45 protein-coding genes and 2 tRNA genes (1 of these 47 only partly in view) are annotated in these 54,527 nt (G+C 72.3%); 34 read left to right on the top strand and 13 right to left on the bottom strand.

Features of this window, described 5'->3' with window-relative positions:
• Both ABT345_RS32240 and ABT345_RS32245 read right to left on the bottom strand, forming a co-directional pair.
• Positions 1 to 624 carry the 5' portion of a cation:proton antiporter gene (locus ABT345_RS32240; RefSeq protein ID WP_345084148.1) on the bottom strand. The gene continues 600 nt to the left of window position 1, outside the view, so 624 of the gene's 1,224 nt are visible here — the first part of the coding sequence; its start codon is at positions 622 to 624; its stop codon lies beyond the left edge, outside the window.
• A gap of 293 nt (positions 625 to 917) precedes the next feature.
• On the bottom strand, positions 918 to 2,153 hold the full coding sequence (locus tag ABT345_RS32245) for an acyltransferase family protein (protein WP_345084145.1): 1,236 nt from the start codon (positions 2,151 to 2,153) through the stop codon (positions 918 to 920).
• Positions 2,154 to 2,853: 700 nt separating this feature from the next.
• On the opposite strand from ABT345_RS32245, the gene ABT345_RS32250 reads away from it, so the two are divergent.
• The gene (locus ABT345_RS32250) at positions 2,854 to 3,048 is read left to right on the top strand and encodes a hypothetical protein (RefSeq protein WP_030283919.1); all 195 of its coding nucleotides are present in this window, start codon (positions 2,854 to 2,856) and stop codon (positions 3,046 to 3,048) included.
• 92 nt (positions 3,049 to 3,140) lie between these two features.
• On the opposite strand, the gene ABT345_RS32255 is transcribed toward ABT345_RS32250, so the two are convergent.
• Together ABT345_RS32255 and ABT345_RS32260 are read right to left on the bottom strand one after the other, a co-directional pair.
• Entirely contained in the window at positions 3,141 to 3,527 is a 387-nt protein-coding gene (locus ABT345_RS32255; RefSeq protein WP_345084142.1) for an arsenate reductase family protein, read from the bottom strand.
• An 83-nt stretch (positions 3,528 to 3,610) separates the two neighbouring features.
• A tRNA-Gly gene (locus ABT345_RS32260) sits at positions 3,611 to 3,681 on the bottom strand.
• Between the two features lie 137 nt (positions 3,682 to 3,818).
• Here ABT345_RS32260 and ABT345_RS32265 point away from each other — a divergent pair.
• The 5 genes from ABT345_RS32265 to clpX all read left to right on the top strand — a co-directional run bounded on the left by ABT345_RS32265 (position 3,819) and on the right by clpX (position 8,638).
• A tRNA-Pro gene (locus ABT345_RS32265) sits at positions 3,819 to 3,895 on the top strand.
• 287 nt (positions 3,896 to 4,182) lie between these two features.
• Positions 4,183 to 5,562 carry a trigger factor gene (gene tig / locus ABT345_RS32270; protein WP_345084139.1) on the top strand — a complete coding sequence of 460 codons (1,380 nt, stop codon included), beginning with the start codon at positions 4,183 to 4,185 and terminating at the stop codon, positions 5,560 to 5,562.
• Positions 5,563 to 5,850: 288 nt separating this feature from the next.
• Entirely contained in the window at positions 5,851 to 6,453 is a 603-nt protein-coding gene (locus ABT345_RS32275; protein WP_030283915.1) for an ATP-dependent Clp protease proteolytic subunit, read from the top strand.
• Positions 6,454 to 6,519: 66 nt separating this feature from the next.
• Positions 6,520 to 7,197 carry an ATP-dependent Clp protease proteolytic subunit gene (locus ABT345_RS32280; RefSeq protein ID WP_030283914.1) on the top strand — a complete coding sequence of 226 codons (678 nt, stop codon included), beginning with the start codon at positions 6,520 to 6,522 and terminating at the stop codon, positions 7,195 to 7,197.
• A 157-nt stretch (positions 7,198 to 7,354) separates the two neighbouring features.
• Positions 7,355 to 8,638: an ATP-dependent Clp protease ATP-binding subunit ClpX gene (gene clpX, locus ABT345_RS32285; RefSeq protein ID WP_345084134.1), complete on the top strand. Its 1,284-nt coding sequence runs from the start codon at positions 7,355 to 7,357 to the stop codon at positions 8,636 to 8,638.
• Between the two features lie 85 nt (positions 8,639 to 8,723).
• On the opposite strand, the gene ABT345_RS32290 is transcribed toward clpX, so the two are convergent.
• Positions 8,724 to 9,677, bottom strand: coding sequence for a hypothetical protein (locus tag ABT345_RS32290; RefSeq protein WP_345084131.1), 954 nt, complete (start codon positions 9,675 to 9,677; stop codon positions 8,724 to 8,726).
• 137 nt (positions 9,678 to 9,814) lie between these two features.
• On the opposite strand from ABT345_RS32290, the gene ABT345_RS32295 reads away from it, so the two are divergent.
• On the top strand, positions 9,815 to 12,433 hold the full coding sequence (locus ABT345_RS32295) for a valine--tRNA ligase (protein WP_345084128.1): 2,619 nt from the start codon (positions 9,815 to 9,817) through the stop codon (positions 12,431 to 12,433).
• Here ABT345_RS32295 and ABT345_RS32300 read toward each other — a convergent pair.
• On the bottom strand, positions 12,399 to 13,586 hold the full coding sequence (locus ABT345_RS32300; RefSeq protein ID WP_345085113.1) for a hypothetical protein: 1,188 nt from the start codon (positions 13,584 to 13,586) through the stop codon (positions 12,399 to 12,401). The genes ABT345_RS32295 and ABT345_RS32300 overlap by 35 nt on opposite strands.
• A 226-nt stretch (positions 13,587 to 13,812) precedes the next feature.
• On the opposite strand from ABT345_RS32300, the gene ABT345_RS32305 reads away from it, so the two are divergent.
• The 9 genes from ABT345_RS32305 to rodA all read left to right on the top strand — a co-directional run bounded on the left by ABT345_RS32305 (position 13,813) and on the right by rodA (position 24,591).
• Positions 13,813 to 15,261, top strand: coding sequence for a peptidoglycan D,D-transpeptidase FtsI family protein (locus tag ABT345_RS32305; protein ID WP_345084125.1), 1,449 nt, complete (start codon positions 13,813 to 13,815; stop codon positions 15,259 to 15,261).
• 159 nt (positions 15,262 to 15,420) lie between these two features.
• Positions 15,421 to 16,932 carry a bifunctional tetrahydrofolate synthase/dihydrofolate synthase gene (gene folC / locus ABT345_RS32310; RefSeq protein ID WP_345084122.1) on the top strand — a complete coding sequence of 504 codons (1,512 nt, stop codon included), beginning with the start codon at positions 15,421 to 15,423 and terminating at the stop codon, positions 16,930 to 16,932.
• Positions 16,933 to 16,934: 2 nt separating this feature from the next.
• The gene (locus ABT345_RS32315) at positions 16,935 to 17,288 is read left to right on the top strand and encodes a DUF4233 domain-containing protein (RefSeq protein ID WP_345084119.1); all 354 of its coding nucleotides are present in this window, start codon (positions 16,935 to 16,937) and stop codon (positions 17,286 to 17,288) included.
• 184 nt (positions 17,289 to 17,472) lie between these two features.
• Entirely contained in the window at positions 17,473 to 17,886 is a 414-nt protein-coding gene (ndk, locus tag ABT345_RS32320) for a nucleoside-diphosphate kinase (protein ID WP_345084116.1), read from the top strand.
• A 304-nt stretch (positions 17,887 to 18,190) separates the two neighbouring features.
• Positions 18,191 to 19,210: a rod shape-determining protein gene (locus tag ABT345_RS32325; RefSeq protein WP_003985182.1), complete on the top strand. Its 1,020-nt coding sequence runs from the start codon at positions 18,191 to 18,193 to the stop codon at positions 19,208 to 19,210.
• Positions 19,211 to 19,494: 284 nt separating this feature from the next.
• Positions 19,495 to 20,418 (top strand): rod shape-determining protein MreC, encoded by a 924-nt coding sequence (gene mreC / locus ABT345_RS32330; RefSeq protein WP_345084113.1) that lies wholly within the window; start codon positions 19,495 to 19,497, stop codon positions 20,416 to 20,418.
• Between the two features lie 10 nt (positions 20,419 to 20,428).
• Positions 20,429 to 21,148 carry a rod shape-determining protein MreD gene (mreD, locus tag ABT345_RS32335; RefSeq protein WP_345084110.1) on the top strand — a complete coding sequence of 240 codons (720 nt, stop codon included), beginning with the start codon at positions 20,429 to 20,431 and terminating at the stop codon, positions 21,146 to 21,148.
• A gap of 42 nt (positions 21,149 to 21,190) precedes the next feature.
• Positions 21,191 to 23,380: a penicillin-binding protein 2 gene (gene mrdA / locus ABT345_RS32340; protein WP_345084107.1), complete on the top strand. Its 2,190-nt coding sequence runs from the start codon at positions 21,191 to 21,193 to the stop codon at positions 23,378 to 23,380.
• Positions 23,377 to 24,591, top strand: a complete 1,215-nt coding sequence (rodA, locus tag ABT345_RS32345; protein WP_386461153.1) for a rod shape-determining protein RodA — start codon at positions 23,377 to 23,379, stop codon at positions 24,589 to 24,591. Before mrdA ends, rodA begins: the two co-directional genes overlap by 4 nt.
• Here rodA and ABT345_RS32350 read toward each other — a convergent pair.
• Positions 24,501 to 25,031, bottom strand: a complete 531-nt coding sequence (locus tag ABT345_RS32350; RefSeq protein WP_345084104.1) for an ATP-binding protein — start codon at positions 25,029 to 25,031, stop codon at positions 24,501 to 24,503. The genes rodA and ABT345_RS32350 overlap by 91 nt on opposite strands.
• 456 nt (positions 25,032 to 25,487) lie before the next feature.
• Between ABT345_RS32350 and ABT345_RS32355 the strand changes: the two genes are divergently transcribed.
• From ABT345_RS32355 to obgE, 9 genes are all read left to right on the top strand, one after another.
• Positions 25,488 to 27,125: a CYTH and CHAD domain-containing protein gene (locus ABT345_RS32355; protein WP_345084101.1), complete on the top strand. Its 1,638-nt coding sequence runs from the start codon at positions 25,488 to 25,490 to the stop codon at positions 27,123 to 27,125.
• 154 nt (positions 27,126 to 27,279) lie between these two features.
• The gene (locus ABT345_RS32360; RefSeq protein ID WP_345084098.1) at positions 27,280 to 29,208 is read left to right on the top strand and encodes a TIGR03960 family B12-binding radical SAM protein; all 1,929 of its coding nucleotides are present in this window, start codon (positions 27,280 to 27,282) and stop codon (positions 29,206 to 29,208) included.
• A gap of 160 nt (positions 29,209 to 29,368) precedes the next feature.
• The gene (locus ABT345_RS32365) at positions 29,369 to 29,920 is read left to right on the top strand and encodes a GNAT family N-acetyltransferase (protein ID WP_345084095.1); all 552 of its coding nucleotides are present in this window, start codon (positions 29,369 to 29,371) and stop codon (positions 29,918 to 29,920) included.
• 75 nt (positions 29,921 to 29,995) lie between these two features.
• A complete protein-coding gene (locus tag ABT345_RS32370) occupies positions 29,996 to 30,733 on the top strand; it encodes a hypothetical protein (RefSeq protein WP_345084092.1) in 738 nt (245 codons plus the stop codon).
• Positions 30,734 to 30,880: 147 nt separating this feature from the next.
• Positions 30,881 to 31,684 carry a TIGR03936 family radical SAM-associated protein gene (locus ABT345_RS32375; RefSeq protein WP_345084089.1) on the top strand — a complete coding sequence of 268 codons (804 nt, stop codon included), beginning with the start codon at positions 30,881 to 30,883 and terminating at the stop codon, positions 31,682 to 31,684.
• A 218-nt stretch (positions 31,685 to 31,902) separates the two neighbouring features.
• On the top strand, positions 31,903 to 35,664 hold the full coding sequence (locus tag ABT345_RS32380) for an Rne/Rng family ribonuclease (protein ID WP_345084086.1): 3,762 nt from the start codon (positions 31,903 to 31,905) through the stop codon (positions 35,662 to 35,664).
• Positions 35,665 to 35,894: 230 nt separating this feature from the next.
• Positions 35,895 to 36,215, top strand: coding sequence for a 50S ribosomal protein L21 (gene rplU / locus ABT345_RS32385; protein WP_345084083.1), 321 nt, complete (start codon positions 35,895 to 35,897; stop codon positions 36,213 to 36,215).
• Between the two features lie 14 nt (positions 36,216 to 36,229).
• On the top strand, positions 36,230 to 36,487 hold the full coding sequence (rpmA, locus tag ABT345_RS32390; protein ID WP_009717948.1) for a 50S ribosomal protein L27: 258 nt from the start codon (positions 36,230 to 36,232) through the stop codon (positions 36,485 to 36,487).
• Positions 36,488 to 36,622: 135 nt separating this feature from the next.
• Positions 36,623 to 38,059 carry a GTPase ObgE gene (gene obgE / locus ABT345_RS32395; protein WP_345084074.1) on the top strand — a complete coding sequence of 479 codons (1,437 nt, stop codon included), beginning with the start codon at positions 36,623 to 36,625 and terminating at the stop codon, positions 38,057 to 38,059.
• A gap of 64 nt (positions 38,060 to 38,123) precedes the next feature.
• On the opposite strand, the gene ABT345_RS32400 is transcribed toward obgE, so the two are convergent.
• The 5 genes from ABT345_RS32400 to ABT345_RS32420 form a co-directional block, all read right to left on the bottom strand.
• A complete protein-coding gene (locus ABT345_RS32400) occupies positions 38,124 to 38,759 on the bottom strand; it encodes a LutC/YkgG family protein (RefSeq protein WP_345084071.1) in 636 nt (211 codons plus the stop codon).
• The gene (locus ABT345_RS32405) at positions 38,756 to 40,321 is read right to left on the bottom strand and encodes a lactate utilization protein B (protein ID WP_345084068.1); all 1,566 of its coding nucleotides are present in this window, start codon (positions 40,319 to 40,321) and stop codon (positions 38,756 to 38,758) included. The genes ABT345_RS32400 and ABT345_RS32405 overlap by 4 nt, the downstream gene beginning before the upstream one ends.
• A complete protein-coding gene (locus ABT345_RS32410) occupies positions 40,318 to 41,085 on the bottom strand; it encodes a (Fe-S)-binding protein (RefSeq protein ID WP_345084065.1) in 768 nt (255 codons plus the stop codon). The genes ABT345_RS32405 and ABT345_RS32410 overlap by 4 nt, the downstream gene beginning before the upstream one ends.
• A gap of 258 nt (positions 41,086 to 41,343) precedes the next feature.
• Positions 41,344 to 42,186, bottom strand: a complete 843-nt coding sequence (locus tag ABT345_RS32415) for a FadR/GntR family transcriptional regulator (RefSeq protein WP_345084062.1) — start codon at positions 42,184 to 42,186, stop codon at positions 41,344 to 41,346.
• Positions 42,187 to 42,372: 186 nt separating this feature from the next.
• Entirely contained in the window at positions 42,373 to 44,451 is a 2,079-nt protein-coding gene (locus ABT345_RS32420) for a CDP-glycerol glycerophosphotransferase family protein (RefSeq protein WP_345084059.1), read from the bottom strand.
• Positions 44,452 to 44,966: 515 nt separating this feature from the next.
• Between ABT345_RS32420 and proB the strand changes: the two genes are divergently transcribed.
• The 5 genes from proB to ABT345_RS32445 all read left to right on the top strand — a co-directional run bounded on the left by proB (position 44,967) and on the right by ABT345_RS32445 (position 50,196).
• On the top strand, positions 44,967 to 46,043 hold the full coding sequence (proB, locus tag ABT345_RS32425) for a glutamate 5-kinase (protein ID WP_345085105.1): 1,077 nt from the start codon (positions 44,967 to 44,969) through the stop codon (positions 46,041 to 46,043).
• A 268-nt stretch (positions 46,044 to 46,311) separates the two neighbouring features.
• Positions 46,312 to 46,812, top strand: coding sequence for a DUF8830 family protein (locus ABT345_RS32430; protein ID WP_345084056.1), 501 nt, complete (start codon positions 46,312 to 46,314; stop codon positions 46,810 to 46,812).
• Between the two features lie 245 nt (positions 46,813 to 47,057).
• On the top strand, positions 47,058 to 48,326 hold the full coding sequence (locus tag ABT345_RS32435) for a glutamate-5-semialdehyde dehydrogenase (RefSeq protein ID WP_345084053.1): 1,269 nt from the start codon (positions 47,058 to 47,060) through the stop codon (positions 48,324 to 48,326).
• Positions 48,327 to 48,402: 76 nt separating this feature from the next.
• Positions 48,403 to 48,993, top strand: coding sequence for an SCO2584 family spore wall biosynthesis protein (locus ABT345_RS32440; RefSeq protein WP_345084050.1), 591 nt, complete (start codon positions 48,403 to 48,405; stop codon positions 48,991 to 48,993).
• A gap of 78 nt (positions 48,994 to 49,071) precedes the next feature.
• Positions 49,072 to 50,196 carry an SCO2583 family membrane protein gene (locus tag ABT345_RS32445; protein ID WP_345084047.1) on the top strand — a complete coding sequence of 375 codons (1,125 nt, stop codon included), beginning with the start codon at positions 49,072 to 49,074 and terminating at the stop codon, positions 50,194 to 50,196.
• Here ABT345_RS32445 and ABT345_RS32450 read toward each other — a convergent pair.
• Positions 50,159 to 51,253 carry a M48 family metallopeptidase gene (locus tag ABT345_RS32450; protein ID WP_345084044.1) on the bottom strand — a complete coding sequence of 365 codons (1,095 nt, stop codon included), beginning with the start codon at positions 51,251 to 51,253 and terminating at the stop codon, positions 50,159 to 50,161. The genes ABT345_RS32445 and ABT345_RS32450 overlap by 38 nt on opposite strands.
• A gap of 132 nt (positions 51,254 to 51,385) precedes the next feature.
• Here ABT345_RS32450 and ABT345_RS32455 point away from each other — a divergent pair, with 132 nt between their 5' ends.
• The 4 genes from ABT345_RS32455 to ABT345_RS32470 all read left to right on the top strand — a co-directional run bounded on the left by ABT345_RS32455 (position 51,386) and on the right by ABT345_RS32470 (position 54,477).
• A complete protein-coding gene (locus tag ABT345_RS32455; protein WP_345084041.1) occupies positions 51,386 to 51,571 on the top strand; it encodes a hypothetical protein in 186 nt (61 codons plus the stop codon).
• A gap of 153 nt (positions 51,572 to 51,724) precedes the next feature.
• A complete protein-coding gene (locus ABT345_RS32460) occupies positions 51,725 to 51,874 on the top strand; it encodes a hypothetical protein (protein ID WP_345084038.1) in 150 nt (49 codons plus the stop codon).
• Positions 51,875 to 51,924: 50 nt separating this feature from the next.
• On the top strand, positions 51,925 to 52,536 hold the full coding sequence (nadD, locus tag ABT345_RS32465) for a nicotinate-nucleotide adenylyltransferase (RefSeq protein ID WP_345084035.1): 612 nt from the start codon (positions 51,925 to 51,927) through the stop codon (positions 52,534 to 52,536).
• Between the two features lie 24 nt (positions 52,537 to 52,560).
• Positions 52,561 to 54,477, top strand: a complete 1,917-nt coding sequence (locus ABT345_RS32470; protein ID WP_345084032.1) for a LytR C-terminal domain-containing protein — start codon at positions 52,561 to 52,563, stop codon at positions 54,475 to 54,477.
• The last annotated feature ends 50 nt before the right edge of the window (positions 54,478 to 54,527 follow it).

The following is a 54,527-nucleotide window of genomic DNA, read 5'->3' on the forward strand; positions in this document are numbered from 1 at the left end:
TTCGTTGTCCCGGGTGGCGATCAGCCGGTCGACCACGCGGGTGCCCCACCGCGCCGCGGCGGCGAGCAGCAGCAGGAACCCGAAGGCCTTGCCCGCGTCGTACGCCGCCTCGCCGAACGAGTCCGCACCGGAGATCACCGGCTGGAGCGCGGCCAGGTACAGCGCCAGGAAGATGTCCTCGACGACGATGATCCCGAGGATCGGCTTCGCCTCCGGGCTGCCCAGCCGTCCCGTGTCGACCAGCACCTTGGTGACGATCGCGGACGAGGAGATGCCCAGCACCCCGGCGAGCACCAGCGCCTCGGACGTGCCCCAGCCGAGCGCGAAGCCGAAGGCGAGCCCGGCGCCGACGTTCAGTGCGAGATAGGCGCCCCCGGCCAGCGCCATCTTGCGGCCGCCGGTCTTGAGGTCGTCCACATGGAATTCGAGGCCGAGGTAGAAGAGCAGCAGCACCAGCCCGAGGAGCGAGAGCATCTCCAGGTCGTGCGGGTCGGCGACCAGCACCAGGCCGGGCGTGTGCGGGCCGAGGAGGATCCCGGCCAGGATGAAGAGGGGGATGGTGGGCAGGCCGATCCGGCGGCCGGTCCGGGCGAGCACGGCGGCGGCCAGAAAGGCCCCGCCCATGGCTATCAGGGTCTGCGCGTGACCGATGGCTCCTCCAAGGTCTGACGGATGGACAGGCGGGCGGAGTCAACGCACGGCGAGAATCGGAACAATCGCCAGGAATCGACACCGAAGGTCAAGAGAGAGTCAAGAAAAGGTCGATAGTTAGATTACCAAAGGAGATTCCGGGCGCGCCGAAGCGCGGGCCGGAGCCGGTACGGCGACCGCCCGCACGCCCGGACGCATCGCATCAACGGGCCGATGAGAGAAGGGGATTGAGGAGTTTCGGGCTTTCTCCGGACGAGCCCTCGGGGCTACCGCTGCGCCGCGGCGCGGCTCTCCCGGTCGGCCCGGTCCGCCTTCGCCGCAGGGGCGCCCGCCTCCGGCCCGTTCCGCCCGGCGGCCGTCCGGCGGGCGTCCTCGGGGTCCTTGCGGAACGCCCACGCCATCGTCGGCTCCATCGCGAACCGGAAGACCTTGCGCACCGGCGGGGTGCACAGCGCCGTGACCACCACACCGGCGATCGCCGTGACCGCGATCTCCCCGAGCGGCGTGTGCAGCCAGGCGTAGTCGTCGAACCAGCCCCAGAACCGGGAGCCCTTGGCGAGGAAGCCGTGCAGCAGATAGCCGTAGAGCGTCCCCGCGCCCAGCGCCGTGAACCACGTCCGCCGGGTCGGGACCCAGGAGTAGAAGCACGCCGTCAGCACCAGCGAGCACCCGAAGAGCGCCAGGCTCATCACCGCCCCGGCCCACCAGGTGGTGCCCAGCTCTTGCGCGCTGTCGCGGTGGTAGAACCACGCCGACGTCATCCGGGGCGCCGCCCAGTACGCCACGGCCACCGCCGCGGCGAAGGCCGGCACCGCCGCGATCCGCACCGCCCGCCGCCGCACCCACGCGAAGTGCTCCGGCTTCAGATTCAGCCCCAGCACGAAGAACGGCAGGAACTGCAGCACCCGCTGGAGGTCGAGGTCGTCACCGATCTCCGGTGAGACGGACGCGGCGACCGCGATGGCGAGCGCCAGCGGGACCGGCCAGCGGACGATCTTCCACAGCGGCGTCGTCAGCCGCCAGATGAAGAGCGCGACCAGGAACCACGTCAGGAACCACGGATCGAGCAGGCTGATCGGCATCTTCGGATCGTGGTTCGCCCACCGCGCGAAGAAGGTGTACGCGGTCTCGAAGAGGAGGTACGGGACGGCGACGCCGGTGATCAGCCGCTGCAGCCGGTCCTTGCGCATGTCGAAACTGCGCGAGAAGTAGCCGGAGATGATGATGAACGCCGGCATGTGGAAGGCGTAGACCGTCATGTACAGCGCCTCGGCGGCGCGGCTGCCGTCGGTCAGCGGCTCCCAGGCGTGCCCCATCGCCACCAGCACGATGGCGAGGTACTTCGCATTGTCGAAGAACGCGTCCCGGCCCCGCGCGGGCGCCGGCGCCCCGGCACCGGTACGTTCGGCCGCCGGCCCGCCAGAGGGTGGTGCCGGGTGCGCATCCGCCTCCTCCCGGACCGCGGGGAGGGCACGTCGCGAGGTCGGCACAGGCGGAAACATCTGAGGCACCCTAGTGGCGCTCCGCCGAATACGTAAAACCGCCGTCAGGTAATTCGGCATTTCCCCAGGTAATCGCCGTACACGGCCCCCGGCCCCGGCGTGATCGAATTCCGCGCGGCGCTCCGCGATATCCCGCCCGAATGCCGCACGGCTCCCTGAACTCCCCGACCGACACGCTGTTCTGTGGCATTTCACCCCCATAAAACGGTCGATAAGGTACACGCATCCCGTCGAAGGAAAGGTCATATCTTCCCGTCATGCGTCACCGCGGTGCGCGTGAGTGATGCCACATCGGGGAATGCGCCCCGGTGCTCGCGCGGCAAATGCACCGGCGCCGCCGGGTGAATAACGCAGTGGCGAACGTCACTTACCGGCCAGGCGTGACGAAATATTCCGGCCGAATTGCCGTTCCCGCGGTGCGTACCGTTTCCCTCCGCGCCGCCCGCACCGTACGGTGCCCCGCCCGGCCGCCCCCGCGCCCGCTTCCTGGCACCTTGCCGAAACGCCCCCGGCCCGCCGCACGAGCGCGACGTTCCTCCGCTTCACCCCTCAACGGAACGAAGCGGGCAAAGCCTTGGCCGATGATTCGTCACCCGTATGCGGTGGGAAGTGACTTGGTGGCACGATGGGGTGCCTGCGGGGGTGTGCGCAGCTGCACACTTCCCGGCCGGCGAGGCTTCCGACCGAGGGTGTGATCTGTGTGGCTCTGTCGCTGTCAGTGGTGCTGCTGTTGGGGATCGTGCTGATCGTGCTGATCCGCGGCAAAACGATCAAGCCGGGCCCGGCGATCGTCGCCATCCTCTTCGGGTTCTTCCTCGCGTCCACCGGCATGGCCCCGTCCATAAACCGGTTCTTCAACTCCCTCGCGGACACGATCAACCACATCACGTTCTGAGCGCGCCCCGCCGCCGCCCGGCGGCACACCGCGCGGCACCGCCCGCCGGCCCCGGGGCCGGACCGCACCCGCGGCCCGGCCCCGGATCCGTGTCAGCTCCCGGCCCGGTCGCCTCGCGCGTCCCGCGCCAGCGCGGAGCGCACCGCGTCCTCGGTGCGCCCGACGACCGCCGTACCGTCGTCGGCGGTGATGATCGGCCGCTGGATCAGCCGCGGATGCGCGGCCAGCGCCTCGATCCACCGCTCCCGCCCGGCGTCCGACCGCTCCCAGGACGCCACCCCCAGCTCCTTCGCCTCGGCCTCCTGCGTCCGTGTGATCTCCCACGGCTCCAGCCCCAGGCGCCCCAGCACGGCCCGGATCTCCTCCGCCGTCGGCGGCTCCTCCAGATAGCGGCGCACCGTGTACCGCGCCCCCTCCTCGTCGAGCAGGCCGACCGCGGAACGGCACTTGGAACACGCGGGATTGATCCAGATCTCCATGCCGGTCACCCTAGAGCGCCCCGCCGGGCCCGCATACGGCAAGAGGCCCCGGACCGGCAGGTCCAGGGCCTCTCGCTTCGCTGAGCGGGCGACGGGAATCGAACCCGCGTAGCCAGTTTGGAAGACTGGGGCTCTACCATTGAGCTACGCCCGCATGCGCCACAGGTCGTCGCGACCCCGGCACGCAGTGCACTGTAGCGGGTCGGACCCCTCCACCGCACACCCGTTGACCACGCCCGGATATCCGGCAGCCGCAGCGCCATCGGCCATGTACCCTACGTGTCGCACCGACGGGGTGTGGCGCAGCTTGGTAGCGCGTCCGCTTTGGGAGCGGAAGGTCGTCGGTTCGAATCCGGCCACCCCGACCAGCAGTATTCACGGCGTACGTCCCGGTGGACCGGTTCCCCGGGCGCGGCCCGCCGACCACCTCCGGATTTTCGGAGGTGCCCCTCCGACCTCGGTCGATACGCATCGCGGGCGCCCGCCGTACGGGCCCGCGAGGTCGCGTTGTCGGTGCCGTCGTCCTTGCGGTTACTATGCAAGCTGCGTGCCCGTGTGTCTCTGTACCGGGCGCGATCGGCCGGGGCCCGCACCGCGGGACCATCCCGGAAGATCCGAGCAGAACCCCAGAAGTCAGCCCCAAGGAGACCGAACCGTGAAGAGCGCCGTGGAGACCCTGAACCCGACCCGGGTTCGGCTCACTGTCGAGGTGCCCTTCGAGGAGCTCAAGGACAGCCTCGACGCGGCGTACAAGAAGATCAACCAGCAGGTCACGGTGAAGGGCTTCCGCAAGGGCAAGATCCCTGCCCGCGTCATCGACCAGCGGTTCGGTCGCGGCGCCGTGCTGGAGGAGGCCGTCAACGACGCGCTCCCGAAGTTCTACACCGAAGCGGTCAACGAGGGTGAGCTGAACGTCCTCGGTCAGCCCGAGGTCGACATCACCGAGCTGAAGGACGGCGAGCTGCTGGCCTTCACCGCCGAGGTCGACGTCCGCCCCGCCCTGGAGATCCCGGACTACTCCGGCATCGAGGTCGAGGTCGACGCCGTCACCGTGTCGGACGAGGACATCGAGAAGTCGGTCGAGCAGCTCCGTGAGCGCTTCGCCTCCACCTCCCCGGTCGAGCGCGCCGCGCAGGACGGCGACGTCCTGACGCTGGACCTCGAGGCCAAGGTGGACGGCGAGGTCCTGGAGGACGGCGTCGCCAAGGGCGTCAGCTACACCGTCGGCTCCGGCGAGCTGCTGGACGGCATCGACGACGCGGTCAAGGGCGTCGAGGCCGGCGGCACCGCCACCTTCACCTCCGAGCTCAAGGGCGGCTCCGCCCAGGGCAAGGAGGCCGAGGTCAAGGTCGACGTCACCGCCGTCGCCGCCCGCGAACTGCCCGAGCTGGACGACGACTTCGCGCAGCTGGCCAGCGAGTTCGACACGCTCGACGAGCTGAAGGCCGACAGCGCCAAGCGCCTTGAGCAGATGAAGAAGTACGACCAGGCCACCCAGGCCCAGGAGAAGGTGCTCGAGGAGCTGCTCAAGCTCGTGGAGGTCCCGATCCCCGAGAAGCTCCTCGAGGACGAGATCAACACCCGCAAGCACAACCTGGTCAACCACCAGCTCGGCCAGATGGGCCTCGACCTCGCGAAGTACCTGGAGATCCAGGGCAAGACCGAGGAAGAGTTCGACGCCGAGACCAAGGAGCAGGCGGAGAAGGGCATCAAGACCCAGTTCATCCTCGATGAGCTGGTCAACAAGGAGAAGCTGAACGTCAGCCAGGAGGAGCTCACCGAGCACCTCATGCGCCGCGCGCAGTCCTCCGGCATGTCCCCCGACCAGTTCGCCCAGGCCGTCGTCGAGGGCGGCCAGGTGCCGATGCTCGTCGGCGAGGTCGCCCGCGGCAAGGCGCTCGCCGTCGTCGTCGAGGCCGCCACCGTCAAGGACAGCAACGGCGAGGTCGTCGAGCTGGACGACGAGGACGAGACCGCCGAGACGGTCGTCGCCGAGGCCGAGGGCACCGAGGCCGCGGAGAAGACCGAGAGCTGAGCTCCGGCAGCCTCCCGCACCCCTTGATCACGGGCCCGAACGCGCCTTTGCGTGTGTTCGGGCCCGTGCTCGTCACCGCCCGGTGAGCCTGCGCTCACAGCGAACAGTTCTCCAAGCGGGATGGCGTTGTCCGACCTGCGCGTTAGGGTCCGTAGATACGAGGGCAGGGGAGTCTTTCGAAACGCGCCGGGGCCACACCGTACGGCGCAGACCCCCACGCCCCGGCAGACGACGCTGAGACGGTTCCGTACCGTCCGACAACGAGCAGGTGGACACGTGACGATCCCGATGCCTTCCGCCGCCGCTGAGCCGACCTTCGGTGGCCTCGGCGACCAGGTCTACAACCGGCTGCTCGGCGAGCGGATCATCTTCCTCGGCCAGCCGGTCGACGACGACATCGCCAACAAGATCACCGCGCAGCTGCTTCTCCTGGCCGCGGACCCGGACAAGGACATCTTCCTCTACATCAACTCCCCGGGCGGCTCGATCTCGGCCGGCCTGGCGATCTACGACACCATGCAGTACATCAAGAACGACGTGGTGACGATCGCCATGGGCCTGGCGGCCTCCATGGGGCAGTTCCTCCTGAGCGCCGGCACCCCGGGCAAGCGGTTCGCGCTGCCCAACGCGGAGATCCTCATCCACCAGCCCTCGGCCGGTCTCGCCGGCTCCGCGTCGGACATCAAGATCCACGCCGAGCGGCTGCTGCACACCAAGAAGCGCATGGCCGAGCTGACCGCCTTCCACACCGGTCAGACCGTCGAGCGGATCACCCAGGACTCCGACCGTGACCGCTGGTTCTCCGCCGACGAGGCCAAGGAGTACGGCCTCATCGACGATGTCATGACCTCCGCCGCCGGCGTTCCGGGCGGGGGCGGCACCGGGGCCTGAGCCCGCGGACCACTCGCCCCACAGCCACCCAGCCCCTTGATCGCCACCAGGACGGTGAACCTCCCGATGAACAACTTCCCCGGCAGCGGCCTGTACCAGGGCGCCGAGTCCGAGTTTTCCGGCCCGCGCGCCGAGTCCCGCTACATCGTTCCGCGTTTCGTGGAGCGCACCTCGCAGGGCGTGCGTGAGTACGACCCGTACGCGAAGCTCTTCGAGGAGCGGGTGATCTTCCTCGGCGTGCAGATCGACGACGCGTCGGCCAACGACGTCATGGCGCAGCTGCTGTGCCTGGAGTCGATGGACCCCGACCGTGACATCTCGATCTACATCAACTCCCCGGGCGGCTCCTTCACGGCGCTCACCGCGATCTACGACACGATGCAGTTCGTGAAGCCCGACATCCAGACGGTCTGCATGGGCCAGGCGGCCTCCGCCGCCGCCGTGCTGCTCGCCGCCGGCACCCCCGGCAAGCGGATGGCGCTGCCCAACGCCCGCGTGCTGATCCACCAGCCGTACAGCGAGACCGGCCGCGGCCAGGTCTCCGACCTGGAGATCGCCGCCAACGAGATCCTGCGGATGCGTTCGCAGCTGGAGGATCTGCTGGCCAAGCACTCCTCCACCCCGATCGAGAAGATCCGGGACGACATCGAGCGCGACAAGATCCTGACCGCCGAGGAGACCTTGGCGTACGGTCTGGTCGACCAGATCGTGTCGACGCGCAAGGCGTCGGTCTCGATGGGCTAGCGGTATCGCACAGGCGCCGGGCGCGCGCCCCCTTGGACCGGTTCGACGGAGTCGGTCCAAGGGGGGCCCGTACGAAGGGCCCGGCAAGGTACCGTCGATAGGCAAGCACCCGGGTCCGTAGGAGCAATGCGGATCCCAGGCGAAGGGGAAGCACCTCGTGGCACGCATCGGTGACGGCGGCGACCTGCTCAAGTGCTCGTTCTGCGGAAAGAGTCAGAAGCAGGTGAAGAAGCTCATCGCGGGACCTGGTGTGTACATCTGCGACGAGTGCATCGACCTCTGCAACGAAATCATCGAGGAGGAGCTGGCCGAGACCTCCGAGGTGCGCTGGGAGGAGCTTCCCAAGCCCCGCGAGATCTACGAGTTCCTGGGCGGCTACGTCGTCGGCCAGGAGCCCGCCAAGAAGGCCCTCTCGGTGGCCGTCTACAACCACTACAAGCGGGTGCAGGCGGGCGAGAACGGCGGTGGCCGCGGCGACGAGGGCATCGAGCTGGCGAAGTCCAACATCCTGCTGCTCGGCCCCACCGGCTCCGGCAAGACGCTGCTCGCGCAGACCCTCGCCCGGATGCTGAACGTCCCGTTCGCCTTCGCGGACGCCACCGCCCTCACCGAGGCCGGATACGTCGGCGAGGACGTCGAGAACATCCTGCTCAAGCTGATCCAGGCCGCGGACTTCGACATCAAGAAGGCCGAGACGGGGATCATCTACATCGACGAGATCGACAAGGTCGCCCGCAAGAGCGAGAACCCCTCGATCACCCGTGACGTCTCCGGCGAGGGCGTCCAGCAGGCGCTGCTGAAGATCCTGGAGGGCACCACCGCCTCGGTGCCGCCGCAGGGCGGGCGCAAGCACCCGCACCAGGAGTTCATCCAGATCGACACGACGAACGTGCTGTTCATCGTGGGCGGCGCGTTCGCCGGCCTGGACAAGATCATCGAGGCGCGGTCCGGCGCCAAGGGCATCGGCTTCGGCGCCACGATCCGCTCCAAGCGCGAGATCGAGTCGAAGGACCAGCTCAAGGACGTCATGCCGGAGGACCTGGTGAAGTTCGGGATGATCCCGGAGTTCATCGGCCGGCTGCCCGTCCTCACCTCGGTCCACAACCTCGACCGCGAGACGCTGCTGCAGATCCTCGTCGAGCCGCGCAACGCCCTCGTCAAGCAGTACAAGCGCCTCTTCGAACTCGACGGCGTGGAGCTGGACTTCGACCGCCCGGCCCTGGAGGCCATCGCCGACCAGGCGATCTTGCGCGGCACCGGCGCCCGTGGGCTGCGCGCCATCATGGAGGAGGTCCTCCAGTCGGTGATGTACGAGGTGCCCTCCCGCAAGGACGTGGCCCGCGTCGTCATCACCGAGGACGTCGTGCACTCCAACGTCAACCCGACCCTGGTGCCGCGCAGCCGCGGCGAGTCGGGCGAGCCGCACGAGAAGAGCGCCTGAGCACGGGCGGCTCGCGCCCGTCCCGTACACACGAAGCCGCCCGGCAGCACATCGCTGCCGGGCGGCTTTCCGTCGCGCTCGCGCGCTACTTCTCCTGGCGCACTTCTTCGCGGACCTTCGCGGTCTTCTCCGACAGCTGCTCCGCGGAGAGCGCCTGCGCACCGGAGGCGCCCGAGGGGTCGGGCTTGGCCTGGGAGTTGACGACGCCGACGGCGCTGCTGTCGGCCCAGATGCAGGTGGACGCCGTGATGGCGGCGGAGGCTCCACTCGCGGAAACCGTGATCTTCTGCGTCCGGCACTTCAGCACGGCGCCGTCGAAGCCGTCGGGGGAGTACGAGGTGGCCGGCACCGTCGTCTCGATCGTCGTCTTCGACCGCGCCTGCTGCTTCTTCTGCTCCGCGTCGATCTTGGCGAAGAGGGCGTCGGCGGCCGAATTCGGGTCCGCGACCTCGCCGTAGATGCCCGTCACGCCCAGGAGCTGATCGCCGGCGTTGGAGTAGGAACCCGTCACGGCCTTGCTGTGGGTGATCCCCATCGCCCGGAGCTCCTTGTCGTCGGAGAAGTCCTTGGAGGTCTCCGCCCCGGGCCGGTCGGGTGCCTTGGTGTACTCGCCGTCCACCAGCTTGTCCTTGAGGACGATGGTGTACGGGGGGACGCTGCCGCCCGAGCCGAACGCGAAGTAGGCGCCCACGCCGATCGCCGCGACGACGGCCACCGCGCCGACGATGATGCCGATCTTCTTGCCGTTGCCGCCGGAGGCGGGCGGCGTGCCCTGCGGGATCGAGCCGTACGGCGTCTGCTGCTGGCCGTACGGGGCCTGCTGCTGGCCGTAGGGGCCCGGCTGCTGCGGCTGGCCGTACGGAGCCTGCTGGGGTGCGCCCTGCTGGGGGTAGCCGTAGCCCTGCTGCGGGGGCACCGGGGCGCCCTGCTGCGGATAGCCGTAGCCGGGCTGCGGGGCCGGGGGCTGCGGCTGACCGTACGGTCCGGGCTGCTGCGGCTGCTGGCCGTACGGTCCGGGCGGCGGCTGGTTGAAGCTCATGGAGCGGTTCCCCTCGTGACTACTGGCGACAGGCCGTGTCCTGTCCCGACACATCCTGTACGACGCCGCTGACAGCCGGTGCCCCGGGGGCGAAACCGATTCGAAGCTGCGACATCCGCGCCCGTACACTGTCGGTCGTGACCGAGAACACTCAGCAGAGCAACCACAGCGCCCCCGAACTGCCGACTCAGTACACGCCGGCCGACGTAGAGGGGCCGCTGTACGAGCGCTGGGTAGAGCGGGGCTACTTCACCGCCGACGCGAAGAGCGAGAAGCCCCCGTACACGATCGTCATCCCCCCGCCGAACGTCACCGGCTCGCTCCACCTGGGCCACGCCTTCGAGCACACCCTGATCGACGCCCTCACCCGCCGCAAGCGCATGCAGGGCTACGAGACGCTGTGGCAGCCCGGTATGGACCACGCGGGCATCGCCACGCAGAACGTCGTCGAGCGGGAGCTGGCCAAGGAGGGCAAGTCCCGCCACGACCTGGGCCGCGAGGCGTTCGTCGAGCGGGTCTGGCAGTGGAAGGCCGAGTCCGGCGGTCAGATCGCCGGGCAGATGCGGCGCCTGGGCACCGGCGTCGCCTGGGACCGCGACCGCTTCACCATGGACGAGGGCCTCTCCCGCGCCGTCCAGACCGTCTTCAAGAAGATGTTCGACGAGGGCCTCATCTACCGCGCCGAGCGCATCATCAACTGGTGCCCGCGCTGTCTGACGGCCATCTCCGACATCGAGGTCGACTACCAGGACGACGACGGCGAGCTCGTCTCCATGAAGTACGGCGAGGGCGAGGACACCATCGTCGTCGCCACCACCCGCGCCGAGACGATGCTCGGCGACACCGCCGTCGCCGTCCACCCGGACGACGAGCGCTACGCCCACCTCATCGGCAAGCAGATCGCGCTCCCGCTGACCGGCCGCACCATCCCGGTCGTCGCGGACACCCACGTCGACCCGGAATTCGGCACCGGCGCCGTCAAGGTCACGCCCGCCCACGACCCGAACGACTTCGCCATCGGCCAGCGCCACAACCTGGAGTCGATCGAGGTCCTGGACCAGCGCGGCATCATCACCGCGCACGGCCCGTTCGAGGGTCTGGACCGCTTCGAGGCGCGCTCGGCGATCGTCGCCGCGCTGCGCGCCGAGGGCCGGATCGTCGCCGAGAAGCGGCCGTACGTCCACTCCGTGGGCCACTGCTCGCGCTGCAAGACCACGCTGGAGCCGCGGCTGTCGCTCCAGTGGTGGGTGAAGGTCGACACGCTCGCCAAGGCGGCGGGCGACGCGGTCCGCGACGGACGGGTGGACATCCACCCCGCCGACCTGTCGCAGCGCTACTTCGACTGGGTCGACAACCTCAACGACTGGTGCATCTCCCGGCAGCTGTGGTGGGGTCACCGCATCCCGGTCTGGCACGGCCCGAACGGCGAGACCGTCTGCGTCGGCCCGGACGAGCAGCCGCCGAGCGGCGAGGGCTGGGAGCAGGACACCGACGTCCTCGACACCTGGTTCTCCTCCGGCCTGTGGCCGTTCTCCACGCTGGGCTGGCCGGAGAAGACCGCGGACCTCGCGAAGTTCTATCCGAACTCCGTGCTGGTCACCGGCTATGACCTGATGTTCTTCTGGGTCGCCCGGATGATGATGTTCGGCCTCTACGCCATGGACGAGGTGCCCTTCCGCACCATCGCGTTCCACGGCATGGTCCGCGACGAGCACGGCAAGAAGATGTCGAAGTCGTTCGGCAACACCGTCAATCCGCTGGACTGGATGGACAAGTACGGCTCCGACGCCCTGCGGTTCACGCTGGCCCGCGGCGCCAACCCCGGCACCGACGTGCCGATCGGTGAGGACTGGGTCCAGGCGTCCCGGAACTTCGCCAACAAGATCTGGAACGCGACGCGCTTCGCGCTGATGAACGGCGCGACGATCGAGGGCGACCTGCCCCCGGCCGAGCAGCTGTCCGCCACCGACCGCTGGATCCTCTCCCGGCTGAACACCGTCGTGGCCGAGGCCGACGCGTACTACGACGACTACCAGTTCGCGAAGCTCGCCGACTCCCTCTACCACTTCGCGTGGGACGAGGTCTTCGACTGGTACGTCGAGCTGTCCAAGACGACGTTCATGGCCGGCGGCGAGGGCGCCAAGGTCTCGGCGCGGGTCCTGGGCGAGGTCCTGGACACCACGCTGCGGCTGCTGCACCCGATCGTGCCGTTCGTCACCGAGACGCTGTGGACGACGCTGACCGGCCGCGAGTCGCTGGTCGTCGCCGACTGGCCGGCCGACTCCGGCTTCCGGGACGCGGCCGCCGAGCAGGAGATCGCGCTGGTCCAGCAGGTCGTCACCGAGGTCCGCCGGTTCCGCTCCGACCAGGGTCTCCAGCCCGGCCAGAAGGTGCCCGCGCAGCTGGAGCTGGCCGGTACGCCGCTGGTGGCGCACGAGGCGGCCATGCGCTCGCTGCTGCGTCTGCAGCCCGCCGGCGAGGAGTTCAGCGCCACCGCGTCGCTGCCCGTCGCCGGCGCCACCGTCGCGCTGGACCTCTCCGGCGCGATCGACGTCGAGGCGGAGCGCAAGCGGCTGACGAAGGACCTGGCCGCCGCCGAGAAGGAGAAGGCGCAGGCGCTGGGCAAGCTCGGCAACGAGGCGTTCCTCGCCAAGGCGCCGGAGAAGGTCGTGGACAAGATCCGCGGCCGGCTGGAGACCGCCGAGGCGGACCTCGTCCGGATCACCGCTCAGCTGGCGGCGCTCCCGCAGGCATGACCGCGCCCGGGGACTGCCCCGGAATGCGCACCGCAGGCCCCTCGCCCTCACCGGCGGGGGGCCTGCGCCGTCCCCGGGAGCCCCGCTCGCGCACCGGCCACAGCAGGACGTACGCCGTGGACACCGCCACGAAGCCCAGCCGGATCAGCCCGCGCGCCGCATCGTCCGGGACGACGAAGACGCTGCCGTAGAGGGTGAGCAGCGCCAGCCAGCTCCACCACGGCACCAGCCGCCGCTGCCCGATGACGTCCCACAGCAACGTGCCCAGCAGCACCGACGCCGTGTAGTACGTGTAGACGCTGGGGTCGAGGACGATGCGGGCGTTGGCGCCGAGCAGCACCACGGCGGCCCAGCGGCCCCGCCACACCGCCAGCGAGCCGAGCGTCAGGCCCAGCGCCGCCTGGGCGGGGCGGTCCCAGCCGGGCGTCTCGGGGTCGCCGACGCCCAGCCAGCGCAGCGCGGACGCCGGATGGTTGGGGATGGTGAAGCGCGCCGCGGCCACCGTGTCGGGGGAGTCCAGGAAGAACGGCAGCCAGGCGAGGGCGACCAGCGCCGCGCACCACAGCCCGGCCCGCAGCCACTGCCGCCGGGGCAGCGCCAGCAGCAGCGGCAGGAAGGCGAGGGCGGTGGGCTTGGCGTCCATCGCCAGCGCCAGGCAGACGCCGGTCAGGGCCGGGTTGCCGCGGGTCAGGAAGCGGACGGCGAGGGCGGTGAAGAAGAGCGCGAGGACGTCGTCGAGGTGGCCGAAGCGGACCGCGACCTCGATCCACATCGGGATGAACGCCAGCCCGGCGATGAGCACCCGCTGCCGCAGCCGCCGGTGGTTGGTGCCGGTGCCCAGGAAGTGCTCGGCGGCGCTGCGCCCGGCCAGCACCGTGATCACCAGGCCGAGCAGCGACATCAGCGCCGCGGCCAGGAACTGCCCGGTGGCCTCGGGGAACGGGTTGAAGACCCCGGCCACCAGGAAGCTGACCGGCCCCATCTGGAGCTCGGGGTGGTGCGCGTAGAGGTTGAGGCCGCCGGTGCCGTCGCCGGCCGAGCCCTGGTAGAGCAGCTCACCGCCGGCCCGCAGGTAGTGCCAGGAAAAGCCGCCGTGCGGCTCGACCACGGCGAACCACAGCACCGTCCAGGCGGTGAGCAGCACCAAATGCATCCGCTGACGCGTCGGCGGCACTTTCTTCGCTCCCGTATTCCGTCCGCTCGTACCGGAAAGGGGCCCGCGGAGACCCCTCCGACGAAGAGGGGGGAATGCGCGGAAAAGTTCCCCGGCCGGGCCGAAAGGTCATTTTCATCGCGCTCTCATCAAGACGGGTGACCCTGGGGCGGGGCCGCCGGACTTTCCGGAGGTACCGCCCGAACCGTGAGGAGCAGCGCCGATCATGAACAAACCTCTGCGCCGGGTCTCGGTCTTCTGCCTGACGCTGATCATCGCGCTGATGGCCTGGGTGACCTGGATCCAGGGAGCCAAGGCCGGTTCGTACCGCAGCGATCCGCACAACCCCCGGGTCGCCATAGGGAAGTACGCCGCCCCGATGGGCAACATCCTCGTCGACGACCACCCCGTCACCGGCTCCGCCGAGACCTCCGGATCGCTGCGGTACAAGCGCACCTACACCGACGGCGCGCTCTACGCGCCGGTCACCGGCTTCTCCTCGCAGGTCTACGGATCCACCCAGCTGGAGGCGCTCTACGGCGACCTCCTGGACGGCACCGACAGCCGCCTGCAGTCCCCGGCGGACGCGCTCGCGCGCAAGCGCCCCAAGGGCGGCGACGTCGCCACCACCATCGACGCGTCGGTGCAGAAGGCCGGGTACGCGGCGCTCGGCGGCAAGAAGGGCGCCGCCGTCGCCCTCGACCCGGCCACCGGCAAGATCCTCGGAATGGTCAGCACGCCCTCGTACGACCCGGGGAAGTTCGCCGGATCGGACGACAAGGACGCCACGGCGTGGCGGGCGCTGAGCGACGATCCGGACAGCCCCGAGGTGAACCGCGCGCTGCGCCAGGCGCTGCCGCCCGGCTCCACCTTCAAGCTGGTCGTCGCGGCGGCGGCACTGGAGAACGGGCTGTACTCCTCGGTGGACGAGCCGACCCGCAGCCCCGATCCGTACACCCTGCCGCACACCCGCACCCAGCTGACCAACGAGAGCGCCTCGGCGCCGTGCGAGAACGCGGACATCCGCACCGCGCTCCGGTACTCCTGCAACACCGTCTTCGCGAAGATGGCCGCCGACCTGGGCAAGGACAAGGTCCGGGCGCAGGCGGAGAAGTTCGGCTTCAACGACGCGAAGATCGACACCCCGGTGCGGACCGGCAAGAGCGTCTACCCGAAGGACATGGACGAGGCGCAGACCGCGCTCTCCGGCATCGGGCAGTTCGACGACCAGGCGACCCCGATGCAGATGGCGATGGTCGCCGCCGCCATCGCCAACGGCGGCGAGCTGAAGACCCCGCAGCTGGTCGACCGGATCACCGACGGCTCCGGCAACACCTTGGAGGAGCCGGGCACGAAGTCGTACGGCCGGACGATGTCAGCGCACACCGCCGAGCAGCTGCGCTCCGCGATGCGCACCGTCGTCGAGAAGGGCACCGGCACCAACGCCAAGATCGACGGCCTGACCGTCGGCGGCAAGACCGGCACCGCGCAGCACGGCGTCGACAACAGCGGTACCCCGTACGCGTGGTTCGTGTCGTACGCGCAGGACGACCGGGGGCGGCAGGTGGCGGTCGCGGTGATGGTCGAGGACAGCGGCGCCGCGCGTGACGAGGTCTCCGGCAACGGGCTGGCGGCGCCGGTCGCCCGGGCGATGATGAAGGCGGCGCTGCGGTGACCGCACCGGGCCGGGCGGCGCGAGCGGCGCCCTCCGGTCCGGCGGGCCGCGGGGTGCGCCGGGCGGCCGCGTCCCGGCCGCACGCCCGTGGCCTGGGAAGGTCCGCGGGCCGCGGTGCGGGCGAGACCGTTGTCAGGGGTGACTCGTAGACTGGTCGGCGTGAGCGAGAGCCCCCAGAACGACGACCCCGAGCAGACCGACGCCTTCGAGGAGATGGTCGACGCCGAGACCCGGCGCGACCCCGATCTCGCGGTGATCGAGGCCGGCAGCCGCACCCTGCGCGCCCAGGCCGGACCCCCGCAGGGGGACGTGCCGGCCCGGCCCGAGGACCCCGAGACCGACCGTGCGCTGCGCGCGGTCGAGGAGGAGCTGGGGGGCCGCTGGGGAGAGACCAAACTCGACCCGTCCATCCAGCGCATCGAGGCGCTGCTGGACATCCTCGGCTCCCCGCACCGTGCCTACCCCGCCATCCACATCACCGGCACCAACGGCAAGACCAGCACCGCCCGGATGATCGAGGCGCTGCTCGGCGCCTTCGACCTGCGCACCGGCCGGTACACCAGCCCGCACGTCCAGTCCGTCACCGAGCGGATCAGCCTGGACGGCGCGCCGATCTCCGCCGAGCGCTTCATCGAGACGTACCGGGACATCGCCCCGTACATCGAGATGGTCGACGCCCAGCAGGAGTACCGGCTGTCGTTCTTCGAGGTGCTGACGGCGATGGCGTACGCCGCGTTCGCCGACGCCCCGGTGGACATCGCCGTCGTCGAGGTCGGCATGGGCGGCACCTGGGACGCGACCAACGTCATCGACGGCGATGTCGCGGTGATCACCCCCATCGCGCTGGACCACACCGACCGGCTGGGGGACACCCCCGAGAAGATCGCGGCCGAGAAGTCCGGAATCATCAAGAAGGACGCGACGGTCGTGCTGGCGCAGCAGCCCGTCGAGGCGGCGTCGGTGATGCTCAAGCGCGCGGTCGAGGTGGACGCCACCGTCGCCCGTGAGGGCATGGAGTTCGGCGTGCTCTCCCGTGAGGTCGCGGTCGGCGGGCAGATGCTGACGCTGCGCGGTCTGGGCGGCGAGTACCCGGAGATCTTCCTGCCGCTCTACGGCGCCCATCAGGCGCACAACGCCGCGGTGGCGCTCGCCGCGGTCGAGGCGTTCTTCGGCATCGGCTCCGCGCACGCCCGCAGCCTGGACATCGACACCATCCGCCGGGCGTTCGCCTCCGTCGCCTCGCCGGGCCGCATGGAGGTCGTCCGCCGCAGCCCGACGGTCGTGCTGGACGCCGCGCACAACCCGGCGGGCGCCCGGGCGGCGGCCGACGGCGTCACCGAGGCGTTCGGCTTCAGCCGTCTGGTGGGCGTGGTCGGCGCCAGCGACGACAAGGACGTCCGGGGCCTCCTGGAGGCGTTCGAGCCGGTCTTCGCCGAGGTCGTGATCACCCGCAATTCCAGCCACCGCGCGATGGACCCGGACGAGCTGGCCGCGGTCGCCGTCGAGGTCTTCGGCAGCGAGCGGGTCCAGGTCGAGCCGAGGCTCGACGACGCCCTGGAGGCGGCGATCACCCTCGCCGAGGAAGAGGGCGAGTACTCCGGAGCCGGTGTGCTGGTCACCGGCTCGGTGATCACGGTCGGCGAGGCCCGGCTGCTGCTGAGGAGAGGCTGACGATGCGTACGCTCTGTGCGAGCACCCTGATCGGCGAGTTCTTCGTCATCGGCTTCGCCGGTCTGGTGGCGATGCAGCTCAACGACCTCCCGGCGGCCACGGTCTGGACGGTCAGCGGCATCGCGATGCTGCTCTGCGTCCTGCTGTGCGGTGCGCTGACCCGCCCCGGCGGCGTGCAGCTGGGCTGGGCCCTGCAGATAGCCCTGATCGCCAGCGGTTTCATCGTCCCGACGATGTTCTTCCTCGGCCTGGTCTTCGCCGCCCTGTGGTGGGCGTCGGTGCACTACGGCCGGAAGATCGACGAGGCGAAGGCCCGCTGGGCGGCGATGGCCGAGGCGGAGGCGGAGGCCGCGTAGCGTCCGCCGCGCGGCGGCGGCGTGCGGGGCGGAGCGGCCCGGTGGCCCGTGCGGTGCCGGTGCGTGGCGCCCCGGCGGCGCACCGTGCGGGCGGCGCCCGCCCGCGGTCCCGCCCGCCGGGTGCGGGCCGCTTCCCTGTAGCCTCGCCTCACCGCAGTCCCGTTCTTTCCAAGGAGCCTTCTTCATGAGCCAGCGCACTCTCGTCCTTCTCAAGCCTGACGCGGTCCGTCGTGGCCTGGTCGGCGAGATCATCGGCCGGATCGAGCGGAAGGCCGGCTGGACGATCGGTGCCCTGGAGCTGCGCACCCTCGACCGCGCCATCCTGGAGCAGCACTACGCCGAGCACGTCGGCCGGGACTTCTACGAGCCGCTGGTCACCTTCATGTCGTCCGGCCCGGTGGTCTCCCTCGTCGTCGAGGGCGAGCGGGTCATCGAGGGCGTCCGCGCGCTCGCCGGTCCCACCGACCCGATTACCGCACCGAGTGGGTCCATTCGTGGGGACTTCGGCACGATCACCCGGGAGAATCTGATCCACGCCTCGGATTCCGAAGAGTCCGCCGAGCGGGAGATCAAGATTTTCTTTCCCGGCCTTTCCTGACACATCATCGCGCGTATACCGCTCGTGACCAGGGGCGACCGGGGAAATCACCGGTCGCCTCCTGGCATATGAAGGGCGTTTTGGGGAACGCGACTCCGCGACACGACGTCACCGTTGAGTAAGGCGGGTGCGGCTACCGCCGACAATGGCGCAAGTGGCGCCCACCGCCGTGTTCGAGCGGGCGGCGCGACGAACTACGATGAAGCTTCCGCGCCGCGTTGGCGCATCACCATCACCTCCTGCCGACCTCAAGTAAGCATTCGCTCCAGTTGGGAAGGCCAGACGTATCCTCATGGGGAACAACATGTCGTTCATCGGCCGTGACATGGCTGTCGACCTCGGCACCGCCAACACGCTGGTGTACGTCAGGGGTCGCGGGATCGTGCTGAACGAGCCCTCGGTCGTGGCCATCAACACCAACACCGGTGGCATCCTCGCGGTGGGCGCCGAGGCGAAGAAGATGATCGGGCGCACCCCCGGCAACATCGTCGCCGTACGGCCCCTCAAGGACGGCGTCATCGCCGACTTCGAGATCACCGAGCGGATGCTCCGGTACTTCATCCTCAAGATCCACAAGCGGCGGTATCTGGCCCGCCCGCGGGTCGTGGTCTGCGTCCCCTCCGGCATCACCGGCGTCGAGCGCCGCGCCGTCATCGAGGCGTCGACGCAGGCGGGTGCGCGGCAGGTGCACATCATCGAGGAGCCGATGGCCGCCGCGATCGGCTCCGGACTGCCGGTCCACGAGGCCACCGGCAACATGGTCGTCGACATCGGCGGCGGCACCACCGAGGTCGCCGTCATCTCGCTCGGCGGCATCGTGACGGCCCAGTCCATCCGCGTCGCCGGCGACGAGCTGGACAACGCGATCATCCAGCACATCAAGAAGGAGTACAGCCTTCTGCTGGGCGAGCGGACCGCCGAGAGCATCAAGATCACCATCGGTTCGGCGTACGACCTGGAGCAGGACGAGCACACCGAGATCCGCGGCCGCGACCTGGTCTCCGGGCTGCCGAAGACCGTCGTCATCTCCGCCGCCGAGGTCCGCAAGGCCATCGAGGAGCCCGTCAACTCCATCGTCGACGCGGTCAAGACGACCCTCGACAAGTGCCCGCCGGAGCTGTCCGGCGACGTCATGGACCGCGGCATCGTCCTCACCGGCGGCGGCGCCCTGCTCCGCGGTCTCGACGAGCGGCTGCGCCGCGAGACCGGTATGCCCATCCACATCGCCGAGGACCCGCTCGACTCCGTCGCGCTCGGCTCCGGCAAGTGCGTCGAGGAGTTCGAGGCGCTCCAGCAGGTCCTCGACTCCCAGCCGCGCAGGTAACCCGACCGGACCGTCCACGGCGCGGACGCCCTGCGGCGTCCGCGCCGGACGGGCACCATGGCGGAGGGCCGTCCCGTTCTTTTCCCGGCCCGCTGATATACAGGACCACTCCGGGACGGGCCCCGTCGGCCTCCCGGCACCGCCCCAACACCCCGAAAAATCCGGTGGACTGACCCCGCACCACCAGCCACCGCACACACAGGCACAACGCTCAGCACTCCCGAACGAGACCGGCGCGGGCCCGCAGCCGGCCGGTCCTACGAGGAAGGACACGGCCGCCGCACGTGAGGGACACACGAGAGAGCCGGCTGCTACTTGTGCTGCTGGTCGCCATCGCGTTCGCGCTGATCACGGTGGACATCCGCGGTGGCGAACAGTCCCCGCTCGACGGTGCCCGCCAGGCCGCCGCCTCCGCCTTCGGCCCCGTCGAGAACGGGGTCGCCGGAGCGGTCAACCCGATCGGCAACGCCATCGGCGCGGTACGCGACTCGGGCGAACGGCACACCAGGATCGCCGCGCTGGAACGCGAGAACGCCGCCCTGAAGGCCAGGCTCGGCTCGTCCGACCGCAACCGCAACCGCGCCGCCGAGCTGGACAAGATGCTCAAGACCGCCGGCGCCGGCCAGTACGGCATCAAGGGCGCCCAGGTCATCGCCATCGGCGCCGCCCAGGGCTTCTCCTGGACGGTCACCATCGACGCGGGCAGCCGGGACGGCATCGCCCGCGACATGACGGTGCTCAACGGCGACGGGCTCGTCGGCCGCGTCACCACCGTCGGCACCTCCACCGCCACCATCCTGCTCGCCAACGACCCGGACTTCACCGTCGGCACCCGTATGGAGAAGACCAACGAGATCGGCTTCGCCTCGGGTCAGGGCGGCCGGGCGATGCGGGTGCAGCTCCTCAACGGCAAGGCGGCGGTGAAGAAGGGCGACCGGATGGTCACCTTCGGCTCCAGCAAGGACAAGCCGTTCGTGCCTGGTGTGCCGGTCGGCCGGGTCGTCAAGGTCGAGCCGTCCAACGGCGATCTGACCCGCACCGTCCAGGTCAGCACCTATGTCGCCTTCTCCCAGCTCGACGTCGTCGGCGTGGTCGTCCAGCCGCCGCGCCAGGACCCGCGGGACACCGTGCTGCCGACGCCGCCGGCCAAGCCCCGGCCGACGCCCACGGTCACCGTCACCGCCGACCCGACCGACGGCGAATACTAGGAGCTGACCGATGCGCCTCTACCGGATCCTGCTGACCGTCCCGCTCGTGATCGTCGCCCTGGTCCTCCAGGTCAGCGTCCTGGCCCGGCTCCAACTCCCCGGCGCCGTACCGGACCTGCTGCTCCTCGTCGTCGTCGGCCTCGCCCTGGTCTACGGGCACGTCGGCGGCGCTCTCGTCGGCTTCGCCGCCGGCCTCCTCGCCGACCTCGCGCCCCCGTCCGACCACGCCATCGGCCGCTACGCGCTGGTGCTCTGCATCGTCGGCTACGCCGCGGGCCTGACCCGCCCGGAGAACGGCCGCCACCGCTCGGCGACCGTCCCGCTGCTCGCCGTCCTCGGCGCCGCCGTCGTCTCCACCCTGCTCTACGCGGGCGTCGGCGCGCTGGTCGGCGACACCACCGCCCGGCACGTCGGCGTCGGCGGTCTGGTCCTCAGCGCCACCGTCTACGACCTGCTGCTCGCCCCGTTCATCGTCCCCGGCGTGATGGCGCTCGCCCGCCGCCTGGAGGGCGAGCCGCTGACCGGCGACGGCCCCGGCAGCCCGAGCGGTTCGGTCGCCGGGCGGGAGCCCGCGTACGGCTGGATGACCACCGGCACCGGCCTCAAGGCGTCCCGCGGCGGGATGAAGCCCGGCCGGGCGCCGAAGCCGGCCCGCTCCTCCCGGGGCGGCCTCCTCGGCCGCTCCGCGCGCAACAAGGCCGCTCGCATCAAGGGGGTCAAGCGGCTGTGACCGACCGACTGCCCCGCACCCGGACCGAGCTGCGGAGGCGCCGTGAGCAACATTCCTGAGACCGGCCGGACCTCCCGCGTCACCGCCCGGCTCGTCGCGATCCAGATCCTCGTCTTCTCCCTCCTCCTCACCCTCGGCGGCCGCCTCTGGTACCTCCAGATCCGCAACGGCCAGGAGTACGCGAGCAAGGCCCGCAGCAACCACGTCCAGCAGGTCGTCGACCCGGCCACCCGCGGCTCGATCCTCGACGCCCGCGGGGTGCCGCTCGCCGACAACGAGACCCGGCTGGTGGTCTCCGCCAGCCGCACCGAGCTGCTGAAGATGAAGGACGACGGCAAGGCCGTCCTCGGCCGCCTCTCCGACGTCCTCGGCATCCCCGAGCAGGAGATCCGCAACAAGGTCCGGCTCTGCGACGCGAAGACCCCGCAGCCGTGCTGGAACGGCTCGCCGTACCAGCCCATCCCGATCACCGACAAGGCCACCACCCAGCAGGCCCTGCAGATCCGCGAGCGCTCCGAGGACTTCCCCGGCATCAGCGCCGAGCCGACCGCCGTGCGCCGCTACGCCGCCCCGGCGAAGGCGCAGACCGCGCAGGTCCTCGGCTATCTCTCGCCGGTCACCGACGAGGAGATCAAGAAGGCCGAGCACACCCGCTCGCCGCTGCTGCGCTCGGACCAGATCGGCCGCTCCGGACTGGAGCGGACGTACGACAGCGCGCTGCGCGGCAAGGCCGGCGTCACCCGCTACGAGGTCGACAACCTCGGCCGGGTCATCGGCAAGGCCCACAGCGACCCGGCCGTCCCCGGCGCCAACGTCATCACCAGCATCGACGCCCGGGTGCAGGCGGTCGCCGAGAAGGAGCTGTACCAGGCGATGAAGGACGCCCGCCTGGAGCACGACAAGAACACCGGCACCAACTACAAGGCGGACGCCGGCGCCGTCGTCGTCATGGAGGCGAAGACCGGCCGCGTCGTCGCGATGGCGTCCAACCCCTCGTACGACCCGAACGCCTGGGTCGGCGGGATCTCCGGCAAGGACTACGCCAAGCTCACCGGCAAGAAGTCCAACTATCCGCTGCTCAACCGCGCGACCCAGGGGCAGGCGGCGCCCGGCTCGATCTTCAAGGTCATCTCGACCACCGCCGCCGTCAACGCGGGCTACCCGTTCAACGGGCACTACCCCTGCACCAGCTCGTTCAACATCGGCAGCCAGGTCTTCAAGAACTTCGAGTCGGAGAACTTCGGCCCGATCAGCCTCGGCCGCGCGCTGGAGGTCTCCTGCGACACGGTCTTCTACAACATCGCCTACGACCAGTGGAAGAAGGACGGCGGCAACAGCCCGAAGAACCCCGCCGACTGGTTCTACAAGACGGCCCATCAGTTCGGCCTCGGCAAGAAGACCGGCATCGACCTGCCGGACGAGGTCAGCGGCCGGGTGCCGGACCGCCGCTGGAAGAAGGACTACTGGGAGGCGAACAAGACCGGCTGGTGCGCCCAGGGCAAGAACGCCGACGACTACGTCTCCAAGATCGCCCGGGAGAACTGCGAGTCCGGCATGAAGATGCGCGCCGGTGACTCCGTCAACTACTCCATCGGCCAGGGCGACACCCTCGTCACCCCGATCCAGATGGCGACGATCTACGCCGCGCTCTCCAACGGCGGCACGCTCCACGACCCGACCCTCGGCAAGGCGATCGTCAGCCCCGACGGCAAGAAGATCGAGAAGATCACGCCGAAGGCGCACGGCAAGCTGCCCGACTCCCCGCAGACGCTCAAGCAGATCGACGCGGCGCTCGCCGGCGTCGCCACCCGCGGCACCGCCGCCTGGCGCTTCCAGGGCTGGCCGCAGGAGAAGATCCCGATGCACGCCAAGACCGGTACCGCCGAGGTCTACGGCAAGCAGACGACCTCCTGGTTCGCGACGTACACCAAGGACTACGCCATCGTCATGACCATCTCCCAGGGTGGTACCGGCTCCGGCGCCTCGGGACCGGCCGTCCGCAAGATCTACGACGCGCTCTACGGCGTCGACGAACAGGGCGGCATCGACAAGAAGGCCGCACTGCTGCCGGCCCCGCAGTCGTCGCTGCCGGTCATCGGCCGCGACGGCACCATCCAGGCGCAGCCCCTCGAACCCGCCGAGCCCGCCGACGACCCGTCGGCGGACCAGACGGACGAGGCGGATCAGACGGGTCAGGCGGATCAGACGGACCAGGGAGGGGACGAAGGATGACCACGAGCCCCACCTCCCGGATGTTCAACGTCCGGCGGTACGCCCCGGAGACCGGCACCTGGGGCAAGCTGATGGACCGCGACTCGGCGGTCCGCAAGCTCGACTGGCCGCTGCTGCTGTCCGCGCTGGCGCTGTCGCTGCTCGGCTCGCTGCTGATCTTCTCCGCGACCCGCAACCGCATGGAGCTGAACCACGGCGACCCGTACTACTTCTTCCTGCGGCACCTGCTGAACACCGGCATCGGCCTGGCGCTCGCCGCCGGGACGATCTGGCTCGGCCACCGCACGCTGCGCGGCGCCATCCCGGTGCTCTACGGCGTGTCGGTGGTGCTGGCGCTGCTGGTGCTCACGCCGATCGGCGCCACCATCAACGGCTCGCGGTCCTGGCTGGCGATCCCCGGCGGCTTCTCGCTGCAGCCCGCCGAGTTCGCCAAGATCACCATCACGCTGGGGATGGCGATGATCCTCGCCTCCCGGGTGGACGCGGGCGACACCCCGCACCCCGACCACCGCACCGTCGTCCAGGCGCTCGGCCTCGCCGCCGTACCCGTCCTCGTCATCCTGCTGATGCCGGACCTCGGCTCGATCATGGTGCTGGGCGCCATCATCCTCGGTGTGCTGCTCGCCTCCGGCGCCTCCAACCGCTGGATCCTCGGCCTGCTGGGCGCCGGCGTCGCCGGCTGCCTCGCGATCTGGCAGCTCAACCTCCTCGACGAGTACCAGATCGCCCGCTTCGCCGCGTTCGCCAACCCGAGCCTGGACCCGGCTGGTGTCGGCTACAACACCAACCAGGCGCGCATCGCCATCGGCGGCGGCGGGCTCACCGGCTCCGGACTCTTCCACGGCAGCCAGACCACCGGCCAGTTCGTCCCCGAGCAGCAGACCGACTTCATCTTCACCGTCGCCGGTGAGGAGCTGGGCTTCCTCGGCGCGGGCCTGATCATCGTCCTGCTGGGCATCGTGATGTGGCGCGCCTGCCGCATCGCCCGGGAGACGTCGGAGCTGTACGGCACGATCGTCGCCGCCGGCATCATCGCGTGGTTCGCGTTCCAGGCGTTCGAGAACATCGGCATGACGCTGGGCATCATGCCGGTCACCGGTCTGCCGCTGCCGTTCGTCTCCTACGGCGGTACGTCGATGTTCGCCGTCTGGATCGCCATAGGGCTGCTCCAGTCCATCCGGGTGGAGCGGCCGGTGTCGGCCTCCCGCTGAGCCCCCACGCGCGGGACGCGCAGTTCGAACCAGAGCCCGGCGGGGCGGTCCGTCCCGCCGGGCTCCGCCGTGCCCCAGGCGTCCGCCAGGGCGCCGAACAGCAGGCCGGAGAGGTCCGCGGCGCCGTCGTGCCCGGCCCGGGGCGCGGGCCCGCCGTGGACGCTGACCCGCACACCAGCTGGCCCGTCGCCGGTCACCACGCGGACCAGCACATCGGGCGCACCGTCCGTGAGCGGGTGCGCCCGGGTGACCGCCTCGGAGGTGAGCAGGACGGCGGTGTCCCGCAGCGGCTCGGCCGCCGTGCCGCGCAGCACGGCGCGGACGAAGTCGCGGGCGGCCCGGGCGGCGGCGGGCCCGCTGGGCGCGATCAGCAGGTGCGGGCGGGCGCCGGCCGGGGCGCGGTCCGGCCGGCGGGCGCCGGTGGTGCGGGACGCGTGCACGGGTTCTCCCTTCCCGGGAGGTCGGCCGCCGGAGGCCGCGCGGGCGCCGGCGGACGGACGGCATCGGGCGGGCCGGACGAGGGCGTGCGGACCCTCCGCCTCCGGCCTCGCACACCGTAATTCGAGCCGGCGCAGGGCGATCCCCGTCCCGGCGGGCGCGCCGTCGTCAGCCGGGGCGCACGGGGGCGCGGAACGGTGGCGCACGGCGGACAGCGCGCCGGTGCCCGGCGCCCCGGCGCGGGGCGTCGCGCGGCCCCCGGTCCCGGGCGGGGGCCGGGCGCCTCGGCGTGCGGGCGGCGTCCGGTCGGATCCGGGCGTTGCCGCGTGGCGTCCGCCGGGCCGGGCCCTCGTCCATTGCGCCGGGGCATCCCGGCGGCGGGCGACGGCCGCCACCCGCACCGGCTCCGGGCAGGCGGTGGGCGGCACGCGCCGGGCCGAGGTTCTAGATTCGGAGGTATGGCGCACACCGTGCGGGAGACCGAGCGGAAGTACGACGGCGTCCGGCTCCCGGATCCGGCCGCCGTCCCGGGGGTCGCCGCGGCGCAGCCGGGCGGCGTCACGGCTCTCGACGCGCTCTACCACGACACCGCGGACGGCCGCCTCGCCGCGGACGCCGTCACCCTGCGCCGCCGGACCGGCGGCCCCGACCCCGGCTGGCATCTGAAGCTCCCGGTGGGCCCGGACGTCCGCGACGAGATCCGCGCCCCGCTCGCCGACGCCGTCCCGCCCGAGCTGGCCGCCCTCGTACGGTCACGGGTGCGCGGCGCCGCGCTGGTGCCCGTGATGCGGCTGCGGACCCGGCGCGAGGTGACGGTGCTGACCGACGCCGCGGGGACGCCGCTCGCGGAGCTGGCGTACGACGAGGTCCGCGCCGAGCGGCCGGACGGCGCCCGCGCGTCCTGGCACGAGGTGGAGGCCGAACTCGCGCCCGGCGCCGCACCGGAGCTGCTGGACGCCCTGGACACCTGGCTACGGGCCGCGGGGCTGACGCCGGGGGCGTATCCGTCGAAGCTCGCCCGGGCGCTGGCGGCGACGGCGGCGGAGCACGGCGCGGGGCCGGCGCCCCGTAACGGTCGGGAAGGCCGCTCGAAGGAAGGCGCCGGCGGGGGAGAGGCGCTCCCCGACGCTCAGGAACCCTCCCGGAGGAAGAAGTCCGCCCGCGAGGCCGGCTCCGGGCGCAAGCGGGCCGCGGGCCGGGGCAGCGGCGCGCCCACCGCCGGGGACACCGTCCTCGCGTATCTGCGGAAGCAGGTGCGGGCGATCGTCGCGCTCGATCCCGCGGTCCGCCGTGAGCTGCCCGACGCGGTGCACCGGATGCGGGTCGCGACCCGTCGGCTGCGCGGTGTGCTGCGCTCGTACCGCCGGCTGCTCGACCGGGCGGCGACCGATCCCGTGGTCGCCGAACTCGGTTGGCTGGCAGGGGAGTTGGGGATCGACCGGGATCGCGAGGTGCTGAGCGCGCGGGTCGGTGACGGGGTCGCCGCGCTGCCGCGGGAGCTGCGCGCCGGGCCCGTCCGCGCCCGGGTGCGTGCCTGGTCCCGGCCCCGGCGCGGCGCCGCCCGGCGGCTGACCGGGGTGCTCGACGGCCACCGCTATCTGACGCTGCTCGACACCCTGGACCGGCTGCTCGCCGACCCGCCGCTGCGCCCCGCCGCGGCCCGCGCGCCCGGGAAGGAGCTGCCCCGGGCGCTGCGCAAGGACTTCCGGCGGCTCTCCGGCCGGATGCGCCGCGCGCTGGAGACCCCGCCGGGCCCGGAGCGGGACCGGGCGCTGCACGAGGCCCGCAAGGCGGCCAAGCGCTTCCGGTACGGCGCGGAGGCGGCCCGCCCGGCGCTGGGCCGCACCGCCGCCCGGTGCGTCCGCAGGGCCACCGCCCTCCAGGAGGTGCTCGGCGAACACCACGACACCGTGGTGACCCGCGACGCCCTCCGCGACCTGGCCGACCGGGCGCACGCGGCGGGTGAGAACGCCTTCCCCTACGGCCTGCTCCACGGCCGTCAGGAGGCGCTGGCGGCGGCCTGCGAGGAACGCCTGCCCCGGCTCTGGAAAAAGGCGAAGAAGAAGGCACCCCCGGGAGCGCGGAAAGCCGCCTGACGGGCCGCGCCCCGCGCCCGGCCGGGCCCGTACGTGCGGGGCCCGCTCCGTAACCCACCGCACCCCCCGCATCACCCCCGGCACACGTCAAGGATGCCCCTTCGGACACGTTAGGCTTGAGGGTCACCCCTGCCCGCTGACGAAAGATCCCGCGATGCCTGTCGAGTCGGTCTTCCCGCGCCTGGAGGCCCTTCTCCCGCACGTCCAGAAGCCGATCCAATACGTCGGCGGCGAGCTGAACTCCACCGTCAAGGAGTGGGACGACTGCGATGTCCGCTGGTCGCTCATGTACCCGGACGCCTACGAGGTCGGCCTGCCCAACCAGGGCGTGATGATCCTCTACGAGGTGCTCAACGAGCGCGAGGGCGTCCTCGCCGAGCGCACCTACAGCGTCTGGCCGGACCTGGAGGCGCTGATGCGGGAGCACGGCGTCCCGCAGTTCACCGTTGACGCGCACCGCCCGGTCAGCGCCTTCGACGTGCTCGGTGTGTCCTTCTCCACCGAGCTGGGCTACACCAACCTCCTCACCGCCCTGGACCTCGCCGGTATCCCGATCGAGGCCAAGGACCGTACCGAGGACCACCCGCTGATCCTCGCGGGCGGTCACGCCGCGTTCAATCCGGAGCCCATCGCGGACTTCCTGGACTGCGCGGTCGTCGGCGACGGCGAGCAGGCCGTCCTGGAGATCACCGACATCATCCGGGCGTGGAAGGCCGAGGGCCGCCCCGGCGGCCGCGACGAGCTGCTCTTCCGCCTCGCGAAGACCGGCAACGTCTACGTCCCCAAGTTCTACGACGTCGAGTACCTGGCCGACGGGCGGATCTCCCGCGTCGTGCCCAACCGCTCCGGCGTCCCGTGGCGGGTCTCCAAGCACACCGTCATGGACCTCGACGAGTGGCCCTACCCCAAGCAGCCGCTCGTCCCCCTGGCCGAGACCGTCCACGAGCGGATGTCGGTCGAGATCTTCCGTGGCTGCACCCGCGGCTGCCGTTTCTGCCAGGCCGGCATGATCACGCGTCCCGTCCGGGAGCGAAGCATCACCGGCATCGGCGAGATGGTGGACAAGGGCCTCAAGGCCACGGGATTCGAGGAGGTCGGCCTGTTGTCGCTGTCCTCCGCGGACCACACCGAGATCGGTGACGTCGCCAAGGGCCTCGCCGACCGGTACGAGGAGGACAAGATCGGCTTGTCCCTCCCCTCCACCCGGGTCGACGCGTTCAACATCGACCTGGCCAACGAGCTGACGCGCAACGGCCGTCGCTCGGGACTGACCTTCGCGCCCGAGGGCGGCTCGGAGCGCATCCGCAAGGTCATCAACAAGATGGTCTCGGAAGAGGACCTGATCCGCACCGTCTCCACGGCGTACGGCAACGGCTGGCGCCAGGTGAAGCTGTACTTCATGTGCGGGCTGCCGACCGAGACCGACGAGGACGTCCTCCAGATCGGCGACATGGCGGTCAACGTCATCGCCGAGGGCCGCAAGGTCTCCGGCCAGAACGACATCCGCTGCACGGTCTCCATCGGCGGGTTCGTGCCCAAGCCGCACACGCCGTTCCAGTGGGCCCCGCAGCTCTCCGCCGAGGAGACCGACGCCCGGCTCGCCAAGCTGCGCGACAAGATCCGCGGCGACAAGAAGTACGGCCGCTCCATCGGCTTCCGCTACCACGACGGCAAGCCCGGCATCGTCGAGGGCCTGCTCTCCCGCGGTGACCGCCGCGTCGGCGCCGTGATCCGCGCCGTCTACGAGGGCGGCGGCCGCTTCGACGGCTGGCGCGAGTACTTCTCGTACGACCGCTGGATGCAGGCGGCCGAGAAGACGCTGCCGGACTTCGGCGTCGACGTCGCCTGGTACACCACCCGCGAGCGCACCTACGAGGAGGTCCTGCCCTGGGACCACCTCGACTCCGGTCTCGACAAGGACTGGCTCTGGGAGGACTGGCAGGACGCCCTCGACGAGACCGAGGTCGAGGACTGCCGCTGGTCCCCGTGCTTCGACTGCGGCGTCTGCCCGCAGCTGGACCTCGACATCCAGATCGGCCCGACGGGCAAGAAGCTGCTGCCGCTGTCGGTGGTCAAGAAGTAGCCGCGCGGGCGGGGGAGTTGCGGTAAGCAGCTCCTCAAGTGGCCGCGTACAGGCGGGAGTTGAGGTCATCGACTCCTCAAGTGGCCGTACCCGCTAGGCATTTCGGCCCGGCATCGCACACCGCGATGCCGGGCCGTTCCCGTTCCCGCACACTGGGGCGATGCCGCCCCGTCTCACCGCACCCGGCGTCCGCGTCCACGCGTCCTTCCTCGCCGCCATGGCCGAACTGCGCGCCGAGGGGCGCGGCGCTCCCGAGGACGGCTCCGCCGTCGGCCGTGACCTGCGGGAGTACGGCGACCGCTGGCACGACCCCGCCGTCTTCGCCGCCTACACCGCCCGCCTCCGCGCCGCCCGCGAGGAGACCGGCGACGGCCGCATCCCCTGCGACCACCTCTGGTACACCGACGGCGCCGCCTACCTCGGCGGACTGCGCCTGCGCCACCGGCTGAACGCCTTCCTGCTCTCCTACGGCGGCCACATCGGCTACGACGTCCGGCCCACCGCCCGCCGCCGCGGCCACGCCACCGCGATGCTCCGCGCCGCCCTTCCCCGCGCCCGCGAACTGGGGCTCGCACGGGTGCTGATCACCTGTGATGCCGTCAACACCGCCTCCCGTAAAGTCATCGAGGCGTGCGGCGGGGAGTACGAGGACCGGCGCGGGGACAAGCTCCGCTTCTGGGTACCGACGGGGGCGACGCCCCCGGTGCCCTGAGACCGCACGGGAACGACGGCGGTAACGGCAGCGGTTCGGAAAACCGCGGCGGTACGGAAAACCGGGGGAACGCGCATGACGCACGGCGGCGACGCATCGAAGGGCCCGGCGCCCGGCGGCGGAGGCACCGTGCCGGGCTGCTGCCTCGCCCGGCTCCTCGCCATCCCCGTGGTGATCGTCATGGTGCCGCTCCGACTGCTGTGGGACGCGCTGTCCTGGACCGGCCGGCACGTCCTCGCCCCCGTCGGCCGATGGCTGTACGACTGGATCCTCGCGCCGGTGGGCCGGGCGGTGGCCTGGCTCCTCCACCACCTGGTCGTGGTCCCGCTGGCGTTCCTCGTCCGGTATCTGGTCGTGGTCCCCGCCCGCTGGCTGTACCGCTGGGTACTCACCCCGGTCGGTCGGGCGACGGTCTGGCTGCTCCACCACGTCCTGGTGATCCCGGTCCGCTTCCTCGTCCGGTATCTGATCGTCGTCCCGGCCCGCTGGATCTGCCGCCGGATCCTCGCCCCGCTCCTGCGGTGGCTCGTGGTGATCCCCGCCACCGCCGTGTGGCAGTACGTGCTGTGGCCGGCGCTCCGCGCGCTGGGGGCGTTCCTCGGCGCGTGCTGGCGGATCGCCGGGCGGATCTCCCGGGCCGTCGGCCGGGGCGTCGCGTTCCTCTGGCGGTGGCTGGTGGCCCGGCCGTCGCGCCGGCTGTACCGCACGGTGTTCACCCCGGTGGGTCATGGTCTGCGCGCCGTTCTCGCACCGCCGCTGCGGCTGGCGCGGGACGCCGTCCGCGAGGTCCGCCGGTCCCTGTTCGGCGCCTGAACCGGGCCCCGGGCGGCGGCCGGGCCGCACCGCGGGGAACCAGCGGTGCGTGTGGCACGTACTCTTGGTAGCAGTACGACCGCACTCACGAAGGACTGAACGACACTGGGCAAGCGACAGCCCGAAGGCCCGCCGCCCGCACCGGCGGTGCAGCGCATCCGTCTGCGCTACACCAAGCGCGGCCGCCTCCGGTTCACCAGCCACCGCGACTTCCAGCGCGCTTTCGAGCGGGCGCTGCGCCGCGCCGAGGTCCCCATGGCCTACTCGGCGGGCTTCACCCCGCACCCCAAGGTGTCGTACGCCAACGCCGCCCCGACGGGTACGGGCAGCGAGGCCGAGTACCTGGAGATCCAGCTCACCCAGGAGCGCGACCCCGCGACCCTGCGGGCGCTGCTGGACGCGTCGCTGCCCGCGGGCCTCGACGTGACCGACGCCGTGGAGGCGCGGACCAGCGGCCTCGCCGACCGGCTCCAGGCCTCGGTCTGGGAGATCCGGCTCGACGGCGTCGAGCCGGCGGAGGCCGAGCGGGCCGCGGCGGCGTTCCTCACCGCCGAGGAGGTGCAGGTCGAGCGCCGCACGAAGAACGGCATGCGGGCCTTCGACGCACGGGCCGCGGTCCGCGCGCTGGAGGCCTCCGCCGCCGATGGCGATAGGCCCGACGGCGGAGCCTGTGCGATACTGCGGCTGGTTGTTCGGCATGTGACACCTGCCGTTCGACCCGACGACGTCCTGTCCGGCCTCCGAGCCGCGGCCGACCTGGCGCCGCCGGTCCCCGCAGCGGTGACCAGGCTGGCGCAGGGGCTGCTCGATGAGGAGACCGGCGCGGTGACCGACCCGCTGGCGCCCGACCGCGACGCTGCCACGGCCGCCCCACCCACGGCCGCCGGGCCACGTGCCGCGACGGCGCCGAGCGGGGGCAACCCGGCCGGTGCCGGGCACGGCACCGCGTAGAGCGCCGTCGTCGCGTCGCCGACCAACCAGGGAGCCACCCCGGTGCGGCAGACGCACTGACCAGGAGACTTTCGCCGGCCCCGGACCACGGGCCCGGCGAGCGAGACGACAGCTCCCGTGCGGCGCCCGCGCCCCGGACCGCAGAGCCGCGCCCATGAGCGCGGCGCTGCGGCCGGACCAGGCCCGGCGCCCGGGAGCGTGACGGGAGAACCGCCCGCATGCTCGAACCCATTGAGCCCACCGCACCCGCGCCGTCCACGGACCGTGGCGCGGACGACAACAATTCCCCCAGCGACACGCTGCCGCCGCGCCGCAGGCGCCGTGCGGCATCCCGCCCGGCCGGCCCGCCGCAGGGCGCCGCAGCCACCGCCGAGGTGAGCGACGCCCCCCAGGCGGCCGCGCCGCAGACGTCCGAGGCGCCCGCCGCGGAGGCGCCCGCCGAGGAGGCCGCGCCGGCCCGTCCGCGCCGCCGGGCGACCCGTAAGGCCACCGCTCCGGCCGGTGCCCCGCAGCCCGCCGCGGAGGCCGCCGAGGCGCCCGCGCCGCAGGCCGAGGCCGCGCCCGCCGCCGAGGCGCCCGCCGAGGACGCCGCGCCGCGTGCCCGTACCCGCCGCCGGGCGACCCGTAAGGCCACCGCGCCCGCCGGTGCCCCGCAGCGCGCGGACGAGACCCCCCAGGCCGCCGAGGCGCCCGTCGCCGAGGCCCCGGCCGAGGAGGCCCCCGCCGCCGAGGAGCCCGCCGTGGAGGCCGCGCCGGCCCGTCCGCGTCGCCGGGCGACCCGTAAGGCCACCGCCCCGGCCGGTGCGCCGCGCGCCGCCGAGGAGGCTCCGGTCGCGCAGGCTCCGGCCGCCGCGCCCGTCGAGGAAGCGCCGCAGGCCGTCGAGGAGACGCCCGCGCCCCGCGCCCGCCGCCGGGCGACCCGTAAGGCCACCGCGCCCGCCGGCGCCCCGCAGCACGCGGACGAGGCCCAGGAGGCCCCGGTCCAGGAGGTCCCGGCCGAGCCGAAGGCGGAGGCCGACGAGGTGCCGCGCCGCCGGGCCCGCCGCCGTGGCGAGCGGGTCGCCGAGCCCGTCGCCGAGGCGCCGGCCGCCGAGGAGGCGCCCGCCAAGGAGGCCCCGGCCCGTGGCCGCCGCCGTGCGCAGCGTCCGCCGACGGCCGTCTTCCAGGCGCCGGTCTTCGCCGAGCCGATGTTCCAGACCCCGGAGACCGCGGCCGCTGCCGCCGCCGCGGCCCGCCGCGAGGAGGAGGCCGCCGCCGCGGTCGAGCCCGAGCAGCCCCGCGAGGAGCAGCCGTCCGTCCGCCGTCGCCGCCGCCGCGCCGAGCGGGTCGCCGAGCCCGTCGCCGCCGCGCCCGCCGAGGAGCCGGAGGAGAGCGCCGAGGAGCCCGAGGAGGCCGAGGAGAGCGCCGGGCAGCGCGAGGCCGCACACGACGACGAGTCGGGCGACCGCCCCTCGCGCCGCCGCCGCCGCGGTGGCCGCCGCCGCCGTCGCGGTGAGGCCGCCGACGCCGACGAGCAGGCCGCCGAGGCGTCCGAGCAGCAGGAGGGCGCCGAGGACGAGGAGAGCGCCGAGGAGCCGGCCGCCGAGGAGCAGGCCGAGGCCGAGGAGGCGTCCGGCGGCTCCAGCAGCAGCCGTCGCCGCCGCCGTCGCCGCCGTCGCAGCGGCGACGCCGACGGGGGCGAGGCCCATGGCGGCGACGACCCGGAGCGCACCGTCGTCAAGGTCCGTGAGCCGCGTGAGCGCAAGGCGGAGTCCACCAGCAGCGACGAGGTCCAGTCGATCAAGGGCTCGACGCGTCTGGAGGCCAAGAAGCAGCGCCGCCGCGAGGGCCGTGAGCAGGGCCGCCGCCGGGTGCCGATCATCACCGAGGCGGAGTTCCTGGCGCGCCGCGAGGCCGTCGAGCGGGTCATGGTCGTCCGCCAGAGCGGCGAGCGCACCCAGATCGGCGTGCTGGAGGACAACGTCCTCGTCGAGCACTTCGTCAACAAGGAGCAGTCGACCTCCTACGTCGGCAACGTCTACCTCGGCAAGGTGCAGAACGTCCTGCCGTCGATGGAGGCCGCCTTCGTCGACATCGGCAAGGGCCGCAACGCCGTGCTGTACGCGGGCGAGGTCAACTTCGAGGCGCTCGGCATGGGCAACGGCCCGCGCCGCATCGAGACCGCCCTCAAGTCCGGCCAGTCCGTGCTGGTGCAGGTCACCAAGGACCCGATCGGCCACAAGGGCGCCCGCCTGACCAGCCAGGTCTCGCTGCCCGGCCGCTACCTCGTCTACGTGCCCGAGGGCTCGATGACGGGCATCAGCCGCAAGCTGCCCGACACCGAGCGCGCCCGGCTGAAGCAGATCCTCAAGAAGATCGTCCCCGAGGACGCGGGCGTGATCGTCCGTACCGCCGCGGAGGGCGCCAGCGAGGACGAGCTGCGCCGCGACGTGGAGCGCCTCCAGGCGCAGTGGGAGGAGATCCAGAAGAAGGCGAAGACGCCCTCGACGAGCGCGCCGAGCCTGCTCTACGGCGAGCCGGACATGACCGTCCGGGTCGTCCGCGACATCTTCAACGAGGACTTCTCGAAGGTCATCGTCAGCGGTGACGACGCCTGGGAGACCATCCACGGCTATGTCTCGCACGTCGCCCCGGACCTCACCGACCGGCTCCAGAAGTGGACGTCGGACGTGGACGTCTTCGCGACGTACCGGATCGACGAGCAGCTGATGAAGGCGCTGGACCGCAAGGTCTGGCTGCCCAGCGGTGGTTCGCTGGTGATCGACAAGACCGAAGCGATGGTCGTGATCGACGTCAACACCGGCAAGTTCACCGGTCAGGGCGGCAACCTCGAAGAGACCGTGACGAGGAACAACCTCGAAGCGGCCGAGGAGATCGTCCGCCAGCTGCGCCTGCGTGACCTCGGCGGCATCGTCGTCATCGACTTCATCGACATGGTCCTGGAGTCCAACCGCGATCTGGTGCTGCGGCGGATGCTGGAGTGCCTGGGCCGCGACCGGACCAAGCACCAGGTGGCCGAGGTCACCTCGCTGGGCCTGGTCCAGATGACCCGTAAGCGGGTCGGCCAGGGCCTGCTGGAGTCGTTCTCCGAGCCCTGCGTCCACTGCAACGGCCGCGGCGTCATCGTCCACATGGACCAGCCGACGACGGCCGGCGGTGGCGGCAAGCGCAAGAAGAAGGGCAAGGGCGGCGGCGAGCGCCACGACCACCACGAGCAGGTTGCCGAGCAGCCCGCGGAGCCGGTGGCCGAGCAGCCCGAGGCGCCCGAGCTGGAGCCCGCGCCGGTGACCGAGGCCGAGCTGCAGCCCGCGGTGGCCGACGCCGACGAGTGGTTCAGCAGCCCGGCCGAGGCCGAGGCGGCCGCCGCCTCGCGCGGCCGTGGCCGTCGCCGGGCGAGCCGGAAGGCGTCCGCCCCGGCGGGCGCGCCGAAGGCCGCCGAGGCCGCCGCGATCGTGGTGGAGACCGCCCCGGAGCCGCAGGCCGCGCCCGAGCCGCAGCCCGAGGCGCCCGCCGCGCCGGAGCCGGAGCCCGCTCCGGCCCGTCCGCGCCGCCGTGCGACCCGTAAGGTGTCCGCCCCGGCGGGCTCCCCGCAGGCCGCCGAGGCGACGGTCGTCGTGGTCGAGACCCCGGAGACCGCCGCGCCGCAGGCCGCCGAGGCGCCCGCGGAGGCGGTCCAGGCTCCGGCGGAGAGCGCCGAGGCTCCGGCCGAGGCCGTGGCCGAGGAGGCGCCCGCCGCCAAGAAGACGGCGAAGAAGGCGGCGAAGAAGGCCACCACCGCCAAGAAGACGACCGCGAAGAAGACCGCGGCGAAGAAGACGACGGCGAAGAAGGCGGCGGCGAAGAAGACCACCACCGCCAAGAAGACCGCCGCGAAGAAGACGACCGCCAAGAAGACCGCGGCGAAGAAGACGACGGCGAAGAAGGCGGCGGCCAAGAAGACCGCTGCCGCCGAGCCCGCCTCGTCCGCCGCGGAGGACTGACGGCCCCGGCCGCGCCCCGGGTCGGTGACGACCCGGGGCCGGTTTGACCCCCAGGTCAAGGCCCCGTAACCTTGACCGTCGGTGTCTGTGTGACGCCAAACCCCTGAGCACACACCTCCCGGCTCTCCGCCGGGGGAGGCCGCTCGTCCACTCGGATTTCACGGGAGTCTCCCAAGCCCGTGTGAGCGGCTGGCATCAGAGGATCCGTTTCCAGCGAAGGAGAGTTCCGCGTGTACGCGATCGTGCGCACCGGCGGACGCCAGCAGAAGGTTTCTGTCGGCGACGTCATCGAGATTGACCGCATTTCCACCAGCAAGGTCGGCGACACCGTCGAGCTCTCGACGCTGCTGGTTGTCGACGGCGAGTCGGTCACCAGCGACCCGTGGGTCCTGGCCGGCGTGAAGGTCCAGGGCGAGGTCGTGGACCACCACAAGGGCAACAAGATCCGGATCCAGAAGTACAAGAACAAGACCGGCTACAAGAAGCGGATCGGCCACCGCCAGCTCCACACGGCGCTGAAGATCACCGGCATCGACGCTCCGGCGAAGTAAGGGACTGAGGAGACATGGCACACAAGAAGGGCGCATCGTCCACTCGGAACGGTCGCGATTCCAATGCTCAGCGGCTCGGCGTGAAGCGCTTCGGCGGTCAGGCCGTCAACGCCGGTGAGATCCTGGTCCGCCAGCGTGGCACCCACTTCCACCCGGGCACGGGCGTCGGCCGCGGCGGCGACGACACCCTGTTCGCCCTGGCTGCGGGCGCGGTGCAGTTCGGCACCCACCGTGGTCGCAAGGTCGTGAACATCGTTCCGGTCGCTGAGTGATCAGCCGCCGGGCGACAGCTCAGCAGTAGCACCACTCCGAGGGCGGACCGCCTTTCTCGCACGAGCGGGAAGGCCGGTCCGCCCTTGGCGTGTTAGTACAGAGACATCCCCGTAGTTATCTGGAGGCACCTCACCATGACCACCTTCGTGGACCGCGTCGAACTGCATGTCGCCGCGGGTAACGGAGGCCACGGCGTGGCCTCCGTGATGCGGGAGAAGTTCAAGCCGCTCGGCGGGCCGGACGGCGGCAACGGCGGGCGCGGCGGCGATGTGATCCTCGTCGTCGACCAGGACGTCACCACGCTTCTCGAATACCACCACCACCCGCACCGCAAGGCCACCAACGGCCAGCCGGGCGCCGGTGACCACCGCGCCGGGAAGAACGGCCAGGACCTGATCCTGCCGGTCCCGGACGGCACGGTCGTCATGGACCGCAAGGGCAACGTCCTCGCCGACCTCGTCGGGCAGGGCACCACCTTCATCGCGGGGCAGGGCGGTCGCGGCGGTCTCGGCAACGCCGCGCTGGCCTCGGCGCGCCGCAAGGCCCCCGGTTTCGCGCTGCTCGGCGAGCCCGGTGAGGCGCGCGACATCGTGCTGGAGCTGAAGACCGTCGCGGACGTCGCGCTGGTCGGCTTCCCGAGCGCCGGCAAGTCCTCGCTGATCTCGGTGCTGTCGGCGGCCAAGCCGAAGATCGCGGACTACCCGTTCACCACGCTGGTCCCCAACCTCGGTGTGGTGACGGCCGGTTCGACGGTCTACACCATCGCGGACGTGCCCGGTCTGATCCCCGGCGCCAGCCAGGGCAAGGGCCTGGGCCTGGAGTTCCTGCGCCATGTGGAGCGCTGCGAGGTGCTGGTCCACGTGCTGGACACCGCCACGCTGGAGTCGGACCGCGACCCGCTCTCCGACCTCGACATGATCGAGGCGGAGCTGGCGCAGTACGGCGGGCTGGAGAACCGGCCGCGGATCGTCGTCCTCAACAAGGTCGACATCCCGGACGGCCAGGACCTCGCCGACATGATCCGCGGCGATCTGGAGGAGCGCGGATTCCGCGTCTTCGAGGTGTCGGCCGTCGCCCGCCAGGGCCTGAAGGAGCTGTCGTACGCGCTCGCCGAGATCGTGGCGCAGGCGCGTGCCGCCAAGCCCGTGCAGGAGGCGACCCGGATCGTCATCCGGCCCAAGGCGGTGGACGACTCCGGCTTCACGGTCACCGAGGAGGGCGAGAACTTCTACCGGGTGCGCGGCGAGAAGCCGGAGCGCTGGGTGCGGCAGACGGACTTCAACAACGACGAGGCGGTTGGCTACCTCGCGGACCGGCTCAACCGTCTCGGCGTGGAGGACGCGCTGCTCAAGGCCGGTGCGCACACCGGCGACGGCGTGGCGATCGGCCCGGAGGACAACGCCGTGGTCTTCGACTGGGAGCCGACGATGGCCGCCGGTGCGGAGATGCTCGGCCGGCGCGGTGAGGACCACCGTATGGAGGCGCCGCGGCCCGCCGTGCAGCGCCGCCGCGACCGCGATGCGGCGCGGGACGAGGCGGAGCAGGAGTACGACGGCTTCCGCCCGTTCTGACCCACCTGTGCCGAAGGCCCCGGGAGGATGCTCCGCCCGGGGCCTTCGGCATGCCGTGGGCCGGTCAGGCGTCCGTCCGGATGATCACGTCCAGGGCGCGGGGCCCGTGGACGCCCTCGACGCGTTCCAGCTCGATGTCGGAGGTGGCGGACGGGCCGCTGATCAGCGTCGTCGGCCGGTCGGGGACGAGCCGGGCGACGGCCTCGGGGACGCCGACCACGACGCTCGACAGATCGACCACGCAGACGTGCAGGTCGGGGACGAGGGTCAGGGCGCGGCGGCCCTGGTCCGGGGAGCCGTCGAGGAAGATCGTGCCGGTCTCGGCGCAGCTGACGGCGGAGGCGGTGACCACGCCGTCGAGAGCGTCCAGCGCGGGCGGCGCCACCGCCGCGTCGTCCTCGCGGACCTCGCCGTCGTAGGCGGCCAGCCAGGCGCGGTCGAGCCCGGCGGGGACGCCGACGGTGCGGGCGCCGCGGGCGGCGAGGACGGCGGCGACGGTGGCCGCGGTCTCCTCGGCGGTGCAGGGGTGGACCTCGGCGCGGTAGTCGACGAGCCGGTCGGTGAGGAGCGCCAGCCGGTCGGCGTCGGGCAGGGTGCGGCCGGTGCGGTAGGCGCGGGGGATCGCCACCTCGGGGGCGGGGGCGAGCGCCAGGGCGTCGCGGATCCGGCCGAGCACCGTCTCGCGTGCGGTTGCGGTCACCGCTCCTCCTCGGGGGTGTCGGGGTTCTCGGGGGCGGCGGCGCGCTGCCGGGCGCCTTCGGCGGCGGCGTCGCGCAGGGCGGCGGCGCCCTCGTCCGAGGCCAGCCAGGAGCGGAAGGTGTGCCGGGGCGGGACGGGCGTGTCGCGGCTCTCGCTCCAGCCGTTCAGCGGCGGCGGCAGGTGGGAGATCGTGCCGTCGCGGCCGCCGGCGAGGCGGCCCAGGCGCGCGGCGTTCTGCGCGGCGGTGTAGACCTTGGGCCGCTTCATGATCCCGGCGGCTGCCTTCATGGCGAGCTTCTCCGCGGTCGCACCGGACCGTTCGGTCTTCTGGTGGCGCAGCTCGACCAGGAGCGACGGGATGTCGATCTTGACGGGGCAGGCGTCGAAGCAGGCGCCGCAGAGGCTGGAGGCGTACGGCAGCGAGCTGTTGGGATCGTCCTTGGCGGCGTGCATCCCGGCGAGCTGCGGGGTGAGGACGGCGCCGATCGGGCCCGGGTACGTCGAGCCGTAGGCGTGGCCGCCGGCGCGTTCGTAGACCGGGCAGACGTTGAGACAGGCGGAGCAGCGGATGCAGTTGAGCGCCTCGCGGCCGACGGCGTCGGCGAGCGCCGCGGTGCGGCCGTTGTCGAGCAGCACGAGGTGGAAGTCCTGCGGCCCGTCGCCCGGTGTGGTGCCGGTCCACATCGAGGTGTACGGGTTCATCCGCTCGCCGGTGGAGGAGCGCGGCAGCAGCTGGAGGAAGACCTCCAGGTCCTGGTAGCGCGGGATGACCTTCTCGATGCCCATGACGGTGATCAGCGTCTCGGGCAGCGTCAGACACATCCGGCCGTTGCCCTCGGACTCGACGACGGCGAGCGTGCCGGTCTCGGCGACGCCGAAGTTGGCGCCGGAGACGGCGACCTTCGCCGTCATGAACTTCTCCCGCAGATAGGCGCGGGCGGCGGCCGCCAGATGCGCGGGCACGGCGTCCAGCGCCGGATCGACGCCGGGGATCTCCTCGAGGAAGATCTCCCGGATCTCGTCGCGGTTGCGGTGGATCGCCGGGACGAGGATGTGCGACGGCTTGTCGTGCGCCAACTGCACGATCAGCTCGGCGAGATCGGTCTCGTACGGGGTGATGCCGCGGCTTTCGAGGTGTTCGTTGAGGCCGATCTCCTGGGTGGCCATCGACTTGACCTTGATGACCTCGCGGCTGCCGGTCGCCTCGATCAGCTCGGTGACGATCGCGTTGGCCTCGACGGCGTCGCGCGCCCAGTGGACGGTGCCGCCGCGCTCGGTGACCTTGCGCTCCAGCTCCTCCAGGAGGTCGGGGAGGCGGTTCATGGTGGCGGTCTTCAGCGCGGAGCCGGCGTCGCGCAGCCGCTCCCAGTCGGGCAGTTCGCCGGTGACCGCGAGGCGCTTGGCGCGGATGGTGTGGGTGGCCTTGCCGAGGTTGCGGCGCAACTGCTCGTTGCGCAGCTCGTCATGGGCGGCCTTGGGGAAGCTGCGGTCGCCGCGGAGGTTGCCGGCGCCGTACGGGGCGCGGGGCGGGGCGGCGGGCATGCCCAGGAAGGTGCGGCTCATCGGACGGCCTCCGTCGGGACGTACGGCGCGGTGCGGGTGGCGGCGAGGATCTGCGCGAGGTGCAGGGTGCGGGTGCCGGCTTTGATGCGGTGGAGTCCGCCGCCGATGTGCATCAGGCAGGAGGAGTCGCCCGCGGTGCAGACGTCGGCGCCGGTCGCGGTGATGTGGCCGACCTTGTCGTGCAGCATCGCCGTGGAGGTGTCGGCGTTCTTGACGGCGAAGGTGCCGCCGAAGCCGCAGCAGGCGTCGGCCTCGGGCAGCTCGACGAGGTCGATCCCCTCGACCGCGCGCAGCAGCCGCAGCGGCTTCTCACCGACCCGCAGCATCCGCAGAGAGTGGCAGGTGGGGTGGTAGGTGACGCGGTGCGGGAAGTACGCGCCGACGTCGGTGACACCGAGCACGTCCACCAGCAGTTCGGTCAGTTCGTACGTCTTCTCCTTGACGGTGGCGACGCCGGCGCGGAGCGCGGCGTCGCCGTAGCGCGCGGCGACGATCTCGTGCTGGTGGCGCACCGAACCGGCGCAGGAACCGGACGGCATCACCACCGCCTCGATCGACGCGTCCCCGAACTGCTCGGCGAAGCCGCGGACGAGGGGGACCGGCTCGCGCTGGTAGCCGGTGTTGACGTGCATCTGGCCGCAGCAGGTCTGCTCCGGCGGGAACACCACCTCGTGCCCGAGTCGGCTGAGCAGCAGGGCGGTGGCCTTCACCGCGTCCGGGAAGAGCGTGTCCCCCAGGCAGGTGGCGAAGAGTCCGATACGCATGGAGCGCCTCCCACAGAGTTTATGGTCCGACCATTCTAGCGTCGGGCCGGAAGCGGGGGCAGGAGGCGGCGCCGAGCGGGATGCGGGTCGGGTGTGCGGGGAGGGATACGTGGATGCCGGGTCGCGGGGATGCCGGTACGAGGGCAGGCCGGGGGAGGCCCGGGAGGCCCGGAACGCAGAAAGGCCCTGACCAGGGGCAGGTCAGGGCAGGCCGGGGCAGGGAAGCCGGGCCAGTGGGCGCGGAACGCGAACTACGGGCTACGCGCCCGCGTCCCCCGCATCGCCGGAGCCGGAGCCGGAGCCGGAGCCGGAGCCGGAATCGGGGCCGGAGCCGGGCCCGTCCGCGTCCCCATCGGCATCCCCGCCCCCACCGGCATCGGCATCCGCATCCGCCACGAGCGTCCCGTGGAAGCCGCGGATGTGCCGTTCGGCGAGGTCGGCGGCGGCCGGGCCGTCGCCGGCGCGGACCAGGCGGAGCAGTTCGGTGTGGTCGGCGTTGAGGGCGGCGGCGGTGGCCGGCCAGTCCTCGGCGGCCTCCAGCGCGCGCAGGATCAGCGGGCGGACCGACTCGCGGACCGCGGAGGTGAGCGTCGAGGTGAGGTCGTTGCCGGAGCTGCGGGCGATGGCGACGTGGAAGCGGGTGTCCAGATCGTTGAAGTCCGCGGGGGAGAGCCCCTCGGCGCCCAGCCGTCCCAGCAGTTCCTCGGCCTCCGCCAGCGCGTCCGGCGCACCGTGCCGGGCCGCCGCCTCGAAGCTGGAGCGCTCCAGGGTGACCCGGGCCTCCAGGACGTCGTGGAGGCTGTAGCTGCCGAGCGCGAAGTGCAGCCGCAGCAGCCGGCCGAGCGCGTCGTCGGGATGGCGCACGATCCGCGCCCCGGCGTCCGCGCCCCGGCCCGCCTGCGCGACCAGCACCCCGATGGTCTCCAGCACCCGCAGTGCCTCGCGCAGCGCCGAGCGGCTGACCCCGAGCACCGGCGCCAGCTCCCGCTCCGGCGGCAGCCGGTCCCCGGCCTTCAGCTCCCCGGCGAGCACCTGCGCCTCGATGCTCTCCAGCACCAGCTCATGCGTGCGGACCTGCCGCACGGGGCGCCACTCGGCCATCGGAATCCCTCGGCTCGCTCTCGTACCGGACCGGCGACTGTCGCCTGCGGATGTCCCGCACAGTCTATGGTCCGACCGTGCGCGGACGGCCGCCGGGAGCGGGCGCCCGGGAACGCCGAAGGGGCCCGCCGTCGGCCGGCGGGCCCCTTCGGACCGGTGGGGTGGGTGCCTGCGGCTCCCGTCGGCTCAGAGCGCCGCGGACGCCTCCGGAGCGCCGGGCTCCGCCGCGGCCGCGGCCTCATCGTCCTGCGCACGCTGGCCGGGGATGCCGGCCAGACGGCGCTCCATCCGGTCGCGCCGGGCGTCGGCCTCGGCGCACAGATCCAGCGCCGCCTGGTTGAAGCGGACCGACGAGGGCGGGTCCGACGGGCCGAGCAGGTGCTCCTTGAGGGCGGCGCGCTCGGCCGCGAGGGTGTCCAGCTCCGGGTCGCGGACGCTCGCCAGCAGCCCGGCGACGCCGTCCGCCTCGGGCGTGAGGATCGCCGCGGCGCGCACCGTCGGGAACTGGCTGCGGAACTCCTCCTCCGACATGCCGGAGGTGTTGGCGACCGCGTACGGCTTCTCACTGGTCAGGTAGTCCGAGACCACGCTGGAGACGTCGCTGATCAGCACGTCCGCCTGGTTGAAGCAGCCGAAGATGCCGGGGCGGGCGGTGGTGATGACGAGGTGCTCCCACTCCGGGAAGGACGCGAAGTAGGCGCTCTCCCAGGCGTCGGCGGCGGCCGCGACGGCGGCCGCGCGGCCCTCGGGCGGCGTGCCCTGCAGCCGCATCCGCTCCAGCTCGTCCGCGCTCTTGCGGAACGACGAGGTGGTCAGCGCGGCCAGCTCCGCCGCCCGGCGGTCCAGCTCGGCCGCGGCCTCGGCGCCCGGGCGGTCGCCGCCGCGCCGGGTGTTGGCCTCCGCGATCATCGCCTGGATGCGGACGTTGGCGGCGCCCGCGCGCGGGTCCACCGAACCGGTCATCGGGTGCGGCTTGTAGATCAGCCGCACCTTCGGGTCGGCCAGCAGCTCCCGGACGATGTTCTCGCCGGCCAGGATCACCGAGGTGTTGCCCGGGTTGCCGTCCCAGCCCTCCCAGGTCGGGGCGTACAGCACCGTCGTCATGCGGTCCGCGGCGGGCGCGCCCGCGTACGGCCGGATCGGCGCCAGCTGCGGGCGGCCGACCTCGACGACGTCCTTGTCCTCCACGCCGATGTCGGCGAGCTGGTAGCGCTCGCGGGCCGCCGGACCCGCGACCCACACCTCGTCGTACGCCTTCGCGTACGGGTTGCAGGACGACAGCTTGTCGCTCTCACCGTGGTTGATGAAGGCGTGCTTGATGGAGGGGATGCGCAGGATCTGCGAGGTCTTGCCGGAGTTCGCCGGGTGCAGCAGCAGCTTGAGCGCGGAGTGCTCCAGGCGCATCAGGTTGGCGACCTTCGGGATGCAGACGATCGGGATGTCCGTCGCCTCGATCTTCTGCACCATGAACCGCTCGCGGAGCACGATGATCGGCTTGCCGTCCAGACCGGCCAGCGTGGAGAGCCACATGTTGGCCTGGTACGCGGAGGTCGCGCCGCCGGAGAAGTACATGCCGACCGTCGGCTCGTACGCGGCCAGCCACCGGTCCAGCCACTCCAGGGCGCGCGCCTCGCCGAGGACCCGCTTCTTCGGCATCAGCCAGGTGGCCAGGTAGACCGAGCCGCCGATCGACAGGAGCAGCGAGACGGTCAGTCCGACGCCGCCCCAGAACGCGTCGGTGGTGATCGCGGTGACCATCATGCCGGCGGTGGTGGGCACCGAGAAGCGCAGCAGCCGGCGGCCGGTCTGCCGGGACAGCAGCCGCGGCGGCGCGTCGGACAGGCCCAGCGCGCTCGCGTCGACGTTCCGCGTCACGAACGGCAGCGCACGGCTGCGCCGCACCAGCACCGCGAGGGCCTGGCAGACGAAATGGGTGCCGTAGAAGACCAGCAGCGCGATGGTGAGCGGGGCCTGCTCGACGAGCGGGTTGATGCCGTCGATGTGCAGCAGGCCGACCAATATCAGCATGTCGCGCAGCAGCTGGCGGACCGTGACGTCGAAGCGGACCCGGCCCAGCACCGCCAGCAGCCCGGGCTGCTTGTGCTGGAGGAACAGGTCGAGACCGAGGTTGACCACGGATGCGACGATGAACAGCGGTATGACGGGCAACAGCGCACCGAGAAGCTGGGCGATGAAGGCGACCATCATCGCGAGCAGCGCCGCGAGCTGTACGGCTCGGCGGGGGGCGATTCCGGCGGAAGGCACGGGGAAGGGCTCCTGGCAAGCAAAAAGAAAGGTCAGGTGACGGCCGAGGGGGCGGCCGGGCCCCGCGCTGGGACGCCACGGAGGCGGGGAAAACGGGACCGGTGGACACCCGACCGTATGACCTTGTTGGCTCCGGTGACAATCTGCTGTGGTTCTCATCACCGCGAATACGGACAATCGAACGCAACCTCAAAGACCCCGTTGCCGTCTTATCCGTCTTGTCCTCGCCCGCCGGGCGCCAACGCCCTTGCCGCGCCCGGCCGTCGCGCCCCGCGCCGCCCGGCGTGAGCGGGAGCACACCGCGCCCACCGCCCGCGCGCCCCGTCCACCGCGTCGTCCACCAGGCGAAATCGCCACGCGTCCGCCCCGCCCGCTGCCGTAGATTTCCTCCCGCACGGCGGTACCGGACGCGAGCACAGGGGTAGCAGGTGGCAGGGGCGAATCAGGGGGCAGCGGGCGAGAGGACCTCCGGGGGCGCGGGGCCGCGCGAGGGCGTCGCCGAGGCCCGCCGGGTCGTGGTGAAGGTCGGCTCGTCCTCGCTGACCACCGCAGCCGGCGGCCTGGACGCCGACCGCGTCGACGCGCTGGTGGACACGCTGGCGAAGTACCGCGACAAGGAGATCGTGCTGGTCTCCTCCGGCGCCATCGCCGCGGGCCTGGCCCCGCTCGGCCTCGACCGGCGCCCCCGCGACCTCGCCCGCCAGCAGGCCGCCGCCAGCGTCGGCCAGGGCCTTCTCGTCGCCCGCTACACCGCCTCCTTCGCGCGCTACGGCCGCCGCGTCGGCCAGGTCCTGCTGACCAGCGACGACACCAGCCGCCGCGCCCACTACCGCAACGCCTGCCGCACCCTGGACCAGCTGCTGGCCATGGGCGCCGTGCCGATCGTCAACGAGAACGACACCGTCGCCACCGACGAGATCCGCTTCGGCGACAACGACCGCCTCGCCGCCCTCGTCGCCCACCTCGTCCGCGCCGACCTCCTCGTCCTCCTCTCCGACGTCGACGGTCTCTACGACGGCGACCCGTCCACCCCCGGCACCACGCGGATAGCGCAGGTCAGCGGGCCCAAGGACCTGGAGGGCATCGAGATCGGCAGCGCCGGGCGGGCCGGGGTCGGCACCGGCGGCATGGTCACCAAGGTCGAGGCCGCCCGGATCGCCGCGGCGGCCGGCGTCCCCGTCGTGCTGACCTCCGCGGTGCACGCCGCCGAGGCGCTGGCCGGCGGCCCCACCGGCACCCACTTCCTGCGCACCGGCCGCCGCTCCGCCGACCGGCTGCTGTGGCTGGCGCACGCCTCCACCCCGCGCGGCGCGCTCGTCCTCGACGACGGTGCGGTGCGCGCGGTCGTCGAGCGCAACTCCTCGCTGCTGCCCGCCGGGATCGCCGCGGTGGAGGGCGAGTTCACCGCGGGCGACCCGGTCGAGCTGCGCGACCCGTCCGGCACCGCCGTCGCCCGCGGGCTGGTCAATTTCGACGCCCGGGAGATCCCCCGGCTGATCGGCCGCTCCACCCGCGACCTCGCACGCGAACTGGGACCCGCCTACGAGCGCGAGGTCGTGCACCGCGACGACCTCGTCCTTCTCGACCACTGACACCCCGGCGGCCCCTCCCGTCCCACCGGTGACGCCGCCGCCCGGGGCCCGCGGCCACCGGGCGCGGCGGCGCCCGTAGCGGAGCGGCGTGCCCCCTTTCCGCGGGGACCTTCGTCAAAACGCCCCCGCGACGGTCCGTGGGCTGGTCCACTTTGTTGCGGGGGCACCGCAGGTGAGCGGCGCCCGCAGCACGCCGGGAAAGACCCGCACCGATCGGCTCCGCGCCCGCGCGGGCCGATTCGCATCAGCCGCAGCACAGGAGGCCGCCGTGGTACGAGGGCGCCCAGGGGCACCGCTCCGAGGGGTGGCGGGGCCCACACTGACCAGCGTCGGGACCGGCACCCCGCCGGACGCCCCGGCCCGGTCCGACGCCGCCGACCGCACCCGACCGCACGCCGCACCGGAGCCGCGGCCCGAAGGCCGCGAGGTCTCCCGGCTGTGGCACGTCACGCTCAGCGTCTCCGGGCCCGACGCCCCGCTGGCGGACGTCCGGCGGGCCCTCGAACAGCTCGCCCACGACCACCCGTTCCTGCTGACCAGCCGCTACGCCAACGACCACGCCGAGATCCGGTACTGGGAGGAGGCCCGCGACCTGCACGACGCCGCCGCCGTCGCGCTCCGCCTCTGGGGCGAACACCGCTCCACCGCGGGCCTGCCGCCCTGGGAGATCGTCGGCCTGGAGGTCATCGACCGCGACACCTACCACCAGCGCATCGCCGAGGGCTACGGCCCGCCACCGGCGGCACCGGTGGGGGTGCACCCGTATTGAAGTGAGCAGGGGGACGGGGCGGGGCGGGCTCACGGGCCGGGTGAGTCCCAGGGGCAAGCCGGTCACATGAGCCGGGCCCACGAGACGGGCCGGCCCCGTGAGGCGGGTCGGCCCCGTGAGGCGGGTCGGCGCCATGAGGCGAGCCGGCCCCACGGGAGGCCACGGGCCCGTCCCGTCCGCCCCGCCCGTCCCGCTCCGTGAACCACCCCGCTGCTCCGCGCCGCCGCTCGTCTAGTCTTCCGCCCATGACCAGCAGCGCCTCGCACTCCTCACCCGTCCTCGCGACCGCGGCCCGCGCCCGGGAGGCCGCCGCCCTCCTCGCGCCGCTGCCGCGGACCGACCGCGACGGCGCCCTGCTCGCCATCGCCGACGCCCTCGTCGCCCGCACCGACGAGATCGTCGCGGCCAACGCCGAGGACACCGCCAAGGCGCGCGCCGCCGGCACCCCCGAATCGCTGGTCGACCGGCTGACCCTCACCCCCGAGCGGGTCGCCGCCATCGCCGACGACGTCCGGCACGTCGTCACCCTGCCCGACCCGGTCGGCGAGGTCGTCCGCGGCTCGACCCTCCCCAACGGCCTCGACCTGCGGCAGATCCGCGTCCCCCTCGGCGTCGTCGGCATCATCTACGAGGCCCGGCCCAACGTCACCGTCGACGCCGCCGCCCTCTGCCTGAAGTCCGGCAACGCCGTCCTGCTGCGCGGCTCCTCCTCCGCGTACGCCTCCAACACCGCCCTGGTCACCGTCCTCCGCGACGCCGTGGCGGGCGCCGGACTGCCCGCCGACGCCGTCCAGCTGGTGCCCGGCGAGAGCCGTGAGTCGGTCCGTGAGCTGATGCGCGCCCGCGGCCTGGTCGACGTGCTGATCCCGCGTGGCGGCGCCTCGCTCATCCGCACCGTCGTCGAGGAGTCCACCGTCCCGGTCATCGAGACCGGCACCGGCAACTGCCACGTCTACGTCGACGAGGCCGCCGACATCGACATGGCCCTGTCGATCCTCGTCAACTCCAAGGCCCAGCGGCCCAGCGTCTGCAACTCCGCCGAGACCGTCCTCGTGCACGCCGGCATCGCCGACGCGTTCCTGCCCCGCGCCCTCGAAGCCCTCACCGAGGCCGGAGTGATCGTCCACGGCGACGCCGCCTGGCAGCAGGCCGGACCGGGTCTGGTCGCCCCCGCCACCGACGAGGACTGGGCCACCGAGTACCTCTCGTACGACATCGCCGCCGCCGTCGTCCCCGACCTCGACGCGGCCGTCGCCCACATCCGCCGCTGGACCTCCGGCCACACCGAGGCCATCGTCACCACCTCGGCGGCCGCCGCCCGCCGCTTCACCCGGTTGGTCGACTCGACCACGGTCGCGGTGAACGCCTCCACCCGCTTCACCGACGGCGGCCAGTTCGGCTTCGGCGCCGAGATCGGCATCTCCACCCAGAAACTGCACGCCCGCGGCCCCATGGGACTGCCCGAGCTGACCTCCACCAAGTACATCGTCACCGGCGACGGGCACATCCGCTGATCCCCGGCCGGATCACGGGCGAGGCCGTCGGTTCCGCTCCCTGCCCAAGCCGCCCGTGCGGGGCTAATCTGGACGGGTGCCGGACGACGCGGGGGGCACGCCGTTCCCGGACGGCGAACAGCCCGACGAGCACGACCACGGGAGCCACGGAGCGGCGGACGAGGACTTCGCCTCCGTGGTCTTCGACGAGGCGTTCGTCCGCGGCGCACAGATCCACGAGCCCTCCGCCGTCGAACGCCTCGTCGCCGCCGCCGAGGCCCGCGCCGGCCTCGCCGTCGGCCCCGAGCACGAGAGCGGCGACCCCTTCGACGACTCCCGCGGCCGGGACCCGTACGGCGCCCACGACGACACCTACGCGCCCTACGGACCGTACGGGCCCTACGGCGGCGCGCTCCGCCCCTACCGCGGCACCGCCCACTGGCACCGCCCGGTGGCCTGGGTGCTCGCCGTCGTCATGGGCGTCGGCCTCGTCGCCCTCGCCTTCACGGCCGTCCACCGCACCCCCGGCGCCGGAACCCCGGGGCGGCCCCCGGCCTCCAGCGGCCCGGACACCCCCTCCGGCGGCCCACGGCCCGGACCGGCCCGCCCCGGCCTGCCGCCGCCCGCGTCCACCGGAGCCGTCCCGCCGTCCGCGTCGCCCGTCCCGTCCGGGTCCCGGACGCACTGATGGCCCCGGGGCATCCGCGGGCGCGATCCGCCCGTCCCCCCACGTTTACGGACCGCCCCGCCGACCTACCCTGGTGATATGAGCGGACGAGGTGACCCTCCCGAGGGGACGCCGGACGGCGCTCCGGGAGGCGGCGAGGACGAATACCGGTCGATGGTCTTCGACGAGTCGTTCATCCGCGCTGCCCGGCTCCAGGAGAACTCCGCCGACGAACGCCTCGGCGAGCACCACGCCCCCGCCGTCCGCCCCCGCCGCCCCTGGATGCGGCTCCCCGGCTCACGCCAGGCGCTGCTGCTGGTGCTGCTGATCGTCATCGCCTTCGGGACCGCCATCTACATGGGCATCCGCCACCCGTACAAGGCCGCCGAACCGGGGCTCGGCGCGCAGCCGCTGCGGTCTTCGGTGGTGCCGCTCACCCCGCCGGGCGCGGTGCCGGGCGGCGCCCCCGGCGATCTCTTCGCGCACAGCCCGGCCGCCCGCTTCCGGGTCGGCGAAGCCGGGGTCAACCTCCCGGCGAACGCCGCGCGGACCCCGCACTTCTCCGGCGGACAGGTCGTCGAGGCGCTGCGGCTGGCGAAGGAGTACCTCGTCCGCTCCTCGATCGACCCGGCCACCCTGACCGGCGGCGACGTCCGCTCCGTCCGGCTGCTGCTGGACACCGGGCAGCTCGATCAGTTCGACCGGAGCATGGCGCGCCCCGTCGACGACGGGCGGCACGCGGCCACCGGCTGGCTGATCCGCTTCGACCGCACCACCACGGCCCTCGCCGACCGGAACGTGCGCGTCGACGGCACCCTCGGCGCCTCCGAGAGCGGCCCCGACTCGCTGGAGGTCACCGCCGACTACACCTTCGTCTACGCCGTGCGGGCCACCGGGAGCGCCGACCAGCACGCCGGCCACGGCACCGGCAAGCCCGTGCCCGGCGCCTCCTCGCTCTTCACCGTCCGCCGCGAGATCCGCTTCCGGCTGGACCGCGAGGACCTCGCCGACCACCGCCTGGAGATCACCCAGAGCAGCCTCCAGGCCGGACCGATGGCCTGCGCCCCGCAGGCGGACGTGCTGCGTCCGCTGCTGGCCGGCCAGCACGCGGGGGACGCCCGCCCGGCGGGCACCGATCCCTACTCCCGCCAGTGGGCGAACCCCTCGCTGTGCGGCCGGCTCGCCGCTACTTCCCAGCCGACTCCGAGCCACCCGATCCGCTAGCGCCGTCGTCACCGGAGCCGCCGGGACGCTGCGTGCCGCGGAAGACGGTGTCGCGCAGCTTGCCGCCGAGGTCGCCCGCGCCGCCCGCGATGTCCCGCACCAGGCCCATCAGCGGGTCCTTGCTGTTGCGCACCGAGTCGGCGTAGTGGGACGCGGAGTCACGGAAGGAGTCGGAGACCGAGGTGTCCTTGTCCTCCTCGCGCCGCGGGTAGTGGCCGTCCATGATCCGCTGGTAGTCGCGGCTGGCCGCCCACTTCTTCAGCTCGGCGGCGCGCACCGTGGTGAAGGGGTGGCTGCGCGGCAGGACGTTGAGGATCTTCAGCACGGAGTCGCGCAGATCGCCGCCGGACTCGTACTCCTCCGCCTGCTCCAGGAACGCGTCGACGTTCATCTCGTGCAGATGATTGCCGCCCGCCAGCTTCATCAGGCCGCGCATCGAGGCGTGGACGTCCTGCCCGACCAGCAGTCCGGCGCGGTCCGCCGACAGCTCCGACTTGCGGAACCACTCGCGCAGCGCCGTCACGATCGCCATCACCGCGACATTGCCGAGCGGGATCCACGCCACCCGCAGCGCCATCTTCGTCAAGAAGAGCAGCAGGGTGCGGTAGACCGCGTGCCCGGACAGGGCGTGACCGACCTCGTGGCCGATGACCGCCCGCATCTCCTCCTCGTCCAGCAGCTCGACCAGGCCGGTGGAGACCACGATGATCGGCTCGTCCAGACCGATGCACATGGCGTTGGGCTGCGGGTCCTGATTGACGTACATCGGCGGGACCTTCTCCAGGTCCAGGATGTAGCAGGCGTCGCGCAGCATGTCGTTGAGGTGCGCGAACTGCCGGTCGCTGACGCGCACGGAGTCCGACAGGAAGAGCAGCCGCAGGCTGCGCTCCGGCAGCAGCCCGCTGAGCGTCTTGAAAACGGTGTCGAACCCGCTGAGCTTCCGCAGCGCCACCAGCGCCGACCGGTCCGCGGGGTGTTCGTACGAACGGGACGAGATACCGGGGAACCGCCTGCGGTCCCGGCTCGGTACGCGCTCGCCGCCTGGGCTCTCCGTCATTGGGGCCTCCCCCTGTTCGACTGCGTGTGATTCAGACTAGAGGACGCCACCGACACCCGATTGGATGCTCGGGCGTACGCTGACGTCGTACCACTTGACCGCACAGTCCCGTACAAAACGGAGCGCCCCGCCATGACGATTCCGAGCGTGCTGCTCGCCGCTTCCGACGCCGCCGCGACGGCCGGTGCCACCGGCGCCTCCCACGCCAACGACGGCCCCGGGTGGCTGCTGCGCGGCACGATCATCGTCGGCGTCCTCGGCGCGGTCCTGCTCGCCTGGTTCCTGCTGCGCGGCTACGGCGACTCGGACGGCAACTGACCGCGGCCGCCGGGGAAGTGAGGCCGTCGGGCACCCCGCCGGACGGCCGCCCGCGCCCGTGCCCGGCGGAGTCGCCGTGAGCCCGCACCGGTCCGCCGCTTACGATGTGGCGGAAGTCTCTGCCCGCCCCGAGCCCGGATTGGTCCCCCGCCGATGAGCCTGCACACCCCCGCACAGTCCCTGGTCGCCCTTGCCGAAGGGGGCCAGCACGAGAGCCTCAACCCGCTCGTCACCGGCGGCGGGGCCTTCGTCGTCCTGCTTCTCCTGCTGGTGATCACCACCCGCTTCAACCGGGACCGCTGAGCCCGGACCCGGCCTCCGGCACGGCGCGGCGCCCAGTAGGGTCTGCACGCATGGGAGAGCACACAGAGCCCGTGAAGCGGCGACTCGGAGTGATGGGCGGGACCTTCGACCCGATCCATCACGGACACCTTGTCGCCGCCAGCGAGGTGGCCAGCCAGTTCCACCTCGACGAGGTCATCTTCGTCCCGACCGGACAGCCGTGGCAGAAGAGCCACAAATCGGTGTCCCCGGCCGAGGACCGGTATCTGATGACGGTCATCGCGACCGCGTCGAACCCGCAGTTCTCCGTCAGCCGCATCGACATCGACCGCGGCGGCAAGACGTACACCATCGACACGCTGCGTGACCTGCGGGCGCTGCACGGCGACGCCGATCTGTTCTTCATCACCGGCGCCGACGCGCTGGGGCAGATCCTCACCTGGCACGACGCCGAGGAGCTGGTCTCCCTCGCGCATTTCATCGGCGTCACCCGGCCCGGCCACGTCCTGGCCGACCCCGGACTGCCGGACGGCGCGGTCTCCCTCGTCGAGGTGCCCGCGCTCGCCATATCCTCCACCGACTGCCGGGCGCGCGTCGCCCAGGGCGACCCGGTCTGGTACCTCGTGCCCGACGGCGTGGTGCGCTACATCGACAAGAAGCAGCTCTACCGCGAGAACGGCTGACGGGGCGGATCGAAAGGGGCACCGGTGACCGACCGACAGGACCCGTACGGGCCGCAGGACCCGTACACCCCCGACCCGTACGCCCATGAGCGGCGGCAGGGCCGGCAGGAGTACACCTACGACGCGTACGGCCAGCCGGTGTACCAGGACACCGCGCCCGGCCCGGACCCGCACCACGACCCGTACGCGCGGCCCGCACCGTACGGCGACCCGCCGTCCTACGGCCACGACCCCTACGGGGGCCAGGGCCACGGCTACGACGCCCACACCCAGGGCTACGACCCCTACGGGAACCCGGCCCCCGGCGGCGCCCCGCAGCAGGACTGGGTCCCGCAGCAGGCCCCCCGCACCCCGTACGAGCAGACGCCCTACCAGCCGTCCGCCCACGAGCCGTCGTACGACCGGCCCGCCTACGGGCAGGAGACGTACGGCGGCGCCCCTTACGGGGAGCAGGCCTACGCCGGGCAGCAGCAGTACGGCGCGCAGGGCTACGCGCAGCCCGGTTACGCCGATCCGTCCCGGGCCGGGCAGCGCCCCGTGGAGCCGGAGGCGCCGCGTGCCTACCCCGAGGAGCAGCCGCACCACCACGAGCAGCCGCCGCGGCCGCCGGAGCAGCGCCGCCCGTCCGAGGACACGGGCCCGGCGGACGGCCCCGAGCCGGCCGCGCCCGGCGGCGACCGGGGCCCCGGGTACGAGACGGAGCAGTTCGCCTTCATCGAGGAGCCGGACGAGGACTCCGAGGACGTCATCGACTGGCTGAAGTTCACCGAGAGCCGCACCGAGCGGCGCGAGGAGGCCAAGCGCCGGGGCCGCAGCCGCCGCGTGCTGCTCGTGGTGCTGCTCGTGCTGCTGGTGGCCGGCGGCACCGGCTACCTCTGGTGGGCCGGGAAGCTGCCGGGGCTCAGCGGCCCGGGCGGCGCCGCCGCCGAGGCGGGCGCCGGGCAGAAGCGCGACGTCCTCGTCGTCCACCTCCGCGACACCCGCACCGGCGACAGCTCCACCGCCCTGCTGGTCGACAACGAGACCACCGGCAAGGGCACCACCGTCCTGCTGCCGAACACCCTCGTCCTCGCCAAGGACGACGGCACCGCCACCACGCTCGGCAAGTCCGTCAAGGACGACGGCACCGAGCCCACCCGGGACGCCCTGGGCACCCTCCTGGGCGCCGACCTCAAGGCCTCCTGGCGGCTCGACACCCCGTATCTGGAGAACCTCGTCGAGACGGTCGGCGGCATCTCCGTCGACACCGACACCACCGTCCCCGGGGCGAAGAAGGGCGACTCGCCCCTGGTGAAGCCGGGCCACGACCGCCTCCTCAACGGCCAGTCCGCGGTCGCCTACGCCACCTACCGCGGCCCCGGCGAGAGCCAGGACACGCAGCTCAAGCGGTTCGGCCAGGTCATGCAGGCCACGCTGAAGAAGGTCTCCAGCGACGCCGACGGCGCCACCGCCACCGTCAAGTCGCTGCTCCAGGTGCTCGACCCGCCGCTCACCGAGGCGCAGCTGGGCAGCTCGCTGGCGGTCCGCGCCGAGCTGGCGAAGACCGGCGCGTACGGCACGCTGCTGCTGCCGGTGCAGGCCAACGGCACCCTGGGCGCGGACGCGGCCGGTTCCGTCGTCAAGAACGTCCTCGGCGGCACGGTCAAGAAGACCGATCCGAACGGCGCACCCCGGGTCTCCGTGCGGAACGCCACCGGCGACGCCAAGGCCGCGCCCAAGGCGCAGGCGGCGCTGGTCAACGGCGGCTACACCTTCGTCAGCGGCGGCACCGCGGACGCGGCTCAGGCCGCCTCCCAGGTCACGTACGCGGACACAGCCGACCACGGCAAGGCGGTGGAGGTCGCCAAGACGCTGGGCCTGCCGGACGGCGCGGTCACCAAGGCGAACGGCGCCGCCAACGCGGACATCACGGTCGTCCTGGGCCAGGACTACCGGGGCTGACCGCCACGGAAGCGGGCCGGGCCCACCTGCTGCTCCAGCAGGTGGGCCCG

It is taken from the genome of Streptomyces sp. NPDC000404 (assembly GCF_040300365.1).
GTDB classification, from domain to species: Bacteria; Actinomycetota; Actinomycetes; order Streptomycetales; family Streptomycetaceae; genus Streptomyces; species Streptomyces ramulosus.

Bases quoted from the DNA above. Each gene is read 5' to 3' on its own strand.
- ABT345_RS32245 (WP_345084145.1), bottom strand. From the start codon at position 2,153: ATGTTTCCGCCTGTGCCGACCTCGCGACGTGCCCTCCCCGCGGTCCGG.
- ABT345_RS32255 (WP_345084142.1), bottom strand. From the start codon at position 3,527: ATGGAGATCTGGATCAATCCCGCGTGTTCCAAGTGCCGTTCCGCGGTC.
- ABT345_RS32275 (WP_030283915.1), top strand. From the start codon at position 5,851: ATGCCTTCCGCCGCCGCTGAGCCGACCTTCGGTGGCCTCGGCGACCAG.
- ABT345_RS32280 (WP_030283914.1), top strand. From the start codon at position 6,520: ATGAACAACTTCCCCGGCAGCGGCCTGTACCAGGGCGCCGAGTCCGAG.
- ABT345_RS32290 (WP_345084131.1), bottom strand. From the start codon at position 9,677: ATGAGCTTCAACCAGCCGCCGCCCGGACCGTACGGCCAGCAGCCGCAG.
- ABT345_RS32300 (WP_345085113.1), bottom strand. From the start codon at position 13,586: ATGCATTTGGTGCTGCTCACCGCCTGGACGGTGCTGTGGTTCGCCGTG.
- ABT345_RS32305 (WP_345084125.1), top strand. From the start codon at position 13,813: ATGAACAAACCTCTGCGCCGGGTCTCGGTCTTCTGCCTGACGCTGATC.
- ABT345_RS32315 (WP_345084119.1), top strand. From the start codon at position 16,935: ATGCGTACGCTCTGTGCGAGCACCCTGATCGGCGAGTTCTTCGTCATC.
- ndk (WP_345084116.1), top strand. From the start codon at position 17,473: ATGAGCCAGCGCACTCTCGTCCTTCTCAAGCCTGACGCGGTCCGTCGT.
- ABT345_RS32325 (WP_003985182.1), top strand. From the start codon at position 18,191: ATGTCGTTCATCGGCCGTGACATGGCTGTCGACCTCGGCACCGCCAAC.
- mreD (WP_345084110.1), top strand. From the start codon at position 20,429: ATGCGCCTCTACCGGATCCTGCTGACCGTCCCGCTCGTGATCGTCGCC.
- rodA (WP_386461153.1), top strand. From the start codon at position 23,377: ATGACCACGAGCCCCACCTCCCGGATGTTCAACGTCCGGCGGTACGCC.
- ABT345_RS32355 (WP_345084101.1), top strand. From the start codon at position 25,488: ATGGCGCACACCGTGCGGGAGACCGAGCGGAAGTACGACGGCGTCCGG.
- ABT345_RS32360 (WP_345084098.1), top strand. From the start codon at position 27,280: ATGCCTGTCGAGTCGGTCTTCCCGCGCCTGGAGGCCCTTCTCCCGCAC.
- ABT345_RS32365 (WP_345084095.1), top strand. From the start codon at position 29,369: ATGCCGCCCCGTCTCACCGCACCCGGCGTCCGCGTCCACGCGTCCTTC.
- ABT345_RS32370 (WP_345084092.1), top strand. From the start codon at position 29,996: ATGACGCACGGCGGCGACGCATCGAAGGGCCCGGCGCCCGGCGGCGGA.
- ABT345_RS32380 (WP_345084086.1), top strand. From the start codon at position 31,903: ATGCTCGAACCCATTGAGCCCACCGCACCCGCGCCGTCCACGGACCGT.
- rpmA (WP_009717948.1), top strand. From the start codon at position 36,230: ATGGCACACAAGAAGGGCGCATCGTCCACTCGGAACGGTCGCGATTCC.
- obgE (WP_345084074.1), top strand. From the start codon at position 36,623: ATGACCACCTTCGTGGACCGCGTCGAACTGCATGTCGCCGCGGGTAAC.
- ABT345_RS32405 (WP_345084068.1), bottom strand. From the start codon at position 40,321: ATGAGCCGCACCTTCCTGGGCATGCCCGCCGCCCCGCCCCGCGCCCCG.
- ABT345_RS32410 (WP_345084065.1), bottom strand. From the start codon at position 41,085: ATGCGTATCGGACTCTTCGCCACCTGCCTGGGGGACACGCTCTTCCCG.
- ABT345_RS32415 (WP_345084062.1), bottom strand. From the start codon at position 42,186: ATGGCCGAGTGGCGCCCCGTGCGGCAGGTCCGCACGCATGAGCTGGTG.
- ABT345_RS32435 (WP_345084053.1), top strand. From the start codon at position 47,058: ATGACCAGCAGCGCCTCGCACTCCTCACCCGTCCTCGCGACCGCGGCC.
- ABT345_RS32445 (WP_345084047.1), top strand. From the start codon at position 49,072: ATGAGCGGACGAGGTGACCCTCCCGAGGGGACGCCGGACGGCGCTCCG.
- ABT345_RS32450 (WP_345084044.1), bottom strand. From the start codon at position 51,253: ATGACGGAGAGCCCAGGCGGCGAGCGCGTACCGAGCCGGGACCGCAGG.
- ABT345_RS32455 (WP_345084041.1), top strand. From the start codon at position 51,386: ATGACGATTCCGAGCGTGCTGCTCGCCGCTTCCGACGCCGCCGCGACG.
- ABT345_RS32460 (WP_345084038.1), top strand. From the start codon at position 51,725: ATGAGCCTGCACACCCCCGCACAGTCCCTGGTCGCCCTTGCCGAAGGG.
- nadD (WP_345084035.1), top strand. From the start codon at position 51,925: ATGGGAGAGCACACAGAGCCCGTGAAGCGGCGACTCGGAGTGATGGGC.